Source organism: Pseudomonas azotoformans (assembly GCF_001579805.1).
Lineage (GTDB): Bacteria > Pseudomonadota > Gammaproteobacteria > Pseudomonadales > Pseudomonadaceae > Aquipseudomonas > Aquipseudomonas azotoformans_A.
Window position 1 is genome coordinate 5,709,034 of record NZ_CP014546.1, and the last position, 56,883, is coordinate 5,765,916.

Sequence of the window (56,883 nt, forward strand, 5' to 3'; positions counted from 1 at the left end):
CGTGACCACATTGGTTGCGACGTTAGCCGAACGAGGCATGAAACATCTGTATATCGACGGTGGGCAGACAATCCAGGCGTTTCTTGAAGCCGGTCTGATCAATGAGCTGATCATTACCCGTATCCCGGTTTTGCTGGGGCAAGGTATTCCACTGTTCAGCCAGGTTGGCAGTGGGCATGAGCTGCGCCATGTCGGAACCTACGTGTCGGACAATGGGTTTGTTCAGAGCAGGTATGACGTAGATAGTAAGCATTGAGGCCAAGCCCGCGTCCAAAAAAAACGCCCCGAACCAGTCGGGGCGTTTTCATTCAGCGTTTACCGATCAAACCTGATCAGCCAACCGCCAGGTCGTCCCACCCTTCCCGTCTTCCAACACCACGCCCATGGCGGTCAGTTGGTCGCGGATGCGGTCGGATTCCGCCCAGTCTTTGTTAGCGCGAGCAGTCAGACGCGCCTGAATCAGCGCATCCACTTCAGCCGCATCCACACGCCCTTCAGCGCCGGCTTGCAGGAAGTCATCAGCTTCCATCTGCAACACGCCCAGCACGCTGGCCAGCTCTTTCAAGCGCGCCGCCAGACCCGACGCCGCGTCGAGATCGCTCTCACGCAAACGGTTGATCTCGCGCACCATCTCGAACAGCACCGCGCAGGCTTCCGGTGTGCCGAAGTCGTCATTCATGACTTCGGTAAACCGTGCCACGAATGCCTCGCCGCCCGCTGGGGCAACCGAAGGCAGGCCTTTCAACGCATGGTAGAACCGCTCCAGGGCGCCCTTCGCGTCCTTGAGGTTGTCTTCCGAGTAGTTGATGGCGCTGCGGTAGTGGCTCGACACCAGCAGGTAACGCACAACCTCTGGATGGTACTTTTCCAGCACGTCGCGAATGGTGAAGAAGTTGTTCAAGGACTTGGACATCTTCTCGCCATTGATGCGGATCATGCCGCAGTGCATCCAGGCGTTGGCGTAGGTCTTGCCGGTGGCGGCTTCGCTCTGGGCGATTTCGTTTTCGTGGTGCGGGAACTCCAGGTCGCTGCCGCCGCCATGAATGTCGAAGGTCTCGCCCAGGCAGCAGGTGGACATCACCGAGCACTCAATGTGCCAGCCCGGACGACCGGCGCCCCATGGCGACTCCCAGCTCGGCTCGCCGGGCTTGGTGGCTTTCCACAGCACGAAGTCGAGCGGATCCTGCTTGGCTTCGTCGACTTCAATGCGTGCGCCAATGCGCAGGTCTTCGATTTTCTTGCGCGACAGTTTGCCGTAGCCCATGAACTTGGCGACGCGGTAGTACACGTCGCCATTGCCTGGGGCGTAGGCGTAACCCTTGTCGATCAGGGTCTGGATCATCGCGTGCATGCCAGGGATGTGGTCCGTGGCACGCGGCTCCATGTCCGGCTTGAGGATGTTGAGGCGGGCCTCGTCCTCGTGCATCGCGGCGATCATGCGCTCGGTCAGCGCGTCGAACGACTCGCCGTTTTCGTTGGCGCGGTTGATGATCTTATCGTCGATGTCGGTGATGTTGCGCACGTAGGTCAAGTCATAGCCGCTGAAACGCAACCAGCGGGTCACCAGGTCGAAGGCAACCATGCTGCGGCCGTGGCCGATGTGGCAATAGTCGTACACGGTCATGCCGCACACGTACATGCGCACCTTGTTGCCATCCAGCGGCTTGAAGACTTCTTTGGTCTTGCTGAGTGTGTTGTAGATCGTTAGCACAACGGCTTCCTTAGAGAATCACTGGCCCCACGAATCACGCAAGGTCACGGTACGGTTGAATACCGGGCGACCTGGTTTCGAGTCCTTGATATCCGCGCAGAAGTAACCTTCGCGCTCGAACTGGAAACGGTCTTCCGGCTGTGCGTCGCCAAGCGATGGCTCGGCACGACAACCAGTGAGTACTTGCAGGGAGTCAGGGTTGATGTTGTCCAGGAAGCTGGCGCTGTCTTCGGCCTTTTCCGGGTTCGGCGAGCGGAACAGGCGATCGTACAGGCGCACTTCGCACTCGATGCTGGCAGCCGCTGGCACCCAGTGGATCACGCCCTTGACCTTGCGGCCTTCAGGGTTCTTGCCCAGGGTGTCCGGATCGTAGGAGCAACGCAGTTCGACGATGTTGCCATCGGCGTCCTTGATCGCTTCATCGGCACGGATCACGTAGCTGCCGCGCAGGCGCACTTCGCCATTCGGCTCCAGGCGCTTGTAGCCTTTTGGCGGCTCTTCCATGAAGTCATCGCGGTCGATGTAGATTTCACGGGCGAACGGCAGCTTGCGCACGCCGAGTTCTTCTTTTTGCGGATGACGCGGCAACTCAAGGTTGTCGACCTGATCTTCCGGGTAGTTGGTGATCACGACTTTCAACGGACGCAGCACGCACATGGCGCGCGGGGCGTTGGCGTCGAGGTCCTGGCGGATGCTGAATTCGAGCATGCCGAAATCGACCACGCCGTCGGAACGGTTGGTGCCGACCATGTCGCAGAAGTTGCGGATCGACGCCGGCGTGTAGCCACGGCGACGGAAGCCCGACAGCGTGGACATGCGCGGGTCATCCCAACCGTGGACGTGCTTCTCGTCAACCAGTTGCTTGAGCTTGCGCTTGCTGGTGATGGTGTAGTTCAAGTTCAGGCGGCTGAACTCATACTGGCGCGGGTGCGCCGGTACCGGCAGGCTGTCCAGGAACCATTCGTACAGCGGGCGATGGCTTTCGAACTCCAGGGTGCAGATGGAGTGCGTGATGCCTTCGATGGCGTCCGACTGACCGTGGGTGAAGTCGTAGTTCGGGTAAATGCACCACTTGTCACCGGTCTGGTGGTGATGGGCGTGGCGGATGCGGTACATGATCGGGTCGCGCAGGTTCATGTTCGGCGAGGCCATGTCGATCTTGGCACGCAGCACGCGGGCGCCGTCCGGGAACTCACCGGCGCGCATGCGGGCGAACCAGTCCAGGTTCTCTTCCACCGAACGGTCGCGGAACGGGCTGTTCTTGCCCGGCTCGGTCAGGGTGCCACGGTATTCCTTGGCCTGTTCCGGGCTCAGGTCGTCGACATAGGCCTTGCCGGCCTTGATCAGTTCGACGGCCCAGTCGAACAGCTGGTCGAAGTATTTGGAGGCATAGCGCACTTCGCCGGACCATTCGAAGCCCAGCCACTTGATGTCGCTTTCGATGGCGTCGATGTATTCCTGGTCTTCCTTGGCCGGGTTGGTGTCGTCGAAACGCAGGTGCGTGACGCCACCGAATTCCTGGGCCAGGCCGAAGTTCACACAGATCGACTTGGCGTGACCGATGTGCAGGTAGCCGTTGGGCTCTGGCGGGAAGCGGGTGACGATCTGCGTGTGCTTGCCCGAATCCAGGTCCGCCTGGATGATCGGGCGCAGGAAATTGACCGGGACGGCAGGTCCGGCCTTGGCATTCGAGGTAGGGTCGACAGTGGGCTTGCTCATAGGATCCTTGAACAGACAAGTACGTGGCCGGGCTAGGCCGACAAAACAAAGGCGATATCATAGCCGATGCTGTCAAGTACCTGACAGAGCGAGGCCAAAAACTGCTGCATTTATTGCACCGGCGGTAAAAAACCACCTCGAAATTCCTGCAGGGCACGCTAAACTGCGCGCCTTGGCCGCAGTTTCGCCATATCGGTTGTGGTGCCCAGGCACCCAAACCCACGAATTCCCTGAAAAGAGTAGTGAACATGACTCAAGTCAAACTGACCACCAACCACGGTGACATCGTCATCGAACTGAACGCCGAGAAAGCGCCGATCACCGTCGCCAACTTCATCGAGTACGTGAACGCCGGCCACTACGAAAACACCGTTTTCCACCGTGTCATCGGCAACTTCATGGTCCAGGGCGGCGGTTTCGAGCCTGGCATGAAAGAAAAGAAAGACAAGCGTCCAAGCATCCAGAACGAAGCGGACAACGGCCTTTCCAACGACAAGTACACCGTCGCCATGGCCCGTACCATGGAGCCGCATTCGGCCTCCGCGCAGTTCTTCATCAACGTCGCCGACAACGCTTTCCTGAACCACAGCGGCAAGAACGTGCAGGGTTGGGGTTACGCGGTATTCGGTAAAGTGACCGAAGGCCAGGACGTCGTTGACAAGATCAAAGGCGTGCAGACCACCGGTAAAGCCGGTCACCAGGACGTTCCGGTAGAAGACGTTATCGTCGAGAAAGCCGAGATCGTTGGGTGATATTGCTGATTTCAGATTTGCATCTGGAAGAGGAGCGCCCGGATATCACCCGGGCGTTTCTGGATCTGCTCCACACCCGCGCCCGAGGCGCCCAGGCGTTGTACATTCTGGGGGACTTCTTTGAAGCCTGGATTGGCGACGATGGGATGACGCCCTTCCAGCGCTCCATCTGCGAGGCTCTGCGCGAGCTGAGCGACAGCGGCACCCCGATTTTCATCATGCACGGCAACCGCGATTTCCTGATCGGCAAGGCGTTCTGCAAAGCCGCAGGTGCCACCTTGCTCAAGGACCCGAGTGTCGTGCAGCTCCATGGCGAGCCCGTGCTGTTGATGCACGGCGACAGCCTCTGTACCCGCGACGTCGGCTATATGAAGCTGCGACGCATCCTGCGCAACCCCATTGTGTTGTTTATCCTGCGCCACCTTCCGTTGAGCACCCGCCACAAGTTGGCGCGCAAGCTGCGCAGCGAAAGCCGGGCGCAAACGCGCATGAAGGCCAACGATATTGTTGATGTCACCCCCGAGGAAGTGCCACGGGTGATGCAGCAGTTCGGCGTGCGCACCCTGGTCCACGGCCACACCCACCGCCCCGCCATTCATAAGTTGCAGATTGGTGACCAGGCGGCCAAGCGCATTGTGCTGGGGGATTGGGACAAGCAAGGGTGGGCATTGCAGTTGGATGAGCAAGGGTTTCAGTTGGCGGCGTTTGATTTTGTAAACCCGCAGTTGGCGCTACCCGGAGCCTGATACACCGCGTTCCGGCTCGCTCTTTTGTGGTGAGCGAGCTTGCCTCGCGCGGGGCAAGCCCGCTCACCACAAAAGCAGGGTCAACCTACCAGTTAGTGGCCGGAAGCTGCCGGCCCCGCCTTCGCGGTAAACGGCGGCTTCGCCAACCACACCAGCAACATCAACCCCATGAACATCCACCCTAGCAACGTGAAGTAGTCCACGGTGGACATCATGTACGCCTGGCTGGTGAGAATCTGATCCAGCTGCGCATACGCCTTGTGCCCTGCCCCGCCCAGCGCCTGCAAGGCATCGCGGGTGGCGGAGTCGTAGGTGGTCATGTTTTCGCTCATGTACGCATGGTGCTGGTCCGCCCGACGGATCCAGATCCAAGTAGTCAGCGACGCCGCAAAACTACCGCCCAAGGTCCGCAGGAAGGTGGCCAGGCCAGCGCCATCGGCAATCTGGTGCGGCGGAAGGTCGGACATCAGGATGCTCAGGGTCGGCATGAAGAACAGCGCCACACCGATGCCCATGAACAGCTGCACCAGGGCGATGTGCTGGAAGTCCACTTCATTGGTGAAGCCAGCGCGCATGAAGCAGCTCAGGCCAATCGCCAGGAACGCCAGGCCCGCCAGCAGGCGCAGGTCGAACTTGTGCGCGTACTTGCCCACGAACGGCGACATCAACACCGGCAGAATCCCGATCGGCGCTACCGCCAAGCCAGCCCATGTGGCGGTGTAGCCCATCTGGGTCTGCAGCCATTGCGGCAGGATCAGGTTGATACCGAAGAAGCCTGCGTAACCCAGGATCAGCACAATGGTGCCGATGCGGAAGTTACGGTAGGCGAACAGCTTCAGGTTGACCACCGGGTGTTTGTCGGTGAGTTCCCAGATGATGAACACCGCCAGGGCAATCACCGAAATCGCCGCACCGATGATGATGAAGTTGGATTCGAACCAGTCCAGGTCATTGCCCTTGTCGAGGATGATCTGCAAGGCGCCGACGCCGACGATGAGGCTCAACAGCCCCACGTAGTCCATCGGTTGATGGCTGGTGACCACGGGGCGTTTCTTCAGCTGGGAACGCACCACCATCACCGCAAAGATGCCGATCGGTACGTTGATGAAGAAGATCCACGGCCAGCTGTAGCTGTCGGTGATCCAGCCGCCGAGGATCGGCCCGGCAATCGGCGCCACCACCGTAACCATCGCAAGCAACGCCAGGGCCATGCCGCGCCTCGCCGGGGGATAGACCGCGATCAGCAGGGTCTGGGTCATCGGGTACAACGGCCCGGCGACTAAGCCTTGCAGCACCCGAAAGCCGATCAGCTCGGGCATCGAGGTGGAAATACCGCAGAGGAACGAAGCCAGCACAAACAGGATGGTCGCCCACAGGAACAGCTTCACCTCGCCAAAGCGGCGGCTCAGCCAGCCGGTCAGTGGCAAGGCAATCGCATTGCTCACCGCGAACGAGGTGATGACCCAGGTGCCCTGCTCCGAACTCACGCCCAGGTTGCCGGAAATGGTCGGCAACGCCACGTTGGCGATAGTGGTGTCGAGCACCTGCATAAAGGTCGCCAGCGACAGGCCAATAGTGGCCATCAACAGGCTGGGTGGCGTGAAGGAGGCGTTATTGCTCATCAGCGTTGCACAGCCTTGGGCGAGGCGAGGCTGTTGTCATGGATCAACTGGGTGATCATGGCGTCGGCTTCAGCCAGTTGGCGGTCATACACGTTGGTGGTGAACGAAGCTTTCTGCGGCGCCTGTTGCGCCAGGACCGGGCCGCTCTGGTCGTGCAAATCGACGTTGACCAGGGTGCTCAAGCCCACGCGCAGCGGGTGCTTGGCCAACTCATCGGCGTTGATATGGATGCGCACCGGCACCCGTTGCACGATCTTGATCCAGTTACCGGTGGCGTTCTGCGCCGGCAACAGGGCAAATGCGCTGCCCGTGCCCGCACCGAGACTGTCGATGGTGCCGCTGAATTTCACGTCGCTGCCGTAGATGTCCGACTCGATGTCTACTGGCTGGCCGATACGCATGTCGCGCAGCTGGGTTTCCTTGAAGTTGGCGTCGATCCACAGCTGGTTCAGCGGGATCACCGCCATCAACGCGGTGCCCGGTTGCACACGCTGGCCCAGTTGCACGGTGCGCTTGGCCACGTAGCCGGTGACCGGTGCAATCAAGGTGCTGCGCGCATTGGTCAGGTAGGCCTGACGCAATTGCGCGGCGGCGGCCTGCACGTCCGGATGGGACGAGATCACGGTGTCATCCACCAATGCGTTGGTGGTTTTCAGTTGCTGCTCAAGGTTGGTCAGCGCGTTTTTAGCGGCGGTCAGGCTGTCACGGGCGTGGGACAGTTCTTCCTGGGAAATCGCCCCGCCCTGGGCCAGGGTTTTACGGCGGTTGAAGTTGTCCTGGGCGGTTTGCACATCGGCTTTTTGTGCGTTGACCTGGGCTTTCATACCGTCGACGTTGCTGTACAGGCCGCGCACCTGGCGCACGGTGCGGGCCAGGTTGGCCTGGGCACTTTGCAGGCCGACGGCGGCGTCGTTCGGGTCGAAGTTGACCAGCACCTGGCCTTCGTGGACCAGGTCGCCATCATCGGCGCCGATGCTGACCACAGTGCCGGTGACCAGCGGGGTGATCTCCACCACGTTGCCATTCACGTAGGCGTCGTCGGTGCTCTCGTTGAAGCGGCCGTAAAGTTCGTACCAGCCCCACACGCCTACCACCGCCAGGATGACGATCAGCGCCAGGCCGATCAGCATCACTTTGCGTTTGCGGGGGTTGTTGTCCTGGGGTTGTTCAGTTGCGTTAGTGTTTTCGGCAGTGGCCATGACAAATACCTCAAATTATTCCGAGCGGGCGGGGGTGGTCGCGGCCATGTTCCTGGCGTCGTATCCGCCACCCAGGGCCTGCATCAATTGAATCGACAGATCGATCTGCGCGGCATTCAGCGTCGCCAGCTGACGCTGGGCCTGCAGCAATTGCTGCTCGATGCTGAGCACATCCAAGTAGTTGCCGATGCCGGAGCTGTAGCGCTGCACACCGGTGTCGTAGGACTGCTGGGCAATGTCCGCGGCATGTTGCTGGGCCTGGATCTGCCGGCCGGTGTCGCGCAGTTGTGAAAGGGTGTTGCCAATATCGCCCAGGGCTTGCACCAGGGTCTTGTTGTACTGCGCCACTGCCAGGTCGTAGTCGGCGTCGCGGGCATCGAGGTCGGCGCGCAGGCGGCCGCCGTCAAAGATCGGCAGCGAGATCGTCGGCGCAATGTTGAAGAAGCGGCTGGCCGAACCGAACATCGCATCCCCCAGCAACGACTCGGCCCCGGCGCTCGCGCTCAGGTTGAGGTTGGGGTAGAAGCGGGTCTTGCTCGCGTCGATATTCTTGCCGGCCGCTTCGACGCGCCAGCGCGCAGCGATCAGGTCCGGACGACGGCCCAGCAGCTCGGCGGGCAGCACCGATGGCACGGCAACAGCGCTGGGTTTCAGCACGTTGGGCCGAGCGAGTTCACTGCCACGGTCCGGGCCTTTACCGAGCAACACCGCCAGGGCGATCTTGGCGCTTTGCAGCTGTTTTTCCGCGTCGATCAGTTGCGACTGCGAGCTGGCTTCCAGGCTTTCGGTCTGCTGGTACTGGTAGTGGCTGTCGATGCCCGAGTTCAGGCGGCGCTGGCCCAGGTCGAGCATCTGCCGGGTGCGCTTGAGGTCGTCGTTGGCCAAGTCCCGCACGATATGGGCCTGGCCCAGGTCGCTGTAGGCCTTGGCCACGTTGGCGGCCAGGGTCAGGCGCGCGGCCTGTTGATCGACCTGGGCGGCACGCGCCTCGCCCAACGCCGCTTCCCAGGCGGCCCGCTGGCCACCCCAGAGGTCGAAGTTGTAGTTGAAGCTGGCGCCGATGTTGCGCACGGTGGAGTAGGCATCGCCTTCGCCCCGTGGGTCCTGGTCTTTGGCCAGGCGCGAGCGTGTCACACCGGCGCTGGCATCCAGGGTCGGCATGCGCTCGGCGTTGGCGGCATAGGCAGCGGCTTCGGCCTGGTGGGCACGGGCGCTGGCGACTTGCATGTCGGGGCTGTTTTGCAGGGCTTCCTGGATCAGGCCGTCGAGCTGTGGGTCGCCGAGGCTTTTCCACCAGTCGGCGCTGGGCCAGGCCGCGCTCGACAGGGTCACGCCGCTCAACGTCTTGCCGGTTTGCAGGGTGCCAGCGTCGAGCCGTGTGCCTTGGGTATCGAGGCCGCTGTAGTTGGCGCAACCGGCCATGCTCATGGCCACCAGCACCAGGCTAAGTGCGCGTCTGTTCATTCATTACCTACCCGCTGGATGACGATGGCGTCACCGGCAGCTACCAGAATTTTCTTGAGGATGCGTTCCAGGGTCTGCAACTCGCCAGGCTCCAGGGCGCCGGCCAGTTCGTTCATCGACTGCGCGCCGATGTGCGGCAGCATGTCCGCCAGGCGCTGGCCATCTTCGGTGAGCACCAGCCGCACCTGGCGCCGGTCCTGCTCGGAACGCTGGCGTGCCAGCAGGCCCTTCTGTTCCAGGCGGTCGAGCATGCGGGTCATGGAGCCGCTGTCCAAGGACAGGTTGCGGCACAGCTCCGCCGGGGTATCGACGTCGAACTGGGCAATGATGATCAACACCTTGAACTGCGCGGCGGTTACACCGTGCGGCTCCATATGGGTGTCGATAATGCGGTCCTTGAGCAGCGCCGCCCGGCCTAGAAGCAGGCCAAGATGGCAGTTGCGAAAACTGTCAGGGGTGAAGTGGGGCATCGGAAGTCACCTTATTACTGCCTAGGCAGTGAATGTATGACAAGATGTTACTGCTTAGGCAGCGAATGTCAAATGGAATTATTAGCTTGCTTGGTAATTGCGCGATAAGCGGTTTTGAATGCAAGCAAATGTGGGAGCAAGCCCGCTCCCACATTTTTCACCGAGTAAGGTTTAGAAATCGCGTTTGTAGAAGATATCCAGGGAACTGGCCACACCACTGGCCACTTCCAGATACACCTTCTTGCTCAACAAGTAGCGCAAGGCGATCGTACTGGCCGGTTCGAACACCCCCACCCCATACCGCAGGCTGAGTTTCTCGGTGATCTTGCCGCTGGCCACCACGGCGGTGTTGTTGCCGCTGCCCTGGGTGTCGAGCTCAAAGTCCTGGATCCCCAGGTTCTTCGCCAGGTCCGACGTCACCCCGGCGCTGCCCATCAAACCCAAGCCCAATGCGGCCTGGGCCAGCATGTTGTTATCTTCACCGGTCGTGCTTAGCGGACGCCCCAGCACCAGATAGGACAGCGCCTGTTCCTGGCTCATGGCCGGCTCCGAGAAGATTTGCGTGGTGGGCTGTTCGGCGCTGCCGCTCAGGCGGATACCGGCGATCACATCGTCGGTCTTGCGGATCGCTTCAATATCCAGGTACGGCTGGTCCAACGGCCCGGCAAACAGCAACCGCGCACGACGAACGTCCAGCTTCTGGCCGTAGGCACGGTAACGCCCATCGTTGAGCCACAGCTCGCCACGGGTGTCCATGTTGTCGCCGATATGCACCTGGCCCTGCACCTTGGCGGTGAGGCCGAAGCCTGAGAAGTTGAGCTTGTCTTCACCCACCACTACGTCGATGTCCATCGCCATCGCCATCGGCGGCTTGCCCTCTTCGGTCTGGCTGCCGATGATCACCGTGTCATCCGAGACCTTGACGGTGGACGGCGGCAGTTCGCGTACGGTGATATCGCCGCGTGGGATGTGCACTTTGCCAGCGATGGCCAGCTTGTCGTTCTTCAGGCTGATTTTCAGGTCGGGCGCCACTTCCAGCACGGCGTAGGGTTCCACCGTGACCGGCAGTTGCGAGCCTTGCAGGCTGAGGTCCACCACCAGCGCCTGGCCCCAGTCGATCTGGCCCTTGAGGCTGCCCTGCCCGGCCTTGCCACTGCGCCAGCCACCGTTGAGCTGCACGCTTTCACCGGCAATCAGCGCCTGCACGTTCAGGCCTTCCAGGCTGATGGGCAGCTCCGGACCGGAAATCTCGCCGCCCACCAGGTTCACGTTGCCGTTGACCTGGGGCGCCAACAGGCCACCGGAGATACGCCCATTGCCATTGAGCTTGCCGTTGAGGGTTTCCACCATCGGCACAAACGGCCGCGCCACGGCGAGATCGAGGCCGACCAGGCTGAAGTTGCCGGTGATCGGCTTGTTCTTCGGCAACGGGTTGATCTGCGCCTGCACCATCAATTCGCCAAGCTTGCCGCCACGGAAATTCAGCTGCGTGTCGATACGCTTGGGATTGAGGGTGGTTTCCAACTTGAGCGTGTCGTAGGGGAAGTCCAGCCATTGGTCCTTGTCCTTCACGCGCAAAGTGCCGCCACTGGCATCCACCGCGACCACGCCTTTAGGGCCGCTGTCGGGCAGGTCCAGTTGCAAGTCGGCGTTGAGCTTGCCCTGCCAGGCGAAATCCTTGGGCAAAAACGCCGCCAGGCTGTCGATGGGGAATTGCTTGAGGTGGTAACGCAGCTTTGGCTCAGGCATCAGGCGCTGGTCTTCGCCGCACAGACTCGCCGGGCCGGACACCCAGCAGTGCGCAGCAAATGTCAGCTTGCCATCGGCCATGCGTTCGATCTTCGCCGGGGCTTGCAGCTTCCAGTCCTGGCCACCGGCTTGGACATCGCCACTGGCCAGGCGCCCGCGCCAGTTGCCTTTGTCGAGGTTGCCGTCCAACGCCAGGGCGAGCTTGACCAGCGGCCCGGCCAGGTCCAGTTGGACCTTCTGGTTCTTGATATCGCCCTGGGCGCTGGCGGTCAGGGTACCGACCTGGGTGTCGCCGGATTGGATGCCGCTGCCTTTCAGGTCGATCTTGGCGCGCTGGGCACTGTCCAGGCTGGCGTCGAGGGTAAGGTTTTGCAGGCGGTTATCGGCAAATGCCAGTTGTTGGCCCTTGAGAGCGAGCTTGCCCTGGGGGGCGTTGAGGCTGCCGGCCACGTCGAGTCGACCGTTGACCTGCCCGCGCAATTGCGGCCAGAGCTGGGCCAGGCGTGCCAGCTTGATATCAATCTGCCCGGCCAGGCGCTGTTGCAGGCTGCCGCTGCCATTGATGCGGTTGTCTCCCAGGCGGATATCCAGGTTGGCCAGCGTCCACTGCTCGCCCGCGCCTTCCGCCTTGACCGCCAACACAGCGGTTTGCCCACGCAGGCGGCCCTTGAGGTCGAGGTCGGCGTTCAGCTTGAGTTGCTCGTTCTTGAACTCGCCCTTGCTGCGTAGCGGCCCGGCCAAGGTGCCCGGCAGTTCTGCGACCCAGTACGCCGGGTTCAGCGCCGACAGGTCCAGCGCGGTGTCCCAGGCAATGCCGTCGGCGAATTGCAGGTTCAGGTGGCCTTCGGCCTTGCCTTGGCCAGCGGTGAGTTTCAGCTCGGGCAGGAAAATTTGCTTGAGGTCGCCACTGAACGGCGTGACCACATTGAACTTGCCCGCCGGGCCGTCGAGGTCGGCCTTGAGGTTGCCCAGGTAGTTGCCGTCCTTGTAGGAAATCTCACCATTGAAAGTACGCAGCGCGACTTGTGGCTCGTCGATCACCGGGTAGAGGCGGTGCCAGGGGAAGTCCAGCCAGTCGATCTTGGCGTCGGCGCTGAAGCCCTGTTGCCAATCCAATTGGGCCGTCAGCTTGAGGCTCTGTTTGTCACCGGCATTCAGGTCCAGACCGGCGATCTGCGCGCCCTTGGCGTCGACCCGACCTTGCAGCAGCAAGTCCACCGGACCTTTTTCCGCAGGCAGCACGGCCTTGCCCAACAGTTGGTAGCCGCGGCTCAAGTCGCCTTTGGCGGTGAGGTCGAGTTGATTGAGTTGCAGGGTGTCGGGCAGGTCGGCGCTGGGTTTGAAACCGTCGGCGGTGATGTGCACCTGGGCTGGAAGGTTGTCCGCCAGCGGTTGCAGTTCGCCCGTGAGCTTGGCAGGCAGGTAACCGCTGCTGTCGGCGTCGAGCTTGAGGGTCTTGAGCAGGTCGCCTTCAACCTTGAGCGCCACCTTCCACGCTGCGCCGCCCGGTGCGTAGGGCAGGCTCAGGTTACCGGTGACGCTCAATGGCCAGTCGCCGGTGGGTTGCAGCAGGCCGGCGAGGTCCAGCACCAGGTCATCCCGTTGCAGGTGTACCGAGTCGATCTGCATGCCGGCCGCCGTCCAATGCGCCGCGAGTTGAAGCCCCTTGAGTTCTTCGCTGCCATTAAACAGAAGGCTGCCAACGCGAACGTCGCCCAGCTGGATGGCTAGCGGCAGTTTCAAATCCGGCAGTTGGATCGGACCGCTGCTTTCTTCGGTGCTCGGTGGAAATTGCAGGCGGACCTGTTCCACATCCAGTTGATTGATGCACAGCGTCATGCGCAACAGGCACGCCGGCGACCAATCAAAGGTGGGGGCCTTGAGTTCGACGCGGCTGCTGTCCTGCTGCCACAACAAATGGTCGGCGCTCCATTGGCCACCCAGATGCCCTTGGAAATTTTCTACCGTCAAACCCGGTACACGGCCCAACGCCCAGCGGCTGCCCGCCTGGGTGCCGAGCACCGTCCACACTGCCAACAACAGCACGGCAAGGATGGCCACCACGGCCAGCCCCGCTATTTTCACACCACGCATCACAGCTCAGGCCCCATGGAAAAGTGCAATCGAATGCCGCCCGGATCTTCGAGGGCATGGGCCAGGTCGAGGCGGATAGGGCCGACCGGCGAAACCCAGCGGAGACCCACACCGACGCCGGTTTTGAGGCTGGGCATTTCCAGGGTATTGAATGAGTTGCCCTGATCGATAAAAGTTGCGACCCGCCATTTCTCGGCGATGGAATATTGATATTCAGCGCTCAGGGCCACCATGTAACGGCCACCAATGCGATCACCGCGGTCGTTCTCGGGCGATAGCGTCTGGTACTCGTAGCCCCGCACACTCTGGTCACCACCGGCAAAGAAGCGCAGCGACGGCGGCACCGATTTGTAACCGTTGGTGGCACTGCCGCCCACCTGCGCACGGGCGAGAAAGCGGTGGTTGTCCCACAGGGTGGTCAAGCCTTTGACCATGGCCGTGCCATAAAGCAAGTTGGTATCGGACCCCAGGCCTTCTTTGGCGACCTTGGTGTCGAATTGCAGGCGGTAGCCGTTGTGCGGGTCGATGCGGTTGTCGCTGCGCAGGTAGGAATAGCTGACGCCCGGCATCACCAGGTTACTCAGGCCGGAGTCATTGCCCAGACGGTATTCTTCGCGCTGGTACTTGAGCGAAATCACCCGGGTCCAGCCGCTGGGCAACTTGCTGTGCCATTCAGGGCCGAGGGTCAGCAATTTACTGACCGTATCAGTGTTGGCGATTTCTTCGTTCTGGTAGCCACCCGCAAAACGCAGCTTATCGGTGAGCGGTGGGTCGAGCGGGATGTCGTACCACAGGCCGACGTTCTGCCGGGGCGCCGACAGCTCGGCTTCCCAGCCATAACTGTGGCCCTGGGGGTTGACCCAGTGCCGGGTCCAGTTGGCTTTGCCGCGCGGGCCGACGTCGGTGGAAAAACCCAGGCCAAGCCCCATGGTGCGCGGCTTGCGGGTTTCCAGGCGCACGGCCACCGGGATGATGTCATTGGTTGAGGCGGCGGGAGCAGCGTCCACGCGCACACCTTCGAAGAAACCACTGCCTTGCAGGTTCTGGTTGAGTTCGGCGATCAGTTCGGAGTCATAGGGCGTGCCACTTTTGAACGGCACCATGCGTTGCAGCAGGTCTTCGTCAAATGGCGTATCGCCAGCAAAGCTGACTTTGCCAAGGGTGTAGCGCGGGCCGCTGTCGTAGATGAGTTCGATATCGGCGACGCCAGCTTGCGGGTCTACCGCGAGTTTCTGGCTGGTGAAGCGCCCACTGAAAAAACCGTAGCGTGAGGCCTGGTTCTGGATCAGACGCTTGGCGTCTTCGTAATGGCCGTGATTGAGCACGGCGCCGGATTTGAGGTCGTTGCTGACAGGCACGCGAAAGGCCTTGAGGTCGGCGGCCTGGCCGTCGACCCGAATGGTCACGTTACGCAAATGCACCGGTTCGCCGGGGTCGATGGTGAGGATCAGGCGCGGGTTCTTGCCGCCCTTCACGTCACTTTCGATCTGTGGCTGATAGAAGCCTAGGGCCTGGGCGGCTTTGCGCGCCTGCTCCTCGGCGCCACGGCTGAACCGCAGCAAGGCTTCTTCATCACGATCGCCCACCCCGCCGATATAGCCTTCGATGTTGGCTTTCAACGCGTCGTTTGAGGGTTTGATCCGCACGTCCAGTTCGCTTTGCGCCAAGGCGCCGCAGCTTGTGAACAGCAGAATCAAGCCGCTGGTAAATCTTCCTGGAAACTTCATAGGCGCGGATGCTACACGACCTGGGGAGCCTCTTTGAACTCGGAAATGTCTGAATAATTCTGTACTAAGCCGTTGCAGCATGTAACGACTGGGGATTGGGGTGAAAAAAACACATGCTCCAGGACAGGTCCTACAGCGACTTCACCGATTTCCTCATAGCCCTGACGCTTATAGAACTCCAGATAGCGTGAGTTGCCCGTGTCCAGCACCACGCCAGAAGAATGCGGGTCTTCGGCGCACCAGTTGTGCACGGCCTCCAGCAACTGCTCGCCGTAGTGTTTGCCCTGGAATTGCGGGTGAATGCCCAGCAACGGCAGCACATGCACCGACTCACTGGGCAGGCACGCCAGCACGGCGTGATGGTAGTCGAGGTAACGTCGCGTACCGCGCACGCCCGTACTCAACCACATGCGCAGTTGCCAGGCCCAGCTTTCGGTAATCCCCAGGCGCCGCTGCGGTGGCGCGATCAAAGCGATGCCGATCAGCCGGTCGTTGACGAACAGACCAATGGCCGGCAGTTTCTGAAAGAAGTGCTGCTTGACCAGCTCACGCACAGTGGCGCGTACCCGCTGTTCATAGCCAGGACGCTCGGCTTCGAAGATGTAGGCGAACGTCGGCTCATGCCGATAAGCCTGGTACAGCAAGGAACGGGCTTCGCGGGAATAGCCGCTGTTGAGCAGGCGAATTTCAGCAGTTGCAGTTGAAGTGTCCGGCATACCGTCAATCTCCCTGGGCGCGGCTCAAAAGGCCACGTTCTTATGGGTACGAACCTACACAGCATCAGTCGTTCCCAGACATTAGCAGTGCAACTGCCCTACCGCCACGCTGGCCCCGGTCCGACTTGTCCGCTAGCATCGCCCTTTTGCCAGGACTGGACTGCCGACCATGAAAATCGTCTCCTTCAATATCAACGGGCTGCGCGCCCGCCCTCATCAGCTGGCGGCGCTGATTGAAAAGCACCAGCCCGACGTGATCGGCCTGCAGGAAACCAAGGTCCACGATGACCAGTTCCCACTGGCCGAAGTACAGGCCCTTGGCTATCACGTGTACTACCACGGCCAAAAAGGTCACTACGGTGTGGCCCTGCTCTCGCGCCAGCCGGCGTTGAGCCTGCACAAAGGCTTCGCCAGCGACGAAGAAGACGCCCAGCGCCGGTTTATCTGGGGCACCTTCGCCGATGAGAACGGCCAACCGGTCACCATCATGAACGGTTACTTCCCCCAGGGCGAAAGCCGCGACCACCCCACCAAGTTCCCGGCCAAGCAGCGTTTCTACGAAGATCTGCAACAGTTGCTGGAGAGCCAGTTCAGCAATGACCAGGCGCTGGTGGTGATGGGCGACATCAACATCTCCCCGGAAGACATCGACATCGGCATTGGTGCCGACAACGCCAAGCGCTGGCTCAAGACCGGCAAATGCAGCTTCCTGCCGGAAGAGCGCGAGTGGATGGCGCGCCTGAAAAATTGGGGCCTGGTGGACAGCTTTCGTCACCTCAACCCAGAGGTTGCAGACCGCTTCAGCTGGTTCGACTACCGCAGTCGTGGCTTTGAGGATGAACCCAAGCGCGGCCTGCGCATCGACGTGATCCTGGCCTCCAATGGCCTGCTGTCGCGGGTCAAGGATGCCGGGGTGGACTACGAATTGCGCGGCCTGGAAAAGCCGTCGGACCATGCGCCGATCTGGCTGGAACTGAGCTGATCCCCTGACGGGGCCGAACTCTCGGCCCCGTCATATTTATGCAACCTGTCTGACTTATTCTCGCGGCACTCCCTTTGGCTTGAGAAGGTGCCGGCATGAGGCTGCGCGTTCTGTTCCTGCTGGTGCTGTTTCCCCTCGTCGCTGTGGCCGCTCCCCTCCCCGTTCCTGATCAAGGTCCTGCCTTGCGCATCCAAGGCTCCAATACCATTGGCGCAGCGCTTGGCCCGGCATTGGTCAAGGGCTTGATGGAGCATCAGGGGTTGCAGGCGGTGCACAGCGAACCGGCCGAGGGTGCCAATGAACAGCGCGTGATCGGCAAGACGCGCCAAGGCAAGACGGTGATCATCGAAGTCGCCGCTCACGGATCAAGTACCGGCTTCACGGCGCTAAAAAAATCCACCGCGGACTTGGCGGCTTCATCGCGCCCGATCAAAGACAGCGAACTGGTTGATCTCGAGCCCTTGGGCGACCTGAAAAGCCCTGAAGCCGAACAGGTGATCGCCATCGATGGCCTGGCCATCATCCTCCACCCGCTAAACCCGCTGAACACCCTGAATACCGAGCAACTGGCGCAGATCTTCAATGGCGAGGTCGCAACCTGGGAGGCGCTCGGAGGCGTCGGCGGGCCGATTCATCTGTATGCGCGGGATGACCAATCCGGCACCTACGACACCTTCAAGGAACTGGTACTGCGCCTGCGTGGCAAACCGCTCGCGCCAGGCGCCAAGCGTTTCGAGTCCAGCGAGCAATTGTCCGACGCGGTCAGCCAGGATCCCCAAGGCATTGGCTTTATTGGCCTGCCCTACGTCCGCCAGGCCAAGGCGGTGGCAATTGTGGATGGCGACTCGCAACCCATGTTGCCGTTGAACAGCCTGATTGCGACCGAGGATTATCCACTGTCACGTCGGCTGTTCTTTTACTGGCCGCCATCGAGTCGCAATCCCTGGGCCAAGGCGTTGGTGGACTTCAGCCAGAGCAGCAAAGGCCAGGCAATCGTGGCCGCCAATGGCTTCATCGCCCAGCAGGTGCAGGCGATAGCCGTGGAGCCACGTACGTCGATGCCTGCGGACTATCAAGCGATTGCGCGGGATGCCCAGCGCCTGACGGTGAATTTTCGTTTCGAGGAAGGCAGCGCGAGCCTGGACAACAAGGCCCGCCAGGATTTGCAGCGGGTGGTGGCGTACCTCAAAAGCCACAACAAGCTGGATAAGCAGGTGACGCTGGTGGGCTTTGGCGATGCCAAGAACGACCCGCAGCGGGCAGCGTTGCTGTCAAAGTTGCGGGCAATGGCGGTGCGCCGGGAACTGGTCAAGAACAGTGTGGTATTGCGCGATATCCGCGGGTTTGGCGCGCAGATGCCGGTGGCGGCGAATACGGCGGATGAAGGGCGGATCAAGAATCGGCGGGTGGAGGTTTGGGTGTATTGAATACCCAACCTCCCCGCCTATTGCTGTTTATTGCCCGCTGCGCATCAGCTCTTTAGGCACATACTTGCCAATCTCGAACTTACCGATCGCCGCCCGGTGCACTTCATCCGGGCCATCGGCCAGGCGCAAGGTACGTTGCATGGCATACATGTAGGCCAGCGGGAAGTCGTTGGAAACACCTGCACCGCCATGAATCTGGATCGCGCGATCAATCACCTTCAAGGCCACATTCGGCGCGACCACCTTGATCTGGGCGATTTCGCTTTTCGCGACTTTGTTACCCACGGTGTCCATCATGTACGCCGCCTTCAAGGTCAGCAGGCGCGCCATGTCGATTTCCATGCGTGAGTCAGCGATCTTGTCGATATTGCCGCCCAGGCGCGCCAATGGCTTACCGAACGCAGTCCGGCTGACGGAACGCTTGCACATCAATTCCAGCGCGCGCTCGGCCATGCCGATGGAACGCATGCAGTGGTGGATACGGCCGGGGCCAAGGCGGCCTTGGGCGATTTCAAAGCCACGGCCCTCACCCAACAACACGTTTTCGTAGGGTACGCGCACATTGTCGAACAGCACTTCGGCATGGCCGTGGGGCGCATCGTCATAGCCGAACACTGGCAGTGGGCGCACGATCTTCACGCCGGGGGTGTCCACCGGCACCAGGATCATCGAGTGCTGCTGGTGGCGCGGTGCGTCCGGGTTGCTCAGGCCCATGAAGATCAGGATCTTGCAGCGCGGGTCGCAGGCGCCGGAGGTCCACCATTTCTTGCCATTGATCACCCACTCGTCGCCCTGGCGCTCGGCGCGGGCGGCCATGTTGGTGGCATCCGAGGACGCCACATCTGGCTCGGTCATGGCGAACGCGGAGCGGATCTCGCCGCGCAGCAGTGGCTGCAACCAGCGTTGTTTCTGTTCTTCGTTGGCGTAGCGCACCAGCACTTCCATGTTGCCGGTATCGGGGGCGGAGCAGTTGAACGGCTCCGGGCCCAACAGCGAACGGCCCATGATTTCAGCCAGCGGCGCGTATTCAAGGTTGGTCAGGCCGGCGCCCAGCTCGGATTCCGGCAGGAACAGGTTCCACAGGCCTTCGGCTTTAGCCTTGGCCTTCAGCTCTTCCATGATTGCGGTGGGCTGCCAGCGGTCGCCTTCGCTGACCTGGCGTTCGAACACCGGCTCGGCCGGGTAAACGTAAGCGTCCATGAACGCAGTGACGCGTTCACGCAGTTCCTGAACCTTGGGCGAATAGGCGAAATCCATGAGCAGCTCCCTTCTCTGAGAGGTTGTTTAGGTCATGCAATCGATGCTAGAACAGCGTTGATAATTTACCTAGCCTATTCTCGGCGTGTATTAACATTCATCACCGATATATGATCGACGTATGGCCACCTAACAATAAGAGCGCTACGAAATGAATCTGAGCAAGGTCGACCTCAACCTGTTTATCGTCTTTGACGCGATCTACACCGAAGCCAACCTGACCCGCGCCGGGCAGATTGTCGGCATCACCCAGCCGGCGGTGTCCAACGCTCTGGCACGCTTGCGCGAGACATTCAACGACCCGCTGTTCGTGCGCACCGCTCAAGGCATGGTGCCCACGCCCATGGCGCAGAACATTATCGGGCCTGTGCGCAATGCGTTGTCGTTGCTGCGGGTGTCGGTACAGGAAAGCCGCATTTTCAACCCGCAACAGGCCGCCAAGACTTACCGCATCAGCATGACCGACCTCACCGAAGCGGTGATCCTGCCGCTGCTGTTCCAGCGCCTGCGCCGCCTGGCGCCCACGGTGGTGATCGAAAGTTTCCTGTCCAAACGCCGCGAAACCACCAAGGAACTGGCCGCCGGGCGCCTGGACTTTGCCGTGGACGCGCCGCTCAACACCGACCCACAAGTGCGCCACGTCAAGCTGATGGAAGACCGCTACGTGTGCGCTATGCGCAAGGGCCATCCGCTGGCGGGCAAGGACAAGCTGACTCTGGATGATTACCTGGGGCTGACGCACATCCATATCTCCAGCCGCCGTAACGGCCTGGGCCATGTGGACCTGGCGCTGGGCAAGATGGGCCTGCAGCGCAAGATCGCCCTGCGTTCCCAGCATTATTTGATGGCGTCGCAGGTTTTGCAGCAGACCGACATGGTCATGACCGTGCCCGAGCGCTTCGCCCGCCGCCACGAATTGCATTGGTTCAACCTGCCGGTCAACGACGTGCCGCCGGTGGAAACCCACCTGTACTGGCACGAAAGCACCGACCAGGACCCGGCGAATCGCTGGATGCGCGAGCAGATGATCGAGTTGTGCCAGCAAGTGACGGCCCATGAGAAGAAACTGGATGGCAAGCAGGCTTGACGTTAACGTCAACCTGCCATTAGCTTAACGCCAAGACTTTCTTGAGCGCCATCCATGAGCACCACCTACAGCATCTCCGACCTCGCCCGCGAGCTCGACATCACCACCCGCGCCATTCGCTTCTATGAAGAACAAGGCCTGCTGGCCCCGGAGCGTCGGGGCCAGGAGCGCATCTACTCGGCGCGGGACAAGGTCAGCCTCAAGCTGATCCTGCGGGGCAAGCGTATCGGTTTCTCCCTGGCCGAATGCCGCGAACTCATCGAACTCTACGACCCCACCAGCGGCAACCACGTGCAACTCAACAGCATGCTGGCAAAAATCGCCGAGCGCCGTGAGCAGCTGGAACAGCAACTGCTGGATATCGAACAGATGAAGCTGGAACTGGACACCGCCGAAGAGCGCTGCACCCAGGCCCTGGCCCACACCCTGCGCCAGGTTGGCCATTGATCAGAAGGTAACTGCCATGTCCCTCCCCTCACACGTGCGCCTGGTGGAAGTCGGCCCGCGCGACGGTTTGCAGAACGAAGCCCAGCCCATCAGCGTGGCGGACAAAGTCAGGTTGGTGGACGCCCTCAGCGCGGCGGGCTTGAGCTATATCGAAGTCGGCAGTTTTGTATCACCCAAGTGGGTGCCGCAGATGGCCGGTTCCGCCGAGGTGTTCGCGCAGATCCAGCGCACACCCGGTGTGACCTATGGCGCGTTGGCGCCGAACCTGCGTGGTTTTGAGGACGCGCTAGCGGCTGGCGTGAAGGAAGTGGCGGTGTTTGCGGCCGCGTCCGAGGCGTTTTCCCAGCGCAACATCAACTGCTCCATCAGCGAAAGCCTCGAGCGCTTCGCACCGATCATGGCGGCGGCCAAGCAGCACGGTATCAGCGTGCGGGGGTATGTGTCGTGCGTGTTGGGTTGCCCGTACGAAGGTCAGATCGCGCCGGAACAAGTGGCAACAGTCGCGCGGGAGTTGTACGCCATGGGCTGCTACGAGGTGTCCCTCGGTGACACCATCGGCACCGGCACGGCAGGCGCCACGCGGCGCCTGTTCGAGGTGGTCGGCGCGCAGGTGCCTCGGGAGAAATTGGCCGGGCACTTCCATGACACCTATGGCCAGGCCATCGCAAACATCTACGCCAGCCTGCTGGAAGGAATCACGGTGTTTGACAGCTCTATCGCGGGCCTCGGCGGCTGCCCTTACGCCAAGGGCGCTAGCGGTAACGTCGCCACTGAAGATGTGCTGTACCTGCTCAAAGGCCTGGGTATCGAGACGGGTATCGACCTGGAGGCATTGATTGGCGCGGGCCAGCAAATCAGCAAGGTGCTGGGCCGGCCGACAGGGTCACGCGTAGCCAAGGCGCGTAACGCCGGTTGAGTCGCTTAGCCGTGACAATGTGTTACCGCACGCCTACACATCGAGTAACACGGGAACATATTTTGTCGTATTTTCTGCAGGCCGAATCCTACACAAAAATCAAACTATTGATTTTAAAGGATTTTTAAAAGTTGGCACGGCTTCTGCTATCTCTATGGCATAACAAGAATAAAAAGCGCCAAACCTAATAAAAATAAGACGAAACGACTCTGACATAACAAAAACAACACGGCAGAGACGCAGCTAACAGATTTTTTTGGAGAAGATGTGCTTCGCAGGGTACGGCGTGCCGAAACCCGCAACCGGTTAGAGAAAAATAAAACTACCTCAGGTAGCTACCCACTGGTTGGATCGTTAACGAAGAAGCAGATCAGCGCTCAAAAAAATACGTTTGCTCTTGACCCCGGATGGGGGTCGCCAAAAACAGCGGTAAAGGGTAACGGTTGCCAAAAACAACAATAGGCCGCCCCTCAATAATAAAAAAGAGCACGCAACGACAAATTAAAGGGGACCCTCGGGTCCCCTTTGTGCTTCCTGGGATTTACGCCTGCCCTTCCTCCAACTCCTGGATCGAAATCTCACGCATGCGGAATTTCTGGATCTTGCCGGTGACCGTCATCGGAAACTCCTCCACGAACTTGAAGTGCTTGGGCGTCTTGAAATGCGCGATGCGGCCCTTGCACCAGGTTTGCAGTTCAAGCTCATTGGCCACATGGCCGGGATGGAACTTGATCCAGGCGACAATGGCTTCACCGTAGCGCTCGTCCGGAATGCCGATCACCTGCACATCCGCCACTGCCGGGTGGGTGAAGAAAAATTCCTCCAGCTCACGCGGGTACACGTTCTCGCCGCCACGGATGATCATGTCCTTGTTGCGCCCGGCGATGCATACGTAGCCGTGAGCGTCCATGCTCGCCAGGTCGCCGGTGTGCATCCAGCCGGCGTCGTCGATGGCGTCGCGGGTGGCGTCAGGGTTGTTCCAGTAGCCGAGCATCACGCTGTAGCCGCGAGTGCAGAGTTCACCGATCTCACCGCGTGCAACGGTGTTGCCGTCGGTGTCGATGATCTTGTTTTCCAACTGCGGCTGGGTGCGCCCGACGGTGGTGACACGGCGTTCCAGGTCGTCGTCCGCCCCGGTTTGCAAGGACACCGGGCTGGTTTCCGTCATGCCGTAGGCAATCTGCACCTCGCTCATGTGCATCTCGTTGATCACCCGGCGCATCACTTCGATGGGGCATGTGGCGCCGGCCATGATGCCGGTGCGCAGGGTGGACAGGTCGAACTCGCCGAGGCGCGGGTGATCGAGCATGGCGATGAACATGGTGGGCACGCCGTACAGGCCGGTGGCGCGTTCTTCGGCTACCGAACTGAGGGTCAACAGCGGATCGAAACCGTCATTGGGATAGATCATGGTGGTGCCATGGGTGATGCAACCCAGGTTGCCCATGACCATGCCGAAGCAGTGGTACAACGGCACCGGGATCACCAGGCGGTCTTGCGCCGTAAGGCCCAGGCTTTCACCGACCATGTAGCCGTTATTGAGGATGTTGTGGTGACTGAGCGTGGCGCCCTTGGGAAAACCGGTGGTGCCAGAGGTGTACTGGATGTTCACGGGTTGGTCGAAATGCAGGCTGCCCTGGCGGGTGTGCAGCTGTTCAGGCGGGATACCTGCGCCGAGGGCCGATAGCTGCGACCAGGGCATGAATCCTGTGGGTGGGCTGGGGTCGAGGCTGATCATGCCACGCAAGTCGGGCTTCAGTTCCTGCAGCATCGCGTGGTAATCGGAGGTCTTGAACGACCCGGCGCACACCAGCCACTGACAGCCGGATTGCTTGAGCACGTAGTCCAGTTCACTGCTGCGGTAGGCCGGGTTGATGTTCACCAGAATCACGCCGAGCTTGGCGCTGGCGATCTGGCTGATGCACCACTCGGCGCAGTTGGGGGCCCAGATGCCCAGCCGATCGCCGGCCTGCATGCCCAGGGCGAGAAACGCACGGGCGTGCAAATCCACCGTTTCGGCCAGTTGCCGCCAGGTGTAGCGGCGCTGTTGATGACGCACTACCAAGGCCTCGCCCTCGGGGAATTGCGCGACGGTTCGGTCAAAGGCTTGGCCAATGGTCATGGCCAGCAAGGTCTTGTCCTGGGAGCCACGGCTGTAGCTTTGGTTCGGTTGATCCATAACGACCCCTGTTGTCTTTTTTGTAGGTTGACGTATACGTAAACTACGATTGACAGCGCCGCAACGCAAGCTTACGTTAACGTAAAGGTGAGCGCCCTCCCCTGGCGCGCCCTCCACACAAAAACAAAGCTCACATTAAGGTGCCTGTCCATGAGTTACCCGTCCCTGAACTTCGCCCTCGGTGAAACCATCGACATGCTGCGCGACCAGGTGCAGTCCTTCGTGAGCAAGGAAATCGCGCCGCGTGCGGCACAGATCGACAGCGACAACCTGTTCCCCGCCGACCTGTGGCAGAAATTCGGCGACATGGGCCTGCTGGGCATCACCGTCCCGGAGGAATACGGCGGCGCCGGCCTGGGTTACCTGGCCCACGTGGTGGCGATGGAAGAGATCAGCCGCGGCTCGGCCTCGGTGGCGTTGTCCTACGGCGCGCACTCCAACCTGTGCGTGAACCAGATCAATCGCAACGGCAATCACGCCCAGAAACTCAAGTACCTGCCCAAACTCCTCAGCGGCGAACACGTCGGCGCCCTGGCCATGAGCGAGCCGAACGCCGGTTCCGATGTGGTCTCGATGAAGCTGCGTGCCGACAAACGCGGCGATCATTACGTGCTCAACGGCAGCAAGACCTGGATCACCAACGGTCCCGACGCCAGCACTTATGTGATTTACGCCAAGACCGACCTGGAGAAAGGCCCTCACGGCATCACCGCCTTCATCGTCGAGCGTGACTGGAAAGGCTTCAGCCGTAGCAATAAGTTCGACAAGCTGGGCATGCGCGGCTCAAACACGTGCGAGCTGTTCTTCGATGACGTGGAAGTGCCCGAAGAAAATATCCTTGGCGTGCTCAACGGCGGCGTGAAAGTGCTGATGAGCGGCCTGGACTACGAACGCGTGGTGCTGTCCGGCGGCCCGACCGGGATCATGCAGGCCTGCATGGACCTGATCGTGCCCTACATCCACGATCGCAAGCAGTTCGGCCAGAGCATCGGCGAATTCCAGCTGATCCAGGGCAAGGTCGCGGACATGTACACCCAGCTCAACGCCAGCCGCGCCTATCTCTACGCGGTGGCCCAGGCCTGTGAGCGTGGCGAAACCACGCGCAAGGATGCGGCCGGGGTGATCCTCTACAGCGCCGAACGCGCCACGCAAATGGCCCTTGACGCGATCCAGATTCTGGGCGGTAACGGCTATATCAATGAATTCCCCGCCGGTCGGCTGCTGCGCGACGCCAAGCTGTATGAAATCGGCGCCGGCACCAGTGAGATCCGCCGGATGCTGATCGGTCGCGAACTCTTCAACGAGACGAAATGAATTTCGCAGCCGCAAGTTTCAAGCTACAAGCGGCAAGCAAGCGTGTTTTTCTCTTGCAGCTTAAAGCTTGAAGCTTGCCGCGCTTACGGAGTAAGCCATGCTTCTACACACCCAACTCAATCCGCGTTCGGCAGAGTTTGCCGCCAACAGCGCGGCGATGCGCCAACAGGTCGACGCCCTGCACAGCCTGCTCGCCCACGTGCAGCAAGGCGGCGGCGCCAAGGCTCAGGAGCGGCACACCTCACGCGGTAAACTGTTGCCCCGCGAGCGTATCAACCGTTTGCTCGACCCCGGTTCGCCGTTCCTCGAACTCAGCCAATTGGCCGCCCATCAGGTGTACGGCGAAGATGTGCCCGCCGCTGGCGTGATTGCCGGAATTGGCCGGGTGGAGGGCGTCGAATGCATGATCGTCGCCAACGATGCCACGGTGAAAGGCGGCTCCTACTACCCGCTCACCGTGAAAAAACACCTGCGCGCACAGACCATCGCCGAGCAGAACCGCCTGCCGTGCATCTACCTGGTGGATTCGGGCGGCGCCAACCTGCCGCGTCAGGACGAGGTGTTCCCCGACCGCGAGCACTTCGGGCGGATTTTTTTCAACCAGGCCAACATGAGCGCCCAGGGCATCCCGCAGATCGCGGTGGTGATGGGCTCATGCACTGCGGGTGGCGCCTACGTGCCGGCCATGGCCGACGAAGCAATCATGGTGCGCCAGCAAGCCACCATCTTCCTCGCCGGTCCGCCGCTGGTGAAGGCCGCGACCGGTGAAGTGGTGAGTGCCGAAGACCTCGGCGGTGCCGATGTGCATTGCAAGATCTCCGGCGTGGCCCGACCACTATGCCGACAGCGATGAACACGCGCTGGCGCTGGCTCGGCGCAGCGTGGCCAACCTCAATTGGCGCAAACAGGGCGAGTTGCTACAACGCCCGCCCGTGGCGCCGTTGTACAGCAGTGACGAGCTGTACGGCGTGATCCCGGCCGACGCCAAGCAGCCGTTCGATGTGCGCGAAGTGATCGCACGGCTGGTGGACGCTTCGGTGTTCGATGAATTCAAGGCGCTGTTCGGCACCACGCTGGTGTGCGGCTTTGCGCACCTGCACGGCTTCCCGATTGCGATCCTGGCCAACAACGGCATCTTGTTTGCCGAAGCCGCGCAAAAAGGTGCGCACTTTATCGAACTGGCCTGCCAGCGTGGCATTCCGCTGCTGTTCCTGCAGAACATCACCGGGTTCATGGTCGGCCAGAAATACGAAGCCGGGGGCATCGCCAAGCACGGCGCCAAACTGGTGACGGCGGTGGCGTGCGCCAAGGTGCCGAAGTTCACGGTGATCATCGGCGGCAGCTTTGGCGCCGGTAATTACGGCATGTGTGGCCGCGCCTATGATCCGCGCTTCCTGTGGATGTGGCCAAATGCACGCATCGGCGTGATGGGTGCCGAACAGGCGGCCGGCGTGCTGGTGCAGGTCAAGCGCGAGCAGGCTGAACGTGCAGGCCTCGATTTCAGTGCCGAAGAAGAGGCCGCCATCAAGCAGCCGATCCTCGACCAATACGAAACCCAGGGCCACCCCTACTACTCCAGCGCGCGCCTGTGGGACGACGGTGTGATTGACCCGTTGCAGACCCGTGACGTGCTGGCCCTGGCCTTGTCCGCTTCGCTGAATGCCCCCATCGAGCCGAGCCGCTTCGGCGTGTTCCGCATGTAAATGGAGCTGTATCCCATGAGCGACTTCAACACCCTCGAACTGATCACCGACCGCCGTGGCTTTGCCACGCTGTGGCTCAGCCGTGAAGCCAAGAACAACGCGTTCAACGCCGAAATGATCCGCGAACTGATCATCGCCCTCGACCAGGTGCAGGGTGACCCGGCCCTGCGTTTTCTGGTGCTGCGCGGGCGCGGCAAGCATTTCAGCGCCGGGGCCGACCTGGCCTGGATGCAGCAATCGGCCGAGCTGGATTACCACACCAACCTGGACGATGCCCGCGAACTGGCAGAGTTGATGTACAACCTGGCCAAGCTGAAAATCCCGACCCTGGCGGTGGTGCAAGGTGCGGCCTACGGCGGAGCGCTGGGGTTGATCAGTTGCTGTGATATGGCGATTGGCGCGGACGATGCGCAGTTCTGTCTGTCGGAAGTGCGCATTGGCCTGGCGCCGGCGGTGATCAGTCCGTTCGTGGTGCAAGCCATCGGCGAGCGTGCGGCACGGCGCTATGCGCTGACCGCCGAGCGCTTTGGTGGCCAGCGTGCGCGGGAGATAGGCCTGTTGGCGGAAAGCTATCCGATCAGCGAGTTGGATCAGCAGGTCGAACAGTGGATCGCCAACCTGCTGCAAAACAGCCCGGCGGCCATGCGCGCCAGCAAGGACTTGCTGCGCGAAGTGGGCCACGGCGCCCTCACCCCGGCCCTGCGCCGCTATTGCGAAAATGCCATCGCGCGCATTCGTGTCAGCGCCGAAGGCCAGGAAGGCCTGCGCGCCTTCCTGCAAAAACGTCCACCCAGCTGGCAAGCGCAGGAGCCGCGTTCATGAGTACGTTGACGACTCTACTGGTGGCCAACCGTGGCGAAATTGCTTGCCGGGTGATGCGCACCGCCAAGGCCATGGGCCTGACCACCGTGGCGGTGCACAGCGCCATCGACCGCGATGCGCGCCACAGCCGTGAGGCGGATATTCGCGTCGACCTGGGCGGCAGCAAAGCCACTGACAGCTACCTGCAAATCGATAAACTGATCGCGGCGGCCCAGGCCAGCGGTGCCCAGGCGATCCATCCGGGTTACGGCTTTTTGTCGGAGAACGCCGGTTTTGCCCGTGCGATTGAAGAAGCAGGTTTGATTTTCCTCGGTCCGCCCGCCTCGGGCATTGATGCCATGGGCAGCAAATCGGCCGCCAAGGCCTTGATGGAAACCGCTGGCGTGCCCCTGGTGCCGGGTTACCACGGCGAAGCTCAAGACCTGGAAACCTTCCGCGCCGCCTGCGAGCACATCGGTTACCCGGTACTGCTCAAGGCCACGGCCGGTGGTGGCGGCAAAGGAATGAAGGTGGTCGAGGATGTCAGCCAGTTGGCCGAAGCCCTGGCCTCGGCACAGCGCGAGGCGCTGTCGTCCTTTGGCAACGGGCAGATGTTGGTGGAAAAGTACCTGCTCAAGCCACGCCATGTGGAGATCCAGGTGTTTGCCGATCAACACGGGCATTGCCTGTACCTCAATGAACGTGACTGCTCGATCCAGCGTCGCCACCAGAAGGTCGTCGAAGAGGCGCCAGCACCGGGACTGAGTGTTGAACAGCGCAAGGCCATGGGCGAAGCCGCCGTGCGTGCGGCCCAGGCCATCGGCTATGTCGGCGCAGGCACCGTGGAGTTCTTGCTGGACGCGCGCGGTGAGTTCTTCTTCATGGAGATGAACACGCGGCTGCAAGTGGAGCACCCGGTGACCGAAGCGATCACCGGCCTGGACCTGGTGGCCTGGCAGATCCGTGTCGCCCAGGGCGAGGCGTTGCCGATCACCCAGGAGCAGGTGCCGCTGATCGGCCATGCCATCGAAGTGCGGCTGTATGCCGAAGACCCCGCCAATGACTTCCTGCCCGCCACCGGGCACCTGGCGCTGTACCGTGAATCCGCACCGGGCCCTGGGCGCCGCGTGGACAGCGGTGTGGAGCAGGGCGACAGTGTGTCGCCGTTCTACGACCCCATGCTCGGCAAGCTGATTGCCTGGGGTGAAGACCGTGAACAGGCGCGATTGCGGTTGCTGGCCATGCTGGACGAGTTTGCCATCGGCGGGCTGAAGACCAACCTGGGATTTTTGCGGCGCATCATCGGGCACCCGGCGTTTGCGGCGGCTGAGTTGGATACCGGGTTTATTCCGCGCTATCAGGAGGAGTTGCTACCCGCGCCTGGAGTATTGAGTGATGCGTTCTGGCAAGCGGCGGGCGCGGCCTTCATTCAGAGCTTGCCGAAGAGTGATGGGCCTTGGGCAGATTCGCGAGGATTTCGCGCCGGGTTACCTGCCGAAGTTTCGTTGCATTTGAGTTGCAATGGCCAGGATCGATTGGTGACGCTGGCGGCTGATGCGCCACAACTGCGTGGCGAACATCTGCTGATCGAGCAACAGGGCGTGCGTCACAGCCATCTGGCAGTCCGCAACGAAAGCAGCGTGTTTTTGCGCTGGGACGGCGAGATGCAGGCCGTCACATTGTTCGACCCGATTGCGGCGGTTGAGGCCAACCAGTCACATCAAGGCGGCCTCACGGCGCCGATGAACGGCAGTATCGTGCGGGTGCTGGTGGAGATCGGTCAGCAAGTCGAAGCCGGCACGCAACTGGTGGTGCTGGAAGCCATGAAGATGGAGCACAGCATCCGCGCGCCTCACGCCGGGGTGGTCAAGGCGTTGTTCTGCCAGGAAGGTGAAATGGTTGCAGAAGGTTGCGCGTTGGTGGCGCTCGAAACGGCCGTCTAGAACTTCGCCGTGGCTTGAACAACAACCCCCAGGATGTGGCAATCGTCGGTGAATGGCTGCTTGGGGTAGGTGGGATTGAGCGGTACCAGGTAAAGCTGGCCGCTTTCTTCCTGCAACTGGCGGAAGGTCGCCTGAAGGCTCCCGGCCCGTTGGGCGACCACCAGCTTGCCAGGCTCTGCCTGGATGGCCGGGTCGACCAGGATCAGCATGCCCGCACTGACGCTCAAGCCGCTGGGTGCGGTCATGGCGTCGCCTGTGACTGGCAGCCAGAACGCATCCCCCTGAGCAGGATAATCCGTGAGTTCGAAGCGCACAGCGCCATAGGTCGCACGCTCTTCGCGGACCTCGCACAACCCTTTCCAATCGCTGACCGGGTAGCGGAAATACGGATTGTAGTTCTTCTGCGCAGGCGCCTCATCGGGCCGTTCGCGAATGTCCAGCGCGACTTCCAAGTACCCCAACCCCAGCGCCGCCAACACCCGGTTCATGTCCACCACGCTGGGTGCACGGCGCTTGTTGAGCCAGTGGCCAACGCCGCCTTGGGACATGCCCAGGCGCTCAGCCAATTCACCCTGCGTGACCTTGCGGTCTTCCATGTTGGCCTTGACCAACGCTATCCAGTTATCCATGGGAGCTGACAATACGTCACGTAGTTTTCAGGGCAATAAACAGTTTGTAGTAATCCATAAAACGACATAAATACGATACGTACTATCATCGGACATAAGGTTTTCGACACCCACTACAGAGTACCGCCCCTTATGACGACCAGCCCGTATCTCCTGCCTGAACCCTCTGAAGACACCGAAATGCAAGACCTGCGCAGCAGCGGTGCCGCCCAGCGCGCGTTGGACTTTTACTTGAAAGAAGAGATGTCGGCAGCAGCCCCTGACGGCGCCCTGTTCGCCATCAAGCCGGGCATCAGCCAGGAGGAAGCCCTCGTACACGCCTCGGACCTGTTGCGCAGCGCCGCAGCCACGGCCTATGAATCCGCGAGCAGCCATCAGGGCAATCATCGCGACCTGGCGTTTTCGGTGGTGTATTTGATCGATATGGCGAAAGCGATGGTGGAGCGGTCGTTGCAGGCGCCAGCGGCTCAAGCGAACGGATAACAGGCGCAGAAGAAAAATATTTCTATCTCACGGATAAAAACATTTGACTTGCAAATGATAATGATTATTATTGGACCTAGCTGATCGCGAGATCAGTCGATAGACCAAGGGACCTTAGGTCGGACTCTTGGAATATCTCCTCATCAGGCTAATCACGGTTTTTGACCCGGCTCTTTGGCCGGGTCTTTTTTTTGCCAGTTTCCCTGGCATGGCTTCAGGCTAATGAAGACTGTGTGTTGCTCGATGGCGCGCATGGTAGCAAAAGACCATCGCCAAAAGAAAGCCAGTCGAACGCTCTAGTCCAAACCTTTGCGAAATAGCGCTTGAGAATCAATCTCATAGATTCTAAGCTGCTGCGGCGTCAAGGATGACGCCCCCTCCCCCATGCAACAATTTTGCATCCAGTCTTTACCAGACTCCTGTGTAATATAGCCGCCACAACACTCATATTCAGGCACCCAGACTATGACCGTGGCCTTGACCTCCATCAGGATCAGCACCGACTTCGACAGTGGCAATATCCAGGTACTGGATGCCCACGATTCCCACCAGTTGCTGCTGGCGATCAAACCCGATACCCGCAGCCAACATTACCAATGGTTCCACTTCAAGGCCGAAGGCATGCACGTGGGCCACACCCATACCTTCCGCTTGAGCAACGCGGGCAAGTCGTCTTACCCGCACGCGTGGAGCGGCTACAACGCCGTGGCGTCCTACGACCATATCAATTGGTTCCGGGTGCCCTCTCGCTTTGATGGTGAAATCCTGCATATCAGCCTTGAGGCCCGCGAGAAGCACGCCTGGATTGCGTACTTCGAACCCTACAGCCGTGAGCGTCACGACTGGCTGATCGAGCAGGCTGTGAGCCGCGCCGGCACTCAACTGTTGGCCACCGGTAAAAGTGTCGAAGGCCGTGATATCCAACTGCTGCGTCGCGGCAAAGGCGGCGAAAGCCGGCGCAAGGTCTGGATCATCGCCCAACAGCATCCCGGCGAACACATGGCCGAATGGTTTATGGAAGGCATCATTGAACGCCTGCAACAGGACGGTGACGCCGAGCTGAAAAAACTGCTGAAAGTTGCTGACCTGTACCTGGTGCCCAACATGAACCCGGACGGCGCGTTCCATGGCCACCTGCGCACCAACGCCGCAGGCCAGGACCTCAACCGCGCCTGGCAGAGCGCGAGCCAGGAGTTCAGCCCGGAAGTGTTGTTCGTGCAGCAACAGATGGAAAAGTACGGCGTCGACCTGTTCCTCGATATCCACGGCGACGAGGAAATCCCCTACGTCTTCACCGCCGGCTGCGAAGGCAACCCCGGCTACACGCCGCGCATCGAAGCCCTGGAAAAACACTTCCGCAGCCACTTGAGCGGCCTGACCCGCGATTTCCAGACCACCCACGGCTACACCCGCGACCTGCCGGGCGAAGCCAATATGACCCTGGCGTGCAATGCCGTCGGCCAGCAGTTCGACTGCCTGTCCCTGACCCTGGAAATGCCCTTCAAGGACAACGACGACGCCCCCAACCCACTCACCGGCTGGTCAGGTAAACGCTCGATGCAACTGGGCAAGGATGTGTTGAGCAGCGTGGCCGATATCGTCGACGTCTTGCGCTAAACCGAGTCGGTGGGCACCCGCCGACAATCCTCAGGCCCCAGCAACCGCCCATCCGCCGAGCGCAACTCCAGCGCTCGCAGCGGCTCGCCGTTGGCGCTGTCCACCATCACCGAGTGCGCCTCGCCTGCCCCATAGAAAAACCCCTCGCCCCACTGCCGCAACCCGATGATCACGTTGAACAGGCCCCGCCCCTTTTCCGTCAGAACGTACTCTTGGTACGCACTGCCATCCGACGCCGGCACGATTTCCAACACCCCATGGGCCACCAAACTGCGCAAACGCGTGGACAAGATGTTCTTGGCCATTCCCAGGCTGCGCTGGAACTCACCAAAACGGCGAATCCCATCAAACGCATCGCGAATGATCAGCAGCGACCAGCCATCGCCAATTGCATCCAGTGAGCGCGCCACCGGGCATTCGGCGCTTTCAAAGCGGGTGAGCTTGACCATCGGGGCTGCCTGTCGTCGACTAAAAATGTAGTTGCAATATAAAACCTGAATCCTTACGGTACAACTGGTTTCATTTTAAAACCATAAAGGATATCCCCATGCCTTCCTCCCCCTTGAGTAACAAAGTGGTGGTGCTGTTCGCCATCGCCTGCGGCCTGTCAGTGGCCAATGTCTATTACGCACAGCCGTTGCTCGACGCCATGGCCGAGACCTTCGCCATGGACCACGCCACTGTCGGCATCATCATTGCCCTCACCCAGGTCGGTTATGGCGTGGGCCTGTTATTGCTGGTGCCACTCGGGGATTTGCTCAACCGGCGCAAGCTCATCGTCAGCCAACTGCTGCTCTCCACGCTGGCCGTGCTGGTGGTGGGATTGTCCTCAAACAGTTTCTGGCTGTTGGCCGGCATGGCACTGACCGGCCTGTTGGCGGTGGTCGCTCAAGTGCTGGTGGCATTGGCTGCTCATCTGGCGTCGCCCGAACAGCGCGGGCAGGTGGTGGGGTTGGTCACCAGCGGTATCGTGGTCGGTTTGCTGCTGGCCCGCACGGTGTCTGGCGCGATGGCCGACCTGGCGGGATGGCGCTCGGTTTACTTGCTGTCGGCGGGCTTGACGCTGGTGATGGCGATCTTGCTGTGGCGCGTATTGCCAAGCACCGAACAACCGCGCGCCACCGGCACTTATGGTGCGCTGCTCCGCTCGGTCTTCAGCCTGTTCAAGGAGGAAAAGGTCCTGCGTGACCGCGCCGTGCTGGCGATGTTGATTTTCGCCGCCGGCACCGTCTTGTGGACGCCACTGGTACTGCCCTTGAGCGCCCCGCCGCTGTCGCTTTCCCATACGCAGATTGGCCTGTTCGGACTCGCCGGCGCCGCCGGAGCACTTGGCGCTGCCCGCGCCGGTCGCTTGGCCGACAAAGGCTTTGCCCAGTGGACCAGCGGCACGGCATTGCTGCTGATGCTGCTGTCCTGGGTCGCCATCGGTTTTACCCAATCATCGTTGTGGGCATTGGTGCTCGGCGTGATTGTGTTCGACCTGGGCCTGCAAGCCGTGCATGTCACCAGCCAGAGCCTGATCTACGCCGTGCGCCCCGACGCCCAGAGCCGGCTGGTGGCCGGCTACATGCTGTTTTACTCAGTGGGCAGTGCACTGGGCTCCATCAGCGCAACCGCACTGTATGCCTGGGGCGGTTGGATTGGGGTGTGTGGCCTCGGCGCCGCCATCAACCTGCTGGCGCTGATCTACTGGCTGGCCACACTGCCCCCTGGGCCTGTTTCAGTCCTTGCTGCCGGTCATGCTTTGCAGCACGCCGTCACGGCGGATCACCCCATGGAACAACGCCGCCGCCAGGTGCAACAGCACGGTCAGGAATAGCAGATAGGCCAGGAACCCATGGGCCCTGCGCAGCACCGCGAACAACGGCGCGTTCGCCCCCACCAGCGCCGGCAACTGCACCGAACTGCTAAGCATTACCGGGTCGCCCGCCGCCGAAATCATCGCCCAGCCCAGCAGTGGCAATACCAGCATCAACGCATACAACACCAGATGGGACGCCTTGGCCGCCAGCGCTTGCCACAGCGGCAAGTCAGCAGGCAACGGCGGTTGGCGCGTGGAGAAGCGCACGACCAAACGCACGATCACCAAGGCCAGAATCGCGATCCCCAGCGGCTTGTGCAGGTGGATCAACCACTCATGCCGCTCCGAAACCGAGGCCGCCAGGCCCGCGCCGATAAACAGCATGGCGATGACCATCAGCGCCATCAGCCAATGCAGCAGGCGCGCCAGGGGCGCGAAAAACCGGGGTTGGGCATTCATGGCTTCGACTCCTGAGGGGCGCTGTGCAACGGGCTGACTTCACCGGCGCGACGCAGGTACGAGCTGGCGTACGCCGCCGAACGGGCCGCCAGCAACGGGTCATTGGAGGCTTCGATACCGCTGGGCAGAATCAGTGGATCAAAGTTGATATCGCGGCAATCGCCATTAGCCTGCGGCTGGCTGCTTTGCAGCACCAGGGTGCCGGCATTGATGATTTTATGCTCGCCGGTCCAGGCCTTGCTCGCATCGTCCACGGGATCGCCGGGGTTGGCCAGGGTCATGTTCAACTGCCAGCGCAGCGGCCCGGTCGCCAGGCGCTGGACCAGGTCCTTTTCCAGGAAATCACCGCCCGCAGGCGCGGTATCGCCCGCCGCATCCTGACTCTGCGGCACCACGCCCCAACGCACGGCCTGGCGCTTGCCATCGGCCCCTACCAGGAAGAACGCGTTAATGCCGTTGTAGGTTTCGGTCGCATAACTGGCCGAAGGCTTGGCGGTCTTGACCCACGCCAGGAACGGCGCCGTCTCGGGATGAGCAGCAAAAAATGCCGGCATGCTCGCAGGGTCGGGCTTGCCGGTGGCAGGCTGCGGCGCACCGGCCTTGAGCATTTGGTAGAACGCCTCGGGCGTGCCCACAGGGAACACCGGCATGCTGTTCATGCCGGTGCGCCATTGCTGGCCGTTGGCCTGGCTGAACTGCACGGCAAAACTGCGGATCGGCACACTGCTGTCCGGCGCGTAGGGGTTACCGCTGGGCAAGGCGAACCGTCCGATCAACGGCGTCTTGGCCTCGCTGAACACCTGGGCGCTGGAGTAGGCGCGGGCTTCTGCACTGCTCTCGAAATACCCGGCCACGCACACGCCCTTGGCGTGGTTACGCCGAAAGCCTGGGTGCACGCCGTTGTTGGTTTCCAGGGCATTGACCAGGGTTTTCGGGCGCAAGCGCTGTGGGTCGAGGGTGCCGTTGACGTAGGCAAAAGCCCCCGCCATAACCGCAACCACGGCACCGATACCTGCCAGGCGCGCGATCAGGCTCGCAGTGCTCACCGGAGGACGGGGCGGTGATGAGTGATCTACCATGAAGGAACTCCAGGGCCAAAGGCCTTAGGGGTAAATATAAGGTCGGAGTATTAAGACGAACGCCGATCGGCTCTATTCCCTGGCCTTTGATTTATTTCCCTGGATCGGGAATAACCTTCAACGCCGTACGTCTCTCTAGTCCCAGCGTAGTGACCAGCCAGATTCCCATGCATGAACTCGACGAACAGTTACGTGAACTCATCCCAAGGCTACGGCGCTTTGCCGTGTCCCTGACCCGTAACGCCAGCAGCGCCGACGACTTGGTGCAGTCGACCCTGGAACGGGCGATCATCAGTTGGGCCGACAAACGCGTCGAAGGCGACTTGCGCGCCTGGCTGTTTTCGATCCTCTACCGGCAGTTCCTCGACGCCCACCGCCGCACCCGTCGCTATGCGCGCATGCTGGAGTTCTTCACCGGGCGTGACGATGCACAGCCGTCGGTGGAACGCACGGTGATCGCCCAATCGACCCTGCAAGCCTTCGATCAACTCAACACCGAGCAGCGCGCGCTGCTGCTGTGGGTTTCGGTCGAAGGCCTGAGCTACAAGGAAATCGCCGAGATTCTCGAGGTGCCCATCGGCACCGTGATGTCGCGCCTGTCACGGGCGCGCCAAGCCCTACGTCAACTCAGTGATGGCGAAATTGCCAGCCCTTCCCTGCGGATACTCAAATGATCAGCCTGCCCCCCAGCGAACGCGATTTGCATGCCTACGTCGATCACCAACTGCTGGAGAGTGATCGCCGCGTGCTTGAAACCTACTTGGCCGCCCACCCGGATGTCGCCGCCCAGGTCCACGCCTGGCAACACGATGCGCAGTTGCTGCGTGCCGCGTTGGGCGGCGCCCTGCAACAGCCGGCCAACCCAGACCTGGACCCGGCACTGATCCGTCAGCGCATCAAGCGTCAATCACGGCGCCACTTTGCTACGGCCGCCGTGCTCCTGATCGCCGTCAGCCTCGGCGGTGTCGGTGGCTGGCACGCCCGTGAAGTCACCCAGCCGGTCCAACTGCCGATGGCCGATGCGATGCAGGCATTCCGCCTGTTTGCCCAGGACGGCATCATGCCCGCCGACTACAAGGTGCAGGGCGGCGGCACGATGCAAGCTTGGCTCGACCGCTACTTCAACCAGGCGCACCGCCTGCCGGACTTGAGTGCTTCCGGGTTCACGCCGGTCAGCGGGCGCCTGCTCACCACTGAGCAAGGCGCCGCGGCCATGGTGCTGTACGAGGACCCGCAAGGCCGGCGCATCAGTTTCTATATCCGCCCACCGGGACCGGAAAACGGTTTCCTGCCAAGAGGCAGTCGCAGTGCCGATGGCTTGCAGGCGCAATACTGGTCGGGTGCCGGCTACAACTATGCGGTGGTCAGCCCGGTGGATCAGCCTAGCCCGCCGCTGCTGAAGTTCTAGAAACCGACGTCAAGCACCACGTTGTCCAGGTAGGTGCCGGCCGGAGGCGTGGACTGATCGGTGTAGATCCTGGCGTTGTAGTTGAACACCTGGCTGCCGATGCCCAGGCCGTTGCCGGGGTTGATCTCGGCGGTGGAGCTGTCGCGACGCGCTGCGCCCACACTGCCCCAGCGCGTGGTGCCGGCGCTTTTGAAGATGTCATAGGACAGGTAGTTGCTGCCCGAGATCATCCGCCGCCGACCGCCCACGCTGACGGCGTTCTGGCCGTCGCTCAAGCCGACGTTGTAGGCACTGCCTTTGGTGCAGGAAATACTGATGGTCTGGCCGGTGACGGCGGTAAACCCGCTGATGACAGGCGCGCTGCCAAAACTGATGTTGGGCGCGGTGATCTGGCAGTCGTTGGTGACCGTCATGCTCACCGTCAATGACGCGGTACCACTGCCAATATCCCGGCCGGCGCAGATGCCGCCGATGCCAATACCCGAACAATAGTTCCAGCTCCAGGCGATGCTCAGGGTCTCGGTGTACAGGCCTGCGGCGACGTTACTGCCGGTAATGCTGCTCACGTACAGCGGCAGGGTTTTCGCGCCGGGGCCCGCAATCAAGCCAAAACTCTGAGCGATCCCGCCGGCGCCGCCGAAGTCAAATTGCGCCCCGCGCGTGATCGGAAAGCTGGTGGTGTTGTTACCGTAGATCGTGTAGCCGATGACATCACCGGTAGGCCCGACCATCCCGGTCTTGGATGAAGTAATCGTCGCGTAAAAATGATCGGTGGACACCAGCAGCGAAATCAACGCCGAGGTGCAGCTCAACCCTGAATTGGTCGTCGAGCTGGCCTGTACGGCTGTGCGCACCGCCATGGAACTCATAGGACCGAAACTCGCCGGTGCCGTGGTCACCACGGAACACGCCGCCATGGCCGGTCCAGCAAACATCAAGCCCATCAGACACAGCCAGCCCGTACGTTTCATTGGCACACCAACGGCCCGATCAACGGCACGCCCTGTTGCTGCTCCTCCATCTCAAAACGCGCCTGGCACGTACGCCCCTCGCCTAGCGTGACCTGCAAGGTGTTATGGGCCGAGAGGTTTTCCAGGTACACCAGGCCATCCCAACCCACCACCGCCTGCTGGCCGCTTTGTTCATGCACCACCAGGCTGCCCAGGGGCAATTCCTGATGTTGGGTGTCCACCAGCGTGACACTCGCCGCGAGCACCCGACGCAATGGAAACTCCAGCAGGTAGCCGCTGCCACGACGCACCGACACACGCTGCTCCACATTCGGGCTCTGCACGTTGAGCGGGAGGTTCAACGGATCGATTTCATATTTGCCGCGGTAATACGCACTGCTCCAGGGCACCAGCAGATGGCCGTTGCGGTCGGTCTCGCCGACCAACTGGTTTTCATAGCGCACCGGAATCCCGGCGAAACCCTGGGTACTCACCACCACAAAGGCGTCGTTGATACGGTTGGCGGCAAACATATCGCCGCCCATCCACACCAGCGAGCCACTGGCATCCGCCCAGCGCGTCTCGGCGTCGCTGCTGCCGTACACACCGGCCTGCAACTGCACCGACTGCAAGCGCCAGGTCAGGTCGGCCTGCCGGTATGCCGGGCCATCGCCCTGGGCATAACCGAGGTTGTAGCCCACCCCACCTTCGCTCGGCACCGCACGGCTGTAGTTGAGGCGCTGGCGGCTGGCGCCATCTTTGCTGCGCTCGGTACTCACGGCCAGGCTGCCGTTGAGGTCGAACGGGATGACAAGTTGCGCCTGCATCGCCCAGTTGCTGTCGCCGATCTCACGGTTGGCCGACAGGTAGAAACTGGTGTTGTGCCACAGCGGCTTGCTCCAGCTTAGGTTGAGCAGGCGCGTGCGCGAGTCGTCCGCTGCCTGTACGTCGAAATAACCTACGCCCAGGCTGCCGAAACGCTCAAGGTTGAGGCTCAGGGTCACCTGCTCACTGCGTTTGCTGAGGCTGGCGTAGGGGGTGTCGACCAGGGTCAGGTCAGCGTACTCATCGCGCCGCTCGACCCGTTGGTACGAAAGGCTGTAGCGCGTGCTGTTGTATGAATACCCCAGGCTCAGTTGCTGGCCGCTGCGTCCTTCGAACTGGCTTTGGCTGACGGCGGTGTTGAGCACGCCGAAGTTGCCCAGCCGCAGGTTGCCACCCAGGCCGCCGAGGGTCAGGTCACTGGACGCCTCGGCATGGCTTTCCAGGGTCAGGTTGTCGGAAACACCATAACGAAAGGTGCCGCTGGCGACGCCAGGCCCGTAGGCGAAATCTTTCAAGGTGTATTCCCGGCGCAAGGAACCGGCGGCCACCGAAAAATCCGTCAGGCCTTTTTGCAGCAGCGAACTCGTCACATAAAACGGCACCGTGGTCGACACCTGGCGACCCAGCGCGTCGGTGGTCACCACCACCGCCTCACCCGCACCATTGATAAACGGCACATTGGTCAAGGTGTAAGGCCCGGGTTGCAGCAGCGCACTGTCGGATTTGTAGCCGTTGATAAACAGGTCCACCGAAGACGGCACGGCGGCTTCACCGGCAAATTGCGGCAAAGGGTAGGTCACCAGGTCCGGGCGCACGGCGAAGTCCCGTGAAAACTGCACACCGCCCAGGCGTACCGAGCTGCTCCAGGGCAAAGCACCGCTGATCACGTCACCGGCCTCGTAGGTCAGTAGTCGCTCATCATCGGAGAAACGCCAGGTGGTGTCATAGCGCCGGTAGCCATTGTTGAAGGTACTGCTGCTGATCCCATCGGCCAGAGTCTGGCGATACTGCCCGGTGTTGGACAAGGTTCCCCAGTTGTCGAACAGTCGCACTTCGTTCCAGGCGGCGAGGTAGCTGCCACCTTCGTCAGTGTCGTTGAAGTACAGGTCATAGTTGAGCAAGGCACCGAAACTGCTCATCGCCTGGGTGCGCGGGTAGGTGTTGCGGTTGCCGATAAACTGTTCCTTCAACCACGCCGGCGGCACATCCAGCAGCAGGCGCTGGCCATTGCTGTCGTAGTCACTGTGCAGGCCTGGGATCATGTCCAAACCTACGCTGCCACTCAGTTCACCGGGCAGCTTCATGCCCACATCCTGCAGCGCACTGGCGGGTACGTAGAGTTGCCCGGCGCGTTGATCGACCGCGATGACGCGACCGGTGTCCATCTGGTTGACCACCAGCTCCAGAAACAACTGTGCATCGGCGACAGCCTCCATACTGCTCGGCGGCGGTGGCAGGTCGCCAGCCACGCTTTGGGGCGCAACCATTGCAGCCCATAGCCCGCTTACCACTGCTACCGACGGCCATAGACGACGAGTCCGACCACGACTCACACATGGCGTTGTGTCCTTCAATGGACATCTCCATCCGTTTAAAACCCGGAGCGTCCCGCCCCGCTACACTCGGTTACCGCTTCGGCGCGAGGCTCTCCAACTGTTGCGCACCGTTGATCCTGACCTGCAGGGGCTGATCAGCCGACAGCGCATCCGGCACCGGCCAGCGCATGGTCGCGCCCGGCAACACGTAGCCCAATAAGCCATCGACCAGGGGTTTGGTCTGCCCGCCCTGTTTGAATGAAGCATCGGTAAGGCGCGCATGCACGGCGCCTTGGTTACGCACCTCGATATAGTTGCGCCCTGCCACCGTGACCTTGTGCCAGCTCAAGTCCGGCTTGCCGGCGCCGTTGGGGTCGCGCTGGCGCGTACTGTCTTCCTTGCTCCACAGGCCCGCGCCATAGGCGAACAGCGGCACCGAGTAGCGCATCTGGAAGCGAATCGCCGCTGCAGTGTTCTTGCCCTCTGGCGGCGTCGGCACCTGCAAGGGCGAAGGGATTTCATCGATGATGATGCGGTAGGCCAACTCTTGCCCTGGTGGCACTTCGCGGGTGCGAGTCAGGCGTACCAGTTGTTTTTGCCCCGGCTCGATTCGCGCCACCGGCGGGCTGCCGATCACATCGCGCTGGTTCTGGTATTGCTCGTCGAAGCCGCTCTGGCTCCACGCAAACACACGAATCTGCAGGCTCGCAGTTTCGCTCCCACGGTTTTCCAGCCATAGCGCACTGGCCTGTTGATCGGCCTCCAGCACCGGGTCGATGGGCCAGATCAGCACAGAACTGGCCGCCTGTACGAACCCCGCCGTGCACGCGGCACTCAAGGCAATACCCGCGGCCCACAGCCGCCGGGAAGGTGAACGCATAACCCCACTCCTTATACCGATAGCCTTACCACGTCAGCTGCACCTGCAGCGTGTCGCTGTATGTCCCCCCAGGCTGATTGCCCGGCAATTGCACCCGCCCGTAAATGGGCAGGTTGATGTTATTGGCATCGCTGTAAACCACATTGACGCTCTGGCCGATCCCCAGGCTCTGGCTGAACGCCGCATCCCGAAACAGCTGGTAAGCCACCCGCGCGCTGCCGCTGTTGAGCTGCAAATTGCGCCCGGTGCTACTGTGCAGGCCGCCGTCGACACTCATGCTCAGCGTCACCCCCGGCGTACATTGCAAGGTGACGCCCCCGGTCAACGCCGCCGTGACCGTGCTGGTGGCCAGGGCCGAATAACTGCCGTAGGTCAGCGCGCCGTAATTGGAGCCCCCGCCCACAATCAGGCAACCCGGTGTGATGGTCGCGCTTACCTGGAAGCTCTGGCTGGTCACCGCCGACAACGGCAGCGGCACCGCCAGCGCACAGGCCAGCAACGCTCTGAGCCACATCGCTAGAACGTCAGTTCCACGGCCACGGTGTCGGTGTAGGTGCCGGCTGGCAGCCCCGCCTTGCCCACCGCCCGACCGTAGAGGTTGACGGTCTGCGCCACGCCGGTACTGGTGGCGAGGGTGATCACGCCGTCGATTGCCAACAGCGCGGAGTGACCGCTGTCGGTGTAGAAGTCGTAGGGCACGAAGTTGCCCGCACCGTCGGCCAATGCACGGCTGCCACCGGGAGAGGCACCGTCATGCGCACCCGCGCGCACCTTGACCGCTGGCGTAGTGCCGCTGGAACACAGGATCGACAGCGCCCCGCCGGTGCCGGTGCCACCGAGCAACTGGGCATCGGCGTTGGTGAACAGGCTGTTGGTGGTGCCGAAGTTCAAGCTACCGAAGTTCAGCCCGGTCGCTGCGCCGGAACCGTTGACTTGGCAACTGGCGATCAATATCAGGCTTGAGGTGATCTGCCCGGTGACCGTGGTTGCCGCATTGAGGTTGGAGGCCATCGCCAGCCCCAGCGCGCAAGCGCCTAATCGCGAAACAAGTACATGCATGGTTTTCATCCTCTAGAGTTACCAGTCCAGTGTCACCGTCAACGTGTCGGTGTAGATCCCTGCCGGTAAGGCACTGGTATTTGCCACCACGGAGCCAAACACCGGGATCGGTATCTGGGCGCCCTTGGCCACGACAAAATTGCGTTGCTGGCCGATGCTGTAGGTGCTGCGGCCCTGGGGATCGGCGGACAGCCGATACGGAATCATCAGACGCCCATTGCTCAGGCGCCGCGTGGTGCCATCGCCGTTGGTGCCGCCGTCGATAGTCACGGTAAAGCTCGAGACGGACGGGTTGCACGACACCGCCAACGGCGCTTTTTCGCCATCGGTGACGCCTGCGCCCAGCGTGTTGCTCCAGGTCGGGCCCTGGCTGCCGAAGTCGAGCAGCGCCGTACCGCCCGTGGGGTTGACCGGCGCGCTCTCGACGCCTTTGCTCACTTCGCAACTGGCGGTGATCACCAGCCGCGCCTGGATAAACCCGGTCGCGACAGCCGCCTGCGCGTCATCCGCCAGCACCAGCAGGCCGCCCATGGCCACAACGGCCAGATAGCGGCTCACCATGTGACCGTGACCTTGAGCAGGTCGGTGTAGCGGCCGACGGCGGGGATGTCCTTGAGCGGCTCGATGCGGCCATACAGCGGCAGGTCAACGAAGCCTGCGTCCGGCACGCGACCACTGATCGGCACATCCACCGGTAACGGCACGCGCCGTGCGGCGTCGGCATAAATACGATAGGGAATGGGTTTGATCGAAGGGGTGGCGCTGAGGTAGCGCACGTCACCGGTGCCGCCGTGCAGGCCGCCATCCACACGCACCTGATACGGCGTGTCGGGGTTGCACTCCAGGCGCGGCTGGCGCTGGCTGATCAGTGCCGCACTCAGGGGCCCGGCCGGGTCGTCCAGACGCGCGCCGCTGCCGAAATCCAATACGCCAAGTTGCTCGATGCCAGCACTGCGGGTGGTGCCCACCAGCTGGCAGCCCCGCTGCACCTCGATACGCACCTCCACCTGGAGTTGTGCACCGAAAGCCGTGCTGCAGAGCATCGCGCCCATGACTGCCAATACTGCTCGTCCCTTCACTGCCCCAAATCCTTGTACAGGGGTGACTGCTGTGTAGGAGGTTAGTCACTCAGCGAGAAACTGCCAGTCTGGGCAGGTTTACAACCGTGACATGCCTTTTCGAGATGGCATGCAGCGCCCTTCTCTATTGGTCAAAACGCAGCCATCGCCCTAAAGTGGGCGACCACCGAAACACAGAGTGATTTGCATTGGCCGCGTTTTCCCTGATCCGTCGCCTGCTCGGTAAGAAAACCGACGCCCTCGACGCCTCGCCCATCCCCGCGTTCTTCCAGCAAAAAGCCGAGCATCAGGGGTATACCCTCAGCGCCGGGCAAACCCGAGCCATCGCTGCCCTGGCCCGAGAAACCCGCCTCCTGCTCGCCGGCCAGCCTACCCGCAGCTTGTACCTGCACGGGCCGGTGGGACGCGGCAAAAGCTGGTTGCTGGACGGGTTCTTTCAGGCGCTGCCAATGGCCGAGAAGCAGCGCGTGCACTTCCATGATTTTTTCGCCCAACTGCATCGAGGCATGTTCACGCATCGTGAGCAGAACGATGCGCTGGCCGTGACCCTCGATGAACTGCTGACGGATTGCCGAGTGCTGTGTTTTGACGAGTTTCACGTCCACGATATCGGCGATGCCATGCTGATCACACGCCTGTTCAAGGCCCTGTTCGAGCGCGGCGTGCTGGTGCTGGTAACGTCCAACTATGCGCCACAGGGGCTTCTGCCCAACCCGCTGTACCACGAGCGTTTCAAGCCGGTGATCGACCTGATCGATGCACGCATGGAGGTGTTGGAAGTCAGTTCGCCCCAGGATTTTCGCAGCCTGCCTCAAGCCCAAAGCGCACAACGCTTTACCAGCGGTCAGTACGTTTGGCCGGGGACTGCGCACCAGCGCGAAGCCTTGGGTCTTCCCGCTGCCGACTGCCCGCCACAGCCCCTGGCCGTCGGCAACCGGACCTTGATCTGCCGTCACCACGCAGGCCGATCCATCGCGTTCACCTTCAGCGATCTTTGCGAGCAATTGACCGCAGTCATGGACTACCTACTGCTGTGCCAGGACTACGATCACTGGATCATCGACGGCCTGCCACAACTGGCGGACTGCCCGATCGCCGTGCAGCAACGCTTCATCAACCTGGTGGATGTGCTTTATGACCGCGACAAGCACCTGATCCTGATCGGCGAGCAGCCCCTCGCGATTGCCCTGGGCGGCCAGGCTATCGACCTCGCCCGAACCGCCAGCCGTCTGGGACAATTGCAACAGGCTGACCCGCAACCCGCGCACGAACCGGTATCATGAGCGTCATTTACGCCTTCTAGCCGAGTGACCGCGCCGTTCATGCATACCCTCGCCCAACTCAAGGCCGGCCAATTGGCCGGTATCACCCGCCTGGACCTGTCCTGCGGGCTGACTGAATTCCCTCGGGAAATCTTCGAACTGGCCGACTCCCTGGAGATCCTCAACCTCAGCGGTAACGCCCTGAGCCAACTGCCCGACGACTTGCACCGCCTGCCCCACCTGCGCGTGCTGTTCTGCTCGGACAACCGGTTCACCGAGTTGCCGGCAAGCCTTGGCCAATGCGCCAAGCTGAGCATGATCGGCTTCAAGGCCAACCAGATAAGTCATGTGCCCGCCGCCGCGTTGCCGCCGTTGTTGCGCTGGTTGATCCTGACCGATAACCGCATCAGCCAGTTGCCCGACGAACTGGGCAAGCGACCACTCCTGCAAAAGCTGATGCTGGCCGGCAACCAACTGGCGCACCTGCCGGCAAGTCTGGCCAACTGCCACAATCTCGAATTGCTGCGCATCGCCTCCAACCGCTTCACCCAATTGCCGGATTGGCTGCTGGCACTGCCGAGCCTGACCTGGCTGGCCTATGCCGGCAACCCCGTTGAAATGGCCGTGGACGTAACGGCCGATGACGCCACGCCGAATATTCCCTGGTCCGAACTGGAACTGGCCGAAGTCCTCGGCGAAGGCGCTTCCGGCATTATTCGCAAGGCCCTGTGGAAACCGTCAGGCCAGCCCGTTGCGGTCAAACTCTACAAAGGCACCATCACCAGCGATGGCTCGCCGCTGCATGAAATGCAGGCCTGCATCGCCGCCGGGCTGCACCCCAACCTGATCAAGGTACAGGGCCGCGTGGTCGGCCACCCGGATGAGCCGGCTGCACTGGTCATGGACCTGATCGACCCGAGCTACCGCAACCTCGCGGCCCTGCCGAGCTTGGCGTCGTGCACCCGCGACATCTATGAACCGGATACGCGCTTCAGCCTGGAAGTGGCACTGCGCATGGCGCGAGGTATCGCGTCGGTCGCCGCGCACCTGCACCGGCACGGCATCACCCATGGCGACCTGTATGGCCACAACATTTTGTGGAATGCAGCCGGCGACTGCTTGCTGGGGGATTTCGGCGCGGCATCGTTCCATGCCACGGCGGATAGCGTGGAAACCAGGGCGTTGCAGCAGATTGAAGTGCGGGCGTTTGGGATTTTGCTGGGGGAGTTGTTGGAGCGGGTTGATGAACAGGTCAGTGACGAGCTGGTCGCGCTGCAAATACGCTGCTGTCAGCCCGATGTGTTGGCGCGGCCGGGGTTCGACGAAATAACGCTGACCCTGTAGGAGCCCGGCGGGCCGGACTCCCGAGAGGATTTTTTAGCCTGCCAACCCGACAAACATATCCTGCACGTCATCATGGTTGTCCAAGCCTTCGAGGAAGGCTTCAACCTCGGCCATCTGCTCATCGCTCAAACCGCTCACCGGGTTTTTCGAGAGGTAGCCCAGCTTGGCCGACAGCACGGTGAAACCCTGCTCCGGCAAGGCTTTTTGTACGGCGTCGAGGTCGGTGGTCTCGGTGATGAACAGGGTAGTGCCTTCTTCTTCACCCTCTTCGAAATCCTGGGCACCGGCTTCGATGGCGGCCATTTCCGGATCGGCGTCCGGGCTGTCCGGCGAGGCTTCGATCAGGCCGACGTGGTTGAAGTCCCAGGCCACGGAGCCGGAAGCGCCCAGTTGGCCCTTGCGGAAGGCCACGCGGATTTCCGCCACGGTACGGTTGATGTTGTCGGTCACGCACTCGACGATCAGCGGCACCTGGTGCGGCGCGAAGCCTTCGTAGGTGACGCGGTGGTATTGCACGGTTTCGCCGAGCAGACCGGCGCCTTTCTTGATGGCGCGGTCCAGGGTTTCCTTGGGCATCGAGGCCTTTTTGGCCTGTTCCACCACCAGACGCAGGTGGGCGTTGGTGGAGGTGTCGGCGCCGTTGCGGGCGGCGATGGTGATTTCTTTCACCAGCTTGCCGAAGATCTTGCCCTTGGCATTGGCTGCCGCTTCTTTATGTTTGACTTTCCACTGTGCGCCCATGACTCACTCTCTGTTGTCCATCGCGCCCAAACGTCTACTGGCCGGCGCTTTGGGGGCAGAGTTTATAGCGCAAAAACGCAACGTTCCACCAAAAAACCGTCAGGGCGCCAACTCGAAAAACGCCTGAATCAGGCGCAGCGAGCGGCGCCGCTCCATGCAGCCGAGCATGTGCCGGTTCACCAGCCCATCGCCCTGGACCGGCACCGCACGCACGCGCGGGTCCGGACTGACCTCCATGGACGACACCACGCCTACGCCCAACTCAGCGGCGACGGCTTCGGTCACCGCTTCACGGCTGTCCAACTCCAGCAGCACCTTGGGCTGTACGCCGGTTGCGGCACAGGCGTCATCGAACGTGCGCCGGGTGATGGAACTGGGCTCGCGCAGCACCATGATCACCTCGTTGAGCTGCTCCAGGCGGATACCTTCGGGCAGCGCCGCCCACGGGTGACTGGCCGGCACCAGCGCGCAAATCCGCGATTCGTTCAAGGGTTGCAGATGCAGGCCGTTGCGCGGCTCCACCTCGGTAAGCACCGCCACATCCGCATGCTCGGACAACAGCGCCGCCAAGGTTTCCTGGGCATTGCCCAAGCGCAGGTTCACGGTGATGCCGGGGTAGCGCGCGCGCAGGCTGGCGATCATCGGCATCACCAGGTGCGGGCCGTCGGCCGCGACTTCCAGGCGCCCGGTGAGCAATTGGCGATTGGCCTCCAGCATCGTCTGCGCTTCGTCCACCAAGCCGAAGATGGCCCGAGTGATCGCCGCCAACCGCGCGCCCTCCTCCGTCAACTCCACGCGCCTGGCGGTGCGACGCAGCAACGGGATCTGGTAGTGCTCTTCCAGCGCCTTGATATGCCCGGTCACCGCCGGCTGGCTGATGAACAGCCGCGCCGCCGCACGGGTAAAACTGCCCTCGCGGGCCACGGCATCGAACGCACGCAATTGAAACAGGTTCATAGATATCGGCCTCACTGATAGCTCGCATAACAACAAACAATTTGATTGATGACAAGCCAAACTGCAATTTAGGCGCCGTAGATTCATCCGATGCTTCGCGAGGACTAATAATGACGACGCCCATCCTGCTCACGCCCGGCCCGCTGACCACCTCCGCCCGCACCCGCCAGGCCATGATGGTGGATTGGGGTTCATGGGACGACCGCTTCAACCAGCTCACCGCCAGCGTCTGTGAACAGTTGCTGGCAATCATCGACGGCGCGGCCAGCCACCACTGCGTGCCGTTGCAAGGCAGCGGCACCTTCGCCGTCGAAGCCGCCATCGGCACCCTGGTGCCGCGCAACGGCAAGGTGTTGGTACTGATCAACGGTGCCTACGGCAAGCGACTGGCGAAAATCTGTGAAGTGTTGGGCCGCGAGTTCAGCACCTTTGAAACCGCCGAAGACCAACCCACCACCGCTGCCGATGTGGACCGCCTGCTGCAAGCCGACAAGGCCATTACCCACGTCGCACTGATCCATTGCGAAACCAGCACCGGCATCCTCAACCCCCTGGCCGAGATCGCCCAGGTCGTGAAAACCCACGGCAAGCGCCTGATCATCGACGCCATGAGTTCCTTTGGTGCGCTGCCGATCGATGCTCGCGACGTGCCGTTCGATGCGCTGATCGCCGCGTCAGGCAAGTGCCTGGAAGGCGTACCGGGGATGGGTTTTGTCTTCACCGATAAACAGGCACTGGCTGCAGCCCAAGGCAACTGCCACTCCCTGGCGATGGACCTGTTCGACCAGCACGCCTACATGACCAAGACCGGCCAATGGCGTTTCACCCCGCCGACCCACGTGGTGGCGGCCCTGCACGAAGCGCTGCTGCAATACGCCGAGGAAGGCGGCTTGCCCGCCCGCCATCAACGCTATGCACGCAACTGCCAGGCACTGCTCGACGGCATGGCGGAACTGGGCCTGCGCAGCTTCCTGCCGGCGCAAATCCAGGCGCCGATCATCGTCACCTTCCACGCCCCATACGACCCGCGCTACCAGTTCAAGGACTTCTACGAACGGGTCAAGGCCAAGGGCTTCATCCTGTATCCGGGCAAGTTGACTCAGGTGGAAACCTTCCGCGTGGGCTGCATCGGGCATGTGGATGCAGCCGACATGCACGCCGCCGTCACCGCCATCGCCGACGTACTGCACGCCATGGGCATCACCCTTTATTCTTCCGGAGCACACGCATGAACTATCAGAACCCCAACACCCTGCAAGCGGTGATCCTCGACTGGGCCGGCACCGTGGTCGACTTCGGCTCTTTCGCTCCCACGCAGATATTCGTCGAGGCCTTTGCCGAGTTCGACGTGCAGGTCTCCATCGAAGAAGCCCGTGGCCCGATGGGCATGGGCAAGTGGGACCACATCCGCACCCTTTGCGACCAACCGCAGGTTGCCGAACGCTACCGCAAGGCGTTCGGCCGCACGCCAACCGATGACGACGTAACCGCCATCTACCAGCGCTTCATGCCGTTGCAGATCGAGAAAATCGCCGAACACTCGGCGCTGATCCCCGGCGCCCTCGACACCATTGCCCGGCTGCGTGTGCAAGGCATCAAGATCGGCTCCTGCTCCGGCTACCCCAAGCAAGTCATGGATAAAGTCGTCGCCCTGGCTGCCACCAACGGCTACATCGCCGACCACGTGGTCGCCACCGACGAAGTGCCCAACGGTCGCCCCTGGCCGGCCCAGGCCCTGGCCAACGTGATCGCGCTGGGTATCGATGATGTGGCGGCGTGCGTGAAGGTCGACGACACCGTGCCGGGTATCCTCGAAGGCCGTCGCGCCGGCATGTGGACCGTGGCCCTGACCTGCTCCGGCAATGCGCTGGGCCTGACCTACGAACAGTTCCGCAGCTTGGACGCCGCGACCCTGGCCAGCGAGCGCCAACGCATCGAGGCGATGTTCGAAGGCTCGCGCCCGCACTACCTGATCGACACCCTCAATGACCTGCCTGCGGTCATCAGCGACATCAACGCACGGCTGGCCCGTGGGGAAATGCCGCAGAGCCACTGACCGAGGTCAAAACCACGACACTTACGCCAGGCAAACCGCTCAAAACCGGCATACAGTTAAAGGACTCCATCACCAAAGAATGGAGGTTTGCCCTGATGAGTGAGGAAACCAGCGATGCCGTGGAAAAACTCCGATACACGTTACAGCACCATGTCGATCGCGTTGCACTGGTTGATGGTGGTGCTGCTGGCGGTGGTCTACGCCTGCATTGAATTACGCGGCCAGTTTCCTAAAGGTAGCGGTGCGCGGACGTTGATCGTCGAGATGCACTTTATGTTTGGCCTCACGGTGTTTGTGCTGGTGTGGTTGCGGTTGTTCGCACGCAGCCTTGGCGTGGCGCCGAAGATCGTACCGGCACCGCCGCAATGGCAGAGCCTGTTGGCGACCCTGATGCACGTCGCGCTCTACGCGTTGATGATCGGCATGCCGATTGCCGGCTGGCTGATCGTCAGTGCCGAAGGGCATTCGGTGATGTTCTACGGGATGGAATTGCCGCCGTTGATTGGCGAGAACAAGGCACTGGCCAAGGAGATCGAAGGCTGGCATGTGTGGTTCGGCAAGGTCGGTTATTGGCTGATCGGGCTGCATGCGCTGGCGGGGATTGCCCACCACTACATCCTGCGGGACAACACGGCGTTACGCATGATGCCAGGCAAGCGCGCTAACCCATGAAGCCCCGGTTGCCCTGAAGGCCGCCGGTGTGGACGAAGATCAGGCGAGTACCGGGGGTGAAGCGCCCGGCCTCGATCTGTTGCTTCAATGCGAGTAAGGCCTTGCCGGTGTAGAGCGGCTCCAAGGGCAAGCCGCAGGTTTGTTGCGTGGCGTCGATGAAGTCGAGCAGCACCGGGTCGACGTTGGCGAAGCCACCTCGGCTGGCGTCCAGCAGTTCATAGCCGTCCTGCACAAGGGCGTCGACGTTCTGTGCCACGCCGTGGTCATCCGGCACCGCCATGGCGCCATACACCGGGTGTGCGCCCGCTTCCGCCAGCACCAAACCGGCCAAGGTCGTCCCCGTACCCGCCGCCAACCACCACGCGTCGTAATCCGCCCAGCCCAGCGTGGGCAACTGCGCGCGAACCTGCTCGACCAGCACACCACAGCCAATCGCACCGGCAAGCCCGCCACCGCCTTCAGGCACGGGATGGAGATCGGGATACTGCTCACGCCAAGGTTGCCAAAAGCCCGGCTCATGCCGCGCACGATAGCCGCCATACCCCAGCCAATGCAGCTGCATGCCGAAGGCTTCCAGGTCTTGGATTGTGGGAGTGTCTTGAGGATGCCCGCGCAGCAGGCCAACCGTGGGAAAACCGAAGCGTTTGCCCGCCGCCGCCAGCGCATGCAAATGGTTGGAGTAGGCACCGCCCAGGCTGATGATGCCGCGAGCGTTTTGCGCCTGCGCCAAGTGCCCAGTGAGCTTGAACCACTTATTGCCGCTGATCAGCGGGTCGATGCGGTCCAGGCGCAACACGGCCAGCTCGACACCTTTCAGCCAATCCAGGCGCAAAGGTTCAAGCGGTGCGTGGGGCAGCCAATCGAAGGGACCCATTGGGAGGGACCTGCATGAAAAACGGGGCGGTAGTCTAACACCGCCCCGCTTCGGGTCTTACAGCTCGGCGGCGAGGCGCGAGCCCTGGTTGATGGCGCGCTTGGCGTCCAGCTCGGCCGCCACGTCGGCGCCGCCGATCAGGTGCACGTTCTGACCGGCCTCGACCAGGCCGTCCTGCAATTCGCGCAACGGGTCCTGGCCGGCGCAGATGACGATGTTGTCCACCGCCAGCACCTGGGGTTCGCCCTCGGCGCCGATACGGATGTGCAGGCCTTCATCATCGATCTTCAGGTACTCGACACTGTTGAGCATCTGCACCTGTTTGTTCTTCAAGCCGGTGCGGTGGATCCAACCGGTGGTCTTGCCCAGGCCGTCGCCGACCTTGGAGGTCTTGCGCTGCAGCAGGAACACTTCACGCGCCGGGGCATGCACCTGGGCCTTGATCCCCGCCACGCCGCCTCGGGCTTGCAGCTGGGTGTCGATGCCCCATTCCTTCCAGAACGCTTCGCGGTCCAGGCTGGTGGACACGCCCTGGTGCACAAGGAATTCCGAGACGTCGAACCCGATACCGCCCGCACCGATCACCGCGACGCGCTTGCCCACCGGCTTGCGCTCCAGGATCACGTCCAGGTAGCTCAGCACCTTGGCATTGTCGATGCCTGGAATCGCCGGGGTACGCGGCGCAATCCCGGTGGCGAGGATGATCTCGTCATAACCGCCTGCCGTGAGTTGCGCCACATCGACGCGGGTGTCAAGGCACAGTTCGACGTGGGTGGTCTGCAATTTGCGCTTGAAGTAGCGCAGGGTTTCGAAGAACTCTTCCTTGCCCGGCACACGCTTGGCAATGTTGAACTGGCCGCCGATTTCACTGGCGGAATCGAACAGGGTCACTTGATGACCGCGCTCTGCCGCCACCGTGGCAGCCGCCAGGCCCGCAGGACCGGCGCCCACTACAGCGATCTTCTTGATCTGTTTGACCGGCAGGTAATTGAGTTCCGTCTCGTAGCACGCCCGAGGGTTGACCAGGCAGGTGGTCAACTTGCCGCCGAAGGTGTGATCCAGGCAGGCCTGGTTGCAGCCAATGCACGTGTTGATCTCATCGGCACGCCCGGCGGCAGCCTTGTTGACGAAGTCTGGGTCAGCCAGAAACGGCCGCGCCATGGAGACCATGTCGGCGTCGCCCTCTGCCAGAATCTGCTCAGCGATTTCCGGCGTGTTTATGCGGTTGGTGGTGATCAGCGGAATCTGCACCGCACCGCGCAGCTTGGCGGTGACTTTGCTGAACGCACCACGGGGCACCTTGGTGGCGATGGTCGGGGTGCGTGCTTCGTGCCAGCCGATCCCGGTGTTGATGATCGTCGCGCCAGCACCTTCGATCGCCTTGGCCAACTGCACGATTTCTTCCCAAGTGCTGCCGCCTTCCACCAGGTCGAGCATCGACAGGCGGAAGATAATGATGAAGTTCGGGCCCACGGCCTCACGCACACGGCGCACGATTTCCACGGCCAGGCGCATACGGTTTTCGTAGCTGCCACCCCAACGGTCGGTACGGTGGTTGGTGTGAGCCGCGAGGAATTGGTTAATGAAATAACCTTCGGAACCCATGATTTCCACGCCGTCGTACTCAGCCACCTGGGCCAGCAGCGAGCAGGTGACGAAATCCTGGATCTGCTTTTCGATGCCCTCTTCGTCCAGCTCCTTGGGCTTGAACGGGTTGATCGGCGCCTGGATCGCGCTCGGGGCGACCTGCTTGGGGCTGTAGGCATAGCGGCCGGCGTGGAGGATCTGCATGCAGATCTTGCCGCCCGCCTCGTGCACGGCCTGGGTCACGATCTTGTGTTTCTGCGCTTCTTCGTCGGTGGTCAGCTTGGCCGCGCCAGCGTAAACACCACCCTCGTCATTCGGGCCGATGCCACCGGTCACCATCAAGCCCACGCCGCCACGGGCGCGCTCGGAAAAATAGGCCGCCATGCGCTCGAAACCGCCGGGTTTTTCTTCCAGGCCGGTGTGCATCGACCCCATCAGGGTGCGGTTGCGCAAGGTGGTAAAACCCAGGTCCAACGGGGCCAGCAGGTGCGGGTAGGCAGCAGCGGTCATGGTCAAGCTCCACAACGGATCATCACGGGACGTGGCAGGCTCGAATGGCCTGCCATCGGTTTATGTCCCACAGACTAAGAGGCAGTGGACGACGGCTCAATGACTGAAACTGACAAGTTATTGATCCAAATGCACAGCGCCCCTTGGCAAGCCCGCTCATGGGCCCTACCCTAGTCGCGAACCCTACACACGGTCTGTTGTCTGTTGCCCCATGCGTAAACTTCTCGCTTTTACCGTCACCATGGCCCTGGTTGCCGCCGTCGCCGCGTATCTGGTCTGGACCCAGGAGCGCCCCGTGGCGCATTACCTGTCGGACCTGCGCATCACCCTCGCCGTCAACGAAGGCCTGCCGGCCGACCGGGGCAACCTGCTGGGCATCCAGCCGGAGCTGTTCCCCGCCGACTACCAGAGCCTGGAACGCCTGCACTTGAAGCTCGCGGCCTACCTGCAAAAAGCCCGCGACCAGGGGCTGATCAACGACAAGACCATCGTCGTGCTACCGGAACACATCGGTACCTGGCTGATGCTCACCGGCGAAAAGAACGAGGTGTATCAGGCTCTCCACGTCAAGGATGCGATGAATTGGTTGTCGGTGAGCAACCCGCTGCTGTTCGCCCGCGCCTGGATCAGCGCCACCGGCGACAACCGCACCGACGACGCCTACCTGCGCATGAAAGCCGACGGCATGGCGCGGGACTATCAAGTGCTGTTCGGTGGCCTGGCCAAGGAGTTCGGTGTCACCTTGGTGGCCGGCTCCATCACCCTGCCCAACCCGAGTGTCAGCCAGGGCCAACTGCGCGTCGGCCATGGCGCCTTGTACAACGCCAGCGTGGTGTTTGCCGCCGATGGCTTGCCGATCGGCGATCCGCAGCGCCAGCTCTACCCGATCTATGACGAGCGCGGCTTTATCGAGCCGGGTGATGAAAACGTCGTCAGTGTGGTCGACACTCCGGCCGGCCGCTTGGGCGTACTGGTGGGCAGCGACAGCTGGTACCCGGACAACTACCGCAAACTCAACGAACGAGGCGCCCAGTTGATCGCCGTGCCGGCCTTTGTGCTGGGCCGCGATACCTGGGACCGCCCTTGGCGCGGCTTCAAAAGCGTGTCCACGCCGACCGAAATCAGCCTCAAGCCCGAAGAACTCAGTGAGGGCGAAGCCTGGCGTCGCCTGACCCTGATCAGCCAGCCACCGGTCAGCCAGGCCAGCGCCGGCATGAGTGTGTTCCTGCGGGGCCAGTTCTGGGACCTGGGCACGGCCGGGCACAGTTTTCTCAGCAGCAACGGGCAAGTCAACGCCGATGGCGAAGCCCGTGGCGCGCGCCTGTTGAATATCTGGCTGTGAAGCCCGTACGGCTGGGTGATCTGTCGGTGGGCTTCGTGCACACCCTGGCCGATGCCATTCACAGCCACGGCCTGGACCCGCAACCGCTGCTGCTGCAATACGGCCTCGACCCGGCGCGCCTCGCCGAAGCGGGTGCACGGTTGTCGATCCCGCGCTATATGCGCCTGGGCCATGCCGCCATCCAACTGACCGGCGACGCGGGCCTGGGCCTGCGCATGGGCCAGCTCAGCCGTTTGAGCCAGGCCGGGCTGGCGGGCGTCACTGCCGCGCAAGCGCCCAACGTACGCGAGGCGGCGCGCGCATTGACTCGCTTTGAAGCGCTGTACGGCTCCAATTATCGCGGGCAGTCGAGCTTTGCCGAAGATGCCGAAGGCGCCTGGTTGCGGTTCTACTCCATCAGCCCCTACAACGCCTACAACCGCTTTGTGGTGGACTCGATCATCGCCGGCTGGCTGCATCAACTGTCGAGCCTGGCCCAGCAACCGGTGCAGGCGCAGCGTATCGACATCGAGTTCGAGGCACCGGAATACAGCGATCAGTACAGCGTGCTGGGAGACATCCACTTCGGTGCCGAGGCCAACCAACTGCGCCTCAACCAGCAGACTTTGGCCCTGCGCAACCCACAGCATTGCCCCAGCACCTGGAACCTGTTGTTACAACTTTGTGAGAGAGAGTTGGAGCAATTGACCCGCACCCGCAGCCTGCGCGAGCGCATTACCCGCTTGCTCGGACCCATGCTCAATGGCGGCCGGGAACCCGACCTGGAAGAAGTGGCGGCACGCTTGAAGCTGCCCACCTGGACACTGCGCCGCAAACTGGCCGACGAAGGCACTCAGTTCCGCGCGATTCTCAATGACACCCGCCGCGACCTGGCCATGACCTACATCCGCGATACGGAACTGGCGTTCGGCGAGATCGCCTACTTGCTCGGTTTTGCCTCGGCCCAGGCGTTTCAACGGGCCTTCAGGCGATGGAACAACCAGACCCCAGGGGAATTTCGCCGCAGTCAGCGGCATTCCGCCTGAAGTCGGTATTACAGCTCTGTAGCGTCGTCAGCCGGTTCCAGCGGGTCCAACTCAATCGCGTGGTACTCCAGCAGTTCTTCCTGGTAATCGTCCATGGTGGACTCCTTCTTGAGTTAAGAGTGACTGCAGGTAAATGACCTGCATCACCAGCCTAAAGTGCCGTCATGACGAAAAAATGTCGGCGTCATGACGTTCCTGCACCTAAGGATTAAACGTAGCAGCGTTACCGGGATTTAGCACCTGGGCCATGAGAAACCATTGCAATGATTGCAATTGCAATCAAATACAAATTTCCTTTAGGGTAATGGCATTCGTCGCCAGGTGACCCTCCCCATGTCCGCCACTACTGCACACGCCGCGCAACTCTGTATCGACGCACTGAACATCACCGACACCGTCCACCGCTCACCGCTGTATACCGTGATGAGCATGGCCAACACCCTGGAATTCAGCCGGCAAGCCTGGGTGATTCGCGGCCAGTCACACTCCCGGCGTGTGGGTAACTGGCCCAGTTGGTTTGCACGCAATACCGCCGAAAAACCCTTGCTCTACCTGCACAGCGCGCATTCGTCGGCGCAGTTGAGTGCGTTGTCGGACGCCACACAACAGCGCGGCATCCTGTGCAACGACACTGAAAACCAGCCTTCCGCCTGGCCCAAAGGTACACAACCTTCCCTGCCACTG

The 56,883-nt window shown here is 61.7% G+C and carries 49 protein-coding genes and 2 pseudogenes (2 of these 51 cut by a window edge); 25 read left to right on the top strand and 26 right to left on the bottom strand.

Translation table 11 applies throughout. From position 1 onward, the window contains the following. Positions 1-256 carry the final stretch of a dihydrofolate reductase family protein gene (locus AYR47_RS26185; RefSeq protein ID WP_061448950.1) on the top strand. Its footprint begins 296 nt before the window's first position, so 256 of the gene's 552 nt are visible here — the last part of the coding sequence; the start codon falls outside the window, past its left edge; its stop codon occupies positions 254-256. A gap of 66 nt (positions 257-322) precedes the next feature. Here AYR47_RS26185 and cysS read toward each other — a convergent pair whose 3' ends face one another. After that, positions 323-1,711 (bottom strand): cysteine--tRNA ligase, encoded by a 1,389-nt coding sequence (gene cysS / locus AYR47_RS26190; protein WP_033903216.1) that lies wholly within the window; start codon positions 1,709-1,711, stop codon positions 323-325. A gap of 18 nt (positions 1,712-1,729) precedes the next feature. Continuing rightward, complete coding sequence (locus tag AYR47_RS26195; protein WP_061448951.1) at positions 1,730-3,430, bottom strand: glutamine--tRNA ligase/YqeY domain fusion protein; 1,701 nt, start codon at positions 3,428-3,430, stop codon at positions 1,730-1,732. 248 nt (positions 3,431-3,678) lie between these two features. On the opposite strand from AYR47_RS26195, the gene AYR47_RS26200 reads away from it, so the two are divergent. After that, on the top strand, positions 3,679-4,182 hold the full coding sequence (locus AYR47_RS26200) for a peptidylprolyl isomerase (RefSeq protein WP_016977438.1): 504 nt from the start codon (positions 3,679-3,681) through the stop codon (positions 4,180-4,182). Next, positions 4,179-4,928: a UDP-2,3-diacylglucosamine diphosphatase gene (gene lpxH / locus AYR47_RS26205; protein WP_033903218.1), complete on the top strand. Its 750-nt coding sequence runs from the start codon at positions 4,179-4,181 to the stop codon at positions 4,926-4,928. Before AYR47_RS26200 ends, lpxH begins: the two co-directional genes overlap by 4 nt. Before the next feature lie 92 nt (positions 4,929-5,020). Here the strand turns inward: lpxH and AYR47_RS26210 are convergent, their stop codons facing one another. The 7 genes and pseudogenes from AYR47_RS26210 to AYR47_RS26240 form a co-directional block, all read right to left on the bottom strand. Then, on the bottom strand, positions 5,021-6,550 hold the full coding sequence (locus tag AYR47_RS26210; protein ID WP_033903219.1) for a DHA2 family efflux MFS transporter permease subunit: 1,530 nt from the start codon (positions 6,548-6,550) through the stop codon (positions 5,021-5,023). Beyond that, the gene (locus AYR47_RS26215) at positions 6,550-7,749 is read right to left on the bottom strand and encodes an HlyD family secretion protein (RefSeq protein WP_061448952.1); all 1,200 of its coding nucleotides are present in this window, start codon (positions 7,747-7,749) and stop codon (positions 6,550-6,552) included. Before AYR47_RS26215 ends, AYR47_RS26210 begins: the two co-directional genes overlap by 1 nt. Positions 7,750-7,764: 15 nt before the next feature. Further along, on the bottom strand, positions 7,765-9,213 hold the full coding sequence (locus AYR47_RS26220) for an efflux transporter outer membrane subunit (protein ID WP_061448953.1): 1,449 nt from the start codon (positions 9,211-9,213) through the stop codon (positions 7,765-7,767). Continuing rightward, on the bottom strand, positions 9,210-9,683 hold the full coding sequence (locus AYR47_RS26225; protein WP_033903222.1) for a MarR family winged helix-turn-helix transcriptional regulator: 474 nt from the start codon (positions 9,681-9,683) through the stop codon (positions 9,210-9,212). The genes AYR47_RS26220 and AYR47_RS26225 overlap by 4 nt, the downstream gene beginning before the upstream one ends. 171 nt (positions 9,684-9,854) lie before the next feature. Next, a complete protein-coding gene (locus AYR47_RS26230; protein ID WP_061448954.1) occupies positions 9,855-13,526 on the bottom strand; it encodes a translocation/assembly module TamB domain-containing protein in 3,672 nt (1,223 codons plus the stop codon). After that, positions 13,526-15,253: an autotransporter assembly complex protein TamA gene (locus AYR47_RS26235; protein WP_033903224.1), complete on the bottom strand. Its 1,728-nt coding sequence runs from the start codon at positions 15,251-15,253 to the stop codon at positions 13,526-13,528. Before AYR47_RS26235 ends, AYR47_RS26230 begins: the two co-directional genes overlap by 1 nt. Positions 15,254-15,317: 64 nt before the next feature. Further along, a pseudogene (locus AYR47_RS26240) lies at positions 15,318-15,969 on the bottom strand (GNAT family N-acetyltransferase). A 169-nt stretch (positions 15,970-16,138) separates the two neighbouring features. On the opposite strand from AYR47_RS26240, the gene xthA reads away from it, so the two are divergent. Both xthA and AYR47_RS26250 read left to right on the top strand, forming a co-directional pair. Next, the gene (gene xthA / locus AYR47_RS26245; RefSeq protein WP_016977422.1) at positions 16,139-16,951 is read left to right on the top strand and encodes an exodeoxyribonuclease III; all 813 of its coding nucleotides are present in this window, start codon (positions 16,139-16,141) and stop codon (positions 16,949-16,951) included. Between the two features lie 95 nt (positions 16,952-17,046). After that, on the top strand, positions 17,047-18,378 hold the full coding sequence (locus AYR47_RS26250) for a substrate-binding domain-containing protein (protein ID WP_033903226.1): 1,332 nt from the start codon (positions 17,047-17,049) through the stop codon (positions 18,376-18,378). 27 nt (positions 18,379-18,405) lie between these two features. Here the strand turns inward: AYR47_RS26250 and AYR47_RS26255 are convergent, their stop codons facing one another. Continuing rightward, positions 18,406-19,635 carry an acyl-CoA dehydrogenase gene (locus AYR47_RS26255; protein ID WP_016977420.1) on the bottom strand — a complete coding sequence of 410 codons (1,230 nt, stop codon included), beginning with the start codon at positions 19,633-19,635 and terminating at the stop codon, positions 18,406-18,408. A 151-nt stretch (positions 19,636-19,786) separates the two neighbouring features. Here AYR47_RS26255 and AYR47_RS26260 point away from each other — a divergent pair, with 151 nt between their 5' ends. The 3 genes from AYR47_RS26260 to AYR47_RS26270 are packed head-to-tail and all read left to right on the top strand — an operon-like array spanning position 19,787 to position 22,085. Continuing rightward, positions 19,787-20,722 (top strand): LysR family transcriptional regulator, encoded by a 936-nt coding sequence (locus AYR47_RS26260; protein WP_016974062.1) that lies wholly within the window; start codon positions 19,787-19,789, stop codon positions 20,720-20,722. A gap of 54 nt (positions 20,723-20,776) precedes the next feature. After that, complete coding sequence (locus AYR47_RS26265; RefSeq protein WP_016977418.1) at positions 20,777-21,169, top strand: MerR family transcriptional regulator; 393 nt, start codon at positions 20,777-20,779, stop codon at positions 21,167-21,169. A gap of 16 nt (positions 21,170-21,185) precedes the next feature. Beyond that, positions 21,186-22,085: a hydroxymethylglutaryl-CoA lyase gene (locus AYR47_RS26270; RefSeq protein ID WP_033903228.1), complete on the top strand. Its 900-nt coding sequence runs from the start codon at positions 21,186-21,188 to the stop codon at positions 22,083-22,085. Positions 22,086-22,626: 541 nt separating this feature from the next. Here the strand turns inward: AYR47_RS26270 and AYR47_RS26275 are convergent. Continuing rightward, positions 22,627-24,264, bottom strand: a complete 1,638-nt coding sequence (locus AYR47_RS26275) for an AMP-binding protein (RefSeq protein ID WP_061448955.1) — start codon at positions 24,262-24,264, stop codon at positions 22,627-22,629. 150 nt (positions 24,265-24,414) lie between these two features. On the opposite strand from AYR47_RS26275, the gene AYR47_RS26280 reads away from it, so the two are divergent. From AYR47_RS26280 to AYR47_RS26295, 4 genes and pseudogenes are all read left to right on the top strand, one after another. After that, positions 24,415-25,578, top strand: coding sequence for an isovaleryl-CoA dehydrogenase (locus AYR47_RS26280; protein ID WP_061448956.1), 1,164 nt, complete (start codon positions 24,415-24,417; stop codon positions 25,576-25,578). 97 nt (positions 25,579-25,675) lie between these two features. Further along, a pseudogene (locus AYR47_RS26285) lies at positions 25,676-27,281 on the top strand (carboxyl transferase domain-containing protein). A 15-nt stretch (positions 27,282-27,296) separates the two neighbouring features. Further along, positions 27,297-28,103: a gamma-carboxygeranoyl-CoA hydratase gene (locus AYR47_RS26290; protein WP_033903232.1), complete on the top strand. Its 807-nt coding sequence runs from the start codon at positions 27,297-27,299 to the stop codon at positions 28,101-28,103. Further along, entirely contained in the window at positions 28,100-30,025 is a 1,926-nt protein-coding gene (locus AYR47_RS26295) for an acetyl/propionyl/methylcrotonyl-CoA carboxylase subunit alpha (RefSeq protein ID WP_061448957.1), read from the top strand. Before AYR47_RS26290 ends, AYR47_RS26295 begins: the two co-directional genes overlap by 4 nt. Here the strand turns inward: AYR47_RS26295 and AYR47_RS26300 are convergent. After that, positions 30,022-30,654 carry a LexA family protein gene (locus AYR47_RS26300; RefSeq protein WP_033903234.1) on the bottom strand — a complete coding sequence of 211 codons (633 nt, stop codon included), beginning with the start codon at positions 30,652-30,654 and terminating at the stop codon, positions 30,022-30,024. The two genes, AYR47_RS26295 and AYR47_RS26300, sit on opposite strands and share 4 nt — an antisense overlap. A gap of 132 nt (positions 30,655-30,786) precedes the next feature. Here AYR47_RS26300 and AYR47_RS26305 point away from each other — a divergent pair, with 132 nt between their 5' ends. Together AYR47_RS26305 and AYR47_RS26310 are read left to right on the top strand one after the other, a co-directional pair. Further along, on the top strand, positions 30,787-31,137 hold the full coding sequence (locus tag AYR47_RS26305; protein WP_061448958.1) for a DUF6124 family protein: 351 nt from the start codon (positions 30,787-30,789) through the stop codon (positions 31,135-31,137). 465 nt (positions 31,138-31,602) lie between these two features. Beyond that, positions 31,603-32,754 carry a M14 family metallopeptidase gene (locus tag AYR47_RS26310; protein WP_033903237.1) on the top strand — a complete coding sequence of 384 codons (1,152 nt, stop codon included), beginning with the start codon at positions 31,603-31,605 and terminating at the stop codon, positions 32,752-32,754. Here AYR47_RS26310 and AYR47_RS26315 read toward each other — a convergent pair. Beyond that, positions 32,751-33,203, bottom strand: a complete 453-nt coding sequence (locus tag AYR47_RS26315) for a winged helix-turn-helix transcriptional regulator (protein WP_033903238.1) — start codon at positions 33,201-33,203, stop codon at positions 32,751-32,753. The genes AYR47_RS26310 and AYR47_RS26315 overlap by 4 nt on opposite strands. A 98-nt stretch (positions 33,204-33,301) precedes the next feature. On the opposite strand from AYR47_RS26315, the gene AYR47_RS26320 reads away from it, so the two are divergent. Beyond that, positions 33,302-34,573, top strand: coding sequence for an MFS transporter (locus tag AYR47_RS26320; RefSeq protein WP_033903239.1), 1,272 nt, complete (start codon positions 33,302-33,304; stop codon positions 34,571-34,573). Here AYR47_RS26320 and AYR47_RS32320 read toward each other — a convergent pair. Both AYR47_RS32320 and AYR47_RS26330 read right to left on the bottom strand, forming a co-directional pair. Beyond that, complete coding sequence (locus tag AYR47_RS32320; RefSeq protein WP_082462001.1) at positions 34,475-35,014, bottom strand: cytochrome b; 540 nt, start codon at positions 35,012-35,014, stop codon at positions 34,475-34,477. The two genes, AYR47_RS26320 and AYR47_RS32320, sit on opposite strands and share 99 nt — an antisense overlap. Then, the gene (locus AYR47_RS26330; protein WP_061448959.1) at positions 35,011-36,093 is read right to left on the bottom strand and encodes a catalase family peroxidase; all 1,083 of its coding nucleotides are present in this window, start codon (positions 36,091-36,093) and stop codon (positions 35,011-35,013) included. The genes AYR47_RS32320 and AYR47_RS26330 overlap by 4 nt, the downstream gene beginning before the upstream one ends. 167 nt (positions 36,094-36,260) lie before the next feature. Here AYR47_RS26330 and AYR47_RS26335 point away from each other — a divergent pair, with 167 nt between their 5' ends. Both AYR47_RS26335 and AYR47_RS26340 read left to right on the top strand, forming a co-directional pair. Next, the gene (locus AYR47_RS26335; RefSeq protein ID WP_016976147.1) at positions 36,261-36,767 is read left to right on the top strand and encodes an RNA polymerase sigma factor; all 507 of its coding nucleotides are present in this window, start codon (positions 36,261-36,263) and stop codon (positions 36,765-36,767) included. After that, complete coding sequence (locus AYR47_RS26340) at positions 36,764-37,501, top strand: anti-sigma factor family protein (protein WP_033903242.1); 738 nt, start codon at positions 36,764-36,766, stop codon at positions 37,499-37,501. Before AYR47_RS26335 ends, AYR47_RS26340 begins: the two co-directional genes overlap by 4 nt. Here the strand turns inward: AYR47_RS26340 and AYR47_RS26345 are convergent. From AYR47_RS26345 to AYR47_RS26375, 7 genes are all read right to left on the bottom strand, one after another. Further along, positions 37,498-38,472 (bottom strand): Csu type fimbrial protein, encoded by a 975-nt coding sequence (locus AYR47_RS26345; protein WP_191983034.1) that lies wholly within the window; start codon positions 38,470-38,472, stop codon positions 37,498-37,500. The genes AYR47_RS26340 and AYR47_RS26345 overlap by 4 nt on opposite strands. Continuing rightward, positions 38,469-40,763 carry a fimbria/pilus outer membrane usher protein gene (locus AYR47_RS26350; RefSeq protein WP_156487833.1) on the bottom strand — a complete coding sequence of 765 codons (2,295 nt, stop codon included), beginning with the start codon at positions 40,761-40,763 and terminating at the stop codon, positions 38,469-38,471. Before AYR47_RS26350 ends, AYR47_RS26345 begins: the two co-directional genes overlap by 4 nt. Positions 40,764-40,902: 139 nt before the next feature. After that, positions 40,903-41,691 carry a fimbrial biogenesis chaperone gene (locus AYR47_RS26355; RefSeq protein WP_033903246.1) on the bottom strand — a complete coding sequence of 263 codons (789 nt, stop codon included), beginning with the start codon at positions 41,689-41,691 and terminating at the stop codon, positions 40,903-40,905. Positions 41,692-41,716: 25 nt separating this feature from the next. Beyond that, positions 41,717-42,205, bottom strand: a complete 489-nt coding sequence (locus tag AYR47_RS26360) for a Csu type fimbrial protein (protein WP_033903247.1) — start codon at positions 42,203-42,205, stop codon at positions 41,717-41,719. Between the two features lie 2 nt (positions 42,206-42,207). Then, positions 42,208-42,750: a Csu type fimbrial protein gene (locus tag AYR47_RS26365; RefSeq protein ID WP_025999725.1), complete on the bottom strand. Its 543-nt coding sequence runs from the start codon at positions 42,748-42,750 to the stop codon at positions 42,208-42,210. A gap of 18 nt (positions 42,751-42,768) precedes the next feature. Further along, positions 42,769-43,311, bottom strand: coding sequence for a Csu type fimbrial protein (locus AYR47_RS26370; protein WP_061448960.1), 543 nt, complete (start codon positions 43,309-43,311; stop codon positions 42,769-42,771). Next, the gene (locus tag AYR47_RS26375; RefSeq protein ID WP_061448961.1) at positions 43,305-43,802 is read right to left on the bottom strand and encodes a Csu type fimbrial protein; all 498 of its coding nucleotides are present in this window, start codon (positions 43,800-43,802) and stop codon (positions 43,305-43,307) included. Before AYR47_RS26375 ends, AYR47_RS26370 begins: the two co-directional genes overlap by 7 nt. Before the next feature lie 215 nt (positions 43,803-44,017). Between AYR47_RS26375 and zapE the strand changes: the two genes are divergently transcribed. After that, positions 44,018-45,112, top strand: coding sequence for a cell division protein ZapE (zapE, locus tag AYR47_RS26380; RefSeq protein ID WP_061448962.1), 1,095 nt, complete (start codon positions 44,018-44,020; stop codon positions 45,110-45,112). 39 nt (positions 45,113-45,151) lie between these two features. Further along, a complete protein-coding gene (locus AYR47_RS26385; RefSeq protein ID WP_061449488.1) occupies positions 45,152-46,435 on the top strand; it encodes a protein kinase in 1,284 nt (427 codons plus the stop codon). Between the two features lie 33 nt (positions 46,436-46,468). Here AYR47_RS26385 and AYR47_RS26390 read toward each other — a convergent pair whose 3' ends face one another. Then, positions 46,469-47,176: a YebC/PmpR family DNA-binding transcriptional regulator gene (locus AYR47_RS26390; RefSeq protein ID WP_016976136.1), complete on the bottom strand. Its 708-nt coding sequence runs from the start codon at positions 47,174-47,176 to the stop codon at positions 46,469-46,471. Between the two features lie 99 nt (positions 47,177-47,275). Then, on the bottom strand, positions 47,276-48,133 hold the full coding sequence (locus AYR47_RS26395) for a LysR substrate-binding domain-containing protein (protein ID WP_033903251.1): 858 nt from the start codon (positions 48,131-48,133) through the stop codon (positions 47,276-47,278). Positions 48,134-48,243: 110 nt separating this feature from the next. Here AYR47_RS26395 and AYR47_RS26400 point away from each other — a divergent pair, with 110 nt between their 5' ends. The 3 genes from AYR47_RS26400 to AYR47_RS26410 all read left to right on the top strand — a co-directional run bounded on the left by AYR47_RS26400 (position 48,244) and on the right by AYR47_RS26410 (position 50,861). Further along, positions 48,244-49,365, top strand: a complete 1,122-nt coding sequence (locus tag AYR47_RS26400) for a 2-aminoethylphosphonate--pyruvate transaminase (RefSeq protein WP_061448963.1) — start codon at positions 48,244-48,246, stop codon at positions 49,363-49,365. Further along, positions 49,362-50,189, top strand: a complete 828-nt coding sequence (gene phnX / locus AYR47_RS26405) for a phosphonoacetaldehyde hydrolase (RefSeq protein WP_033903254.1) — start codon at positions 49,362-49,364, stop codon at positions 50,187-50,189. Before AYR47_RS26400 ends, phnX begins: the two co-directional genes overlap by 4 nt. Before the next feature lie 114 nt (positions 50,190-50,303). Further along, a complete protein-coding gene (locus tag AYR47_RS26410) occupies positions 50,304-50,861 on the top strand; it encodes a cytochrome b (protein WP_016976132.1) in 558 nt (185 codons plus the stop codon). On the opposite strand, the gene AYR47_RS26415 is transcribed toward AYR47_RS26410, so the two are convergent. After that, the gene (locus AYR47_RS26415) at positions 50,851-51,735 is read right to left on the bottom strand and encodes a 1-aminocyclopropane-1-carboxylate deaminase/D-cysteine desulfhydrase (RefSeq protein ID WP_033903255.1); all 885 of its coding nucleotides are present in this window, start codon (positions 51,733-51,735) and stop codon (positions 50,851-50,853) included. The two genes, AYR47_RS26410 and AYR47_RS26415, sit on opposite strands and share 11 nt — an antisense overlap. Positions 51,736-51,792: 57 nt before the next feature. After that, a complete protein-coding gene (locus tag AYR47_RS26420; RefSeq protein WP_061448964.1) occupies positions 51,793-53,832 on the bottom strand; it encodes an NADPH-dependent 2,4-dienoyl-CoA reductase in 2,040 nt (679 codons plus the stop codon). A 211-nt stretch (positions 53,833-54,043) separates the two neighbouring features. Here AYR47_RS26420 and AYR47_RS26425 point away from each other — a divergent pair, with 211 nt between their 5' ends. The 3 genes from AYR47_RS26425 to AYR47_RS26435 form a co-directional block, all read left to right on the top strand. After that, positions 54,044-55,174, top strand: coding sequence for a carbon-nitrogen hydrolase family protein (locus AYR47_RS26425; protein WP_061448965.1), 1,131 nt, complete (start codon positions 54,044-54,046; stop codon positions 55,172-55,174). Then, on the top strand, positions 55,171-56,199 hold the full coding sequence (locus AYR47_RS26430; RefSeq protein WP_033903258.1) for an AraC family transcriptional regulator: 1,029 nt from the start codon (positions 55,171-55,173) through the stop codon (positions 56,197-56,199). The genes AYR47_RS26425 and AYR47_RS26430 overlap by 4 nt, the downstream gene beginning before the upstream one ends. A 333-nt stretch (positions 56,200-56,532) precedes the next feature. Then, positions 56,533-56,883 carry the start of a transketolase-like TK C-terminal-containing protein gene (locus AYR47_RS26435; RefSeq protein WP_061448966.1) on the top strand. The gene runs 654 nt beyond the window's last position, so 351 of the gene's 1,005 nt are visible here — the first part of the coding sequence; it begins with the start codon at positions 56,533-56,535; its stop codon lies off the right edge, out of view.

Excerpts from the sequence above, each read along its gene's own strand:
- AYR47_RS26195 (WP_061448951.1), bottom strand. The coding sequence starts at position 3,430 with ATGAGCAAGCCCACTGTCGACCCTACCTCGAATGCCAAGGCCGGACCT.
- AYR47_RS26200 (WP_016977438.1), top strand. The coding sequence starts at position 3,679 with ATGACTCAAGTCAAACTGACCACCAACCACGGTGACATCGTCATCGAA.
- AYR47_RS26210 (WP_033903219.1), bottom strand. The coding sequence starts at position 6,550 with ATGAGCAATAACGCCTCCTTCACGCCACCCAGCCTGTTGATGGCCACT.
- AYR47_RS26215 (WP_061448952.1), bottom strand. The coding sequence starts at position 7,749 with ATGGCCACTGCCGAAAACACTAACGCAACTGAACAACCCCAGGACAAC.
- AYR47_RS26220 (WP_061448953.1), bottom strand. The coding sequence starts at position 9,213 with ATGAACAGACGCGCACTTAGCCTGGTGCTGGTGGCCATGAGCATGGCC.
- AYR47_RS26225 (WP_033903222.1), bottom strand. The coding sequence starts at position 9,683 with ATGCCCCACTTCACCCCTGACAGTTTTCGCAACTGCCATCTTGGCCTG.
- AYR47_RS26230 (WP_061448954.1), bottom strand. The coding sequence starts at position 13,526 with ATGCGTGGTGTGAAAATAGCGGGGCTGGCCGTGGTGGCCATCCTTGCC.
- AYR47_RS26235 (WP_033903224.1), bottom strand. The coding sequence starts at position 15,253 with ATGAAGTTTCCAGGAAGATTTACCAGCGGCTTGATTCTGCTGTTCACA.
- xthA (WP_016977422.1), top strand. The coding sequence starts at position 16,139 with ATGAAAATCGTCTCCTTCAATATCAACGGGCTGCGCGCCCGCCCTCAT.
- AYR47_RS26250 (WP_033903226.1), top strand. The coding sequence starts at position 17,047 with ATGAGGCTGCGCGTTCTGTTCCTGCTGGTGCTGTTTCCCCTCGTCGCT.
- AYR47_RS26255 (WP_016977420.1), bottom strand. The coding sequence starts at position 19,635 with ATGGATTTCGCCTATTCGCCCAAGGTTCAGGAACTGCGTGAACGCGTC.
- AYR47_RS26260 (WP_016974062.1), top strand. The coding sequence starts at position 19,787 with ATGAATCTGAGCAAGGTCGACCTCAACCTGTTTATCGTCTTTGACGCG.
- AYR47_RS26265 (WP_016977418.1), top strand. The coding sequence starts at position 20,777 with ATGAGCACCACCTACAGCATCTCCGACCTCGCCCGCGAGCTCGACATC.
- AYR47_RS26270 (WP_033903228.1), top strand. The coding sequence starts at position 21,186 with ATGTCCCTCCCCTCACACGTGCGCCTGGTGGAAGTCGGCCCGCGCGAC.
- AYR47_RS26275 (WP_061448955.1), bottom strand. The coding sequence starts at position 24,264 with ATGGATCAACCGAACCAAAGCTACAGCCGTGGCTCCCAGGACAAGACC.
- AYR47_RS26280 (WP_061448956.1), top strand. The coding sequence starts at position 24,415 with ATGAGTTACCCGTCCCTGAACTTCGCCCTCGGTGAAACCATCGACATG.
- AYR47_RS26290 (WP_033903232.1), top strand. The coding sequence starts at position 27,297 with ATGAGCGACTTCAACACCCTCGAACTGATCACCGACCGCCGTGGCTTT.
- AYR47_RS26295 (WP_061448957.1), top strand. The coding sequence starts at position 28,100 with ATGAGTACGTTGACGACTCTACTGGTGGCCAACCGTGGCGAAATTGCT.
- AYR47_RS26300 (WP_033903234.1), bottom strand. The coding sequence starts at position 30,654 with ATGGATAACTGGATAGCGTTGGTCAAGGCCAACATGGAAGACCGCAAG.
- AYR47_RS26305 (WP_061448958.1), top strand. The coding sequence starts at position 30,787 with ATGACGACCAGCCCGTATCTCCTGCCTGAACCCTCTGAAGACACCGAA.
- AYR47_RS26310 (WP_033903237.1), top strand. The coding sequence starts at position 31,603 with ATGACCGTGGCCTTGACCTCCATCAGGATCAGCACCGACTTCGACAGT.
- AYR47_RS26315 (WP_033903238.1), bottom strand. The coding sequence starts at position 33,203 with ATGGTCAAGCTCACCCGCTTTGAAAGCGCCGAATGCCCGGTGGCGCGC.
- AYR47_RS26320 (WP_033903239.1), top strand. The coding sequence starts at position 33,302 with ATGCCTTCCTCCCCCTTGAGTAACAAAGTGGTGGTGCTGTTCGCCATC.
- AYR47_RS32320 (WP_082462001.1), bottom strand. The coding sequence starts at position 35,014 with ATGAATGCCCAACCCCGGTTTTTCGCGCCCCTGGCGCGCCTGCTGCAT.
- AYR47_RS26330 (WP_061448959.1), bottom strand. The coding sequence starts at position 36,093 with ATGGTAGATCACTCATCACCGCCCCGTCCTCCGGTGAGCACTGCGAGC.
- AYR47_RS26335 (WP_016976147.1), top strand. The coding sequence starts at position 36,261 with ATGCATGAACTCGACGAACAGTTACGTGAACTCATCCCAAGGCTACGG.
- AYR47_RS26340 (WP_033903242.1), top strand. The coding sequence starts at position 36,764 with ATGATCAGCCTGCCCCCCAGCGAACGCGATTTGCATGCCTACGTCGAT.
- AYR47_RS26345 (WP_191983034.1), bottom strand. The coding sequence starts at position 38,472 with ATGAAACGTACGGGCTGGCTGTGTCTGATGGGCTTGATGTTTGCTGGA.
- AYR47_RS26350 (WP_156487833.1), bottom strand. The coding sequence starts at position 40,763 with ATGGTTGCGCCCCAAAGCGTGGCTGGCGACCTGCCACCGCCGCCGAGC.
- AYR47_RS26355 (WP_033903246.1), bottom strand. The coding sequence starts at position 41,691 with ATGCGTTCACCTTCCCGGCGGCTGTGGGCCGCGGGTATTGCCTTGAGT.
- AYR47_RS26360 (WP_033903247.1), bottom strand. The coding sequence starts at position 42,205 with ATGTGGCTCAGAGCGTTGCTGGCCTGTGCGCTGGCGGTGCCGCTGCCG.
- AYR47_RS26365 (WP_025999725.1), bottom strand. The coding sequence starts at position 42,750 with ATGCATGTACTTGTTTCGCGATTAGGCGCTTGCGCGCTGGGGCTGGCG.
- AYR47_RS26370 (WP_061448960.1), bottom strand. The coding sequence starts at position 43,311 with ATGGTGAGCCGCTATCTGGCCGTTGTGGCCATGGGCGGCCTGCTGGTG.
- AYR47_RS26375 (WP_061448961.1), bottom strand. The coding sequence starts at position 43,802 with ATGGGCGCGATGCTCTGCAGCACGGCTTTCGGTGCACAACTCCAGGTG.
- AYR47_RS26385 (WP_061449488.1), top strand. The coding sequence starts at position 45,152 with ATGCATACCCTCGCCCAACTCAAGGCCGGCCAATTGGCCGGTATCACC.
- AYR47_RS26390 (WP_016976136.1), bottom strand. The coding sequence starts at position 47,176 with ATGGGCGCACAGTGGAAAGTCAAACATAAAGAAGCGGCAGCCAATGCC.
- AYR47_RS26395 (WP_033903251.1), bottom strand. The coding sequence starts at position 48,133 with ATGAACCTGTTTCAATTGCGTGCGTTCGATGCCGTGGCCCGCGAGGGC.
- AYR47_RS26400 (WP_061448963.1), top strand. The coding sequence starts at position 48,244 with ATGACGACGCCCATCCTGCTCACGCCCGGCCCGCTGACCACCTCCGCC.
- phnX (WP_033903254.1), top strand. The coding sequence starts at position 49,362 with ATGAACTATCAGAACCCCAACACCCTGCAAGCGGTGATCCTCGACTGG.
- AYR47_RS26410 (WP_016976132.1), top strand. The coding sequence starts at position 50,304 with ATGCCGTGGAAAAACTCCGATACACGTTACAGCACCATGTCGATCGCG.
- AYR47_RS26415 (WP_033903255.1), bottom strand. The coding sequence starts at position 51,735 with ATGGGTCCCTTCGATTGGCTGCCCCACGCACCGCTTGAACCTTTGCGC.
- AYR47_RS26420 (WP_061448964.1), bottom strand. The coding sequence starts at position 53,832 with ATGACCGCTGCTGCCTACCCGCACCTGCTGGCCCCGTTGGACCTGGGT.
- AYR47_RS26425 (WP_061448965.1), top strand. The coding sequence starts at position 54,044 with ATGCGTAAACTTCTCGCTTTTACCGTCACCATGGCCCTGGTTGCCGCC.